Annotated in this window: 37 protein-coding genes and 2 pseudogenes (1 of these 39 only partly in view); 23 read left to right on the top strand and 16 right to left on the bottom strand. The window is 67.9% G+C overall.

Going from position 1 to position 41,479, the window contains the following annotated elements:
• Window positions 1–86 precede the first annotated feature (86 nt).
• A complete protein-coding gene (locus HT102_RS05705; RefSeq protein WP_192038406.1) occupies window positions 87–926 on the top strand; it encodes an alpha/beta hydrolase family protein in 840 nt (279 codons plus the stop codon).
• A gap of 63 nt (window positions 927–989) precedes the next feature.
• Here HT102_RS05705 and HT102_RS05700 read toward each other — a convergent pair.
• A pseudogene (locus tag HT102_RS05700) lies at window positions 990–3,053 on the bottom strand (prolyl oligopeptidase family serine peptidase); the annotation flags it as partial.
• A complete protein-coding gene (locus tag HT102_RS05695) occupies window positions 3,049–4,506 on the bottom strand; it encodes an amidase (RefSeq protein ID WP_192038405.1) in 1,458 nt (485 codons plus the stop codon). The gene HT102_RS05695 and the pseudogene HT102_RS05700, both read right to left, overlap by 5 nt.
• Before the next feature lie 139 nt (window positions 4,507–4,645).
• On the opposite strand from HT102_RS05695, the gene lpdA reads away from it, so the two are divergent.
• The gene (lpdA, locus tag HT102_RS05690) at window positions 4,646–6,049 is read left to right on the top strand and encodes a dihydrolipoyl dehydrogenase (RefSeq protein ID WP_192038404.1); all 1,404 of its coding nucleotides are present in this window, start codon (window positions 4,646–4,648) and stop codon (window positions 6,047–6,049) included.
• 180 nt (window positions 6,050–6,229) lie between these two features.
• Here lpdA and HT102_RS05685 read toward each other — a convergent pair whose 3' ends face one another.
• The 9 genes from HT102_RS05685 to ramB all read right to left on the bottom strand — a co-directional run bounded on the left by HT102_RS05685 (window position 6,230) and on the right by ramB (window position 14,693).
• On the bottom strand, window positions 6,230–6,796 hold the full coding sequence (locus HT102_RS05685; protein ID WP_192038403.1) for a carboxymuconolactone decarboxylase family protein: 567 nt from the start codon (window positions 6,794–6,796) through the stop codon (window positions 6,230–6,232).
• Window positions 6,793–7,674 (bottom strand): SDR family NAD(P)-dependent oxidoreductase, encoded by an 882-nt coding sequence (locus tag HT102_RS05680; RefSeq protein WP_192038402.1) that lies wholly within the window; start codon window positions 7,672–7,674, stop codon window positions 6,793–6,795. Before HT102_RS05680 ends, HT102_RS05685 begins: the two co-directional genes overlap by 4 nt.
• A gap of 127 nt (window positions 7,675–7,801) precedes the next feature.
• Window positions 7,802–8,494 (bottom strand): urea ABC transporter ATP-binding subunit UrtE, encoded by a 693-nt coding sequence (gene urtE / locus HT102_RS05675; protein ID WP_192038401.1) that lies wholly within the window; start codon window positions 8,492–8,494, stop codon window positions 7,802–7,804.
• Window positions 8,487–9,284 (bottom strand): urea ABC transporter ATP-binding protein UrtD, encoded by a 798-nt coding sequence (gene urtD, locus HT102_RS05670; protein WP_192038400.1) that lies wholly within the window; start codon window positions 9,282–9,284, stop codon window positions 8,487–8,489. The genes urtE and urtD overlap by 8 nt, the downstream gene beginning before the upstream one ends.
• Window positions 9,281–10,351, bottom strand: a complete 1,071-nt coding sequence (urtC, locus tag HT102_RS05665; protein WP_225443323.1) for an urea ABC transporter permease subunit UrtC — start codon at window positions 10,349–10,351, stop codon at window positions 9,281–9,283. The genes urtD and urtC overlap by 4 nt, the downstream gene beginning before the upstream one ends.
• A 71-nt stretch (window positions 10,352–10,422) precedes the next feature.
• Window positions 10,423–11,307, bottom strand: coding sequence for an urea ABC transporter permease subunit UrtB (urtB, locus tag HT102_RS05660; protein ID WP_192038399.1), 885 nt, complete (start codon window positions 11,305–11,307; stop codon window positions 10,423–10,425).
• Window positions 11,308–11,391: 84 nt separating this feature from the next.
• Entirely contained in the window at window positions 11,392–12,648 is a 1,257-nt protein-coding gene (urtA, locus tag HT102_RS05655) for an urea ABC transporter substrate-binding protein (protein ID WP_192038398.1), read from the bottom strand.
• Between the two features lie 281 nt (window positions 12,649–12,929).
• Window positions 12,930–13,064, bottom strand: coding sequence for a hypothetical protein (locus tag HT102_RS16125; RefSeq protein ID WP_269902743.1), 135 nt, complete (start codon window positions 13,062–13,064; stop codon window positions 12,930–12,932).
• A gap of 156 nt (window positions 13,065–13,220) precedes the next feature.
• A complete protein-coding gene (gene ramB / locus HT102_RS05650) occupies window positions 13,221–14,693 on the bottom strand; it encodes an acetate metabolism transcriptional regulator RamB (RefSeq protein WP_192038397.1) in 1,473 nt (490 codons plus the stop codon).
• A 409-nt stretch (window positions 14,694–15,102) separates the two neighbouring features.
• Here ramB and aceA point away from each other — a divergent pair.
• The 9 genes and pseudogenes from aceA to HT102_RS05605 all read left to right on the top strand — a co-directional run bounded on the left by aceA (window position 15,103) and on the right by HT102_RS05605 (window position 25,907).
• Window positions 15,103–16,389: pseudogene (gene aceA, locus HT102_RS05645) on the top strand (isocitrate lyase).
• Complete coding sequence (locus HT102_RS05640; RefSeq protein ID WP_192038396.1) at window positions 16,389–17,315, top strand: 3-hydroxybutyryl-CoA dehydrogenase; 927 nt, start codon at window positions 16,389–16,391, stop codon at window positions 17,313–17,315. Before aceA ends, HT102_RS05640 begins: the two are co-directional and overlap by 1 nt.
• A 163-nt stretch (window positions 17,316–17,478) precedes the next feature.
• On the top strand, window positions 17,479–19,827 hold the full coding sequence (gene metE, locus HT102_RS05635) for a 5-methyltetrahydropteroyltriglutamate--homocysteine S-methyltransferase (RefSeq protein WP_192038395.1): 2,349 nt from the start codon (window positions 17,479–17,481) through the stop codon (window positions 19,825–19,827).
• A gap of 411 nt (window positions 19,828–20,238) precedes the next feature.
• On the top strand, window positions 20,239–21,513 hold the full coding sequence (locus HT102_RS05630; protein WP_192038394.1) for a DUF445 domain-containing protein: 1,275 nt from the start codon (window positions 20,239–20,241) through the stop codon (window positions 21,511–21,513).
• Between the two features lie 357 nt (window positions 21,514–21,870).
• On the top strand, window positions 21,871–22,215 hold the full coding sequence (locus HT102_RS16260) for a helix-turn-helix domain-containing protein (protein ID WP_235900677.1): 345 nt from the start codon (window positions 21,871–21,873) through the stop codon (window positions 22,213–22,215).
• A gap of 76 nt (window positions 22,216–22,291) precedes the next feature.
• The gene (locus HT102_RS05620) at window positions 22,292–23,080 is read left to right on the top strand and encodes a hypothetical protein (RefSeq protein WP_192038393.1); all 789 of its coding nucleotides are present in this window, start codon (window positions 22,292–22,294) and stop codon (window positions 23,078–23,080) included.
• Window positions 23,081–23,212: 132 nt separating this feature from the next.
• On the top strand, window positions 23,213–23,488 hold the full coding sequence (locus HT102_RS05615) for a DUF2516 family protein (RefSeq protein WP_333473300.1): 276 nt from the start codon (window positions 23,213–23,215) through the stop codon (window positions 23,486–23,488).
• Between the two features lie 440 nt (window positions 23,489–23,928).
• Window positions 23,929–24,696 (top strand): MerR family transcriptional regulator, encoded by a 768-nt coding sequence (locus tag HT102_RS05610; protein ID WP_192038392.1) that lies wholly within the window; start codon window positions 23,929–23,931, stop codon window positions 24,694–24,696.
• A gap of 170 nt (window positions 24,697–24,866) precedes the next feature.
• Entirely contained in the window at window positions 24,867–25,907 is a 1,041-nt protein-coding gene (locus HT102_RS05605; RefSeq protein WP_192038391.1) for an alpha/beta fold hydrolase, read from the top strand.
• 53 nt (window positions 25,908–25,960) lie between these two features.
• Here HT102_RS05605 and purU read toward each other — a convergent pair whose 3' ends face one another.
• On the bottom strand, window positions 25,961–26,830 hold the full coding sequence (gene purU, locus HT102_RS05600; protein WP_192038463.1) for a formyltetrahydrofolate deformylase: 870 nt from the start codon (window positions 26,828–26,830) through the stop codon (window positions 25,961–25,963).
• 171 nt (window positions 26,831–27,001) lie between these two features.
• Between purU and deoC the strand changes: the two genes are divergently transcribed.
• Window positions 27,002–27,670 (top strand): deoxyribose-phosphate aldolase, encoded by a 669-nt coding sequence (gene deoC, locus HT102_RS05595; protein WP_192038390.1) that lies wholly within the window; start codon window positions 27,002–27,004, stop codon window positions 27,668–27,670.
• Between the two features lie 8 nt (window positions 27,671–27,678).
• On the opposite strand, the gene HT102_RS05590 is transcribed toward deoC, so the two are convergent.
• Both HT102_RS05590 and HT102_RS05585 read right to left on the bottom strand, forming a co-directional pair.
• The gene (locus HT102_RS05590; RefSeq protein ID WP_192038389.1) at window positions 27,679–28,461 is read right to left on the bottom strand and encodes an LmeA family phospholipid-binding protein; all 783 of its coding nucleotides are present in this window, start codon (window positions 28,459–28,461) and stop codon (window positions 27,679–27,681) included.
• Window positions 28,462–28,585: 124 nt separating this feature from the next.
• Complete coding sequence (locus HT102_RS05585; RefSeq protein ID WP_192038388.1) at window positions 28,586–29,089, bottom strand: DUF2505 domain-containing protein; 504 nt, start codon at window positions 29,087–29,089, stop codon at window positions 28,586–28,588.
• 83 nt (window positions 29,090–29,172) lie between these two features.
• Here HT102_RS05585 and HT102_RS05580 point away from each other — a divergent pair, with 83 nt between their 5' ends.
• Window positions 29,173–30,222 carry a UDP-N-acetylmuramate dehydrogenase gene (locus tag HT102_RS05580; protein WP_333473299.1) on the top strand — a complete coding sequence of 350 codons (1,050 nt, stop codon included), beginning with the start codon at window positions 29,173–29,175 and terminating at the stop codon, window positions 30,220–30,222.
• A 180-nt stretch (window positions 30,223–30,402) separates the two neighbouring features.
• On the opposite strand, the gene HT102_RS05575 is transcribed toward HT102_RS05580, so the two are convergent.
• Window positions 30,403–31,149 carry an SDR family NAD(P)-dependent oxidoreductase gene (locus HT102_RS05575; RefSeq protein ID WP_192038387.1) on the bottom strand — a complete coding sequence of 249 codons (747 nt, stop codon included), beginning with the start codon at window positions 31,147–31,149 and terminating at the stop codon, window positions 30,403–30,405.
• On the opposite strand from HT102_RS05575, the gene HT102_RS05570 reads away from it, so the two are divergent.
• From HT102_RS05570 to HT102_RS05540, 7 genes are all read left to right on the top strand, one after another.
• Window positions 31,148–32,032 carry an alpha/beta fold hydrolase gene (locus tag HT102_RS05570; RefSeq protein WP_225443236.1) on the top strand — a complete coding sequence of 295 codons (885 nt, stop codon included), beginning with the start codon at window positions 31,148–31,150 and terminating at the stop codon, window positions 32,030–32,032. The two genes, HT102_RS05575 and HT102_RS05570, sit on opposite strands and share 2 nt — an antisense overlap.
• Before the next feature lie 117 nt (window positions 32,033–32,149).
• On the top strand, window positions 32,150–33,475 hold the full coding sequence (gene mshA / locus HT102_RS05565) for a D-inositol-3-phosphate glycosyltransferase (RefSeq protein WP_192038460.1): 1,326 nt from the start codon (window positions 32,150–32,152) through the stop codon (window positions 33,473–33,475).
• An 84-nt stretch (window positions 33,476–33,559) separates the two neighbouring features.
• Complete coding sequence (locus HT102_RS05560) at window positions 33,560–34,135, top strand: type III secretion system chaperone family protein (RefSeq protein ID WP_192038386.1); 576 nt, start codon at window positions 33,560–33,562, stop codon at window positions 34,133–34,135.
• 87 nt (window positions 34,136–34,222) lie between these two features.
• Window positions 34,223–35,812 (top strand): AMP-binding protein, encoded by a 1,590-nt coding sequence (locus HT102_RS05555; RefSeq protein WP_192038385.1) that lies wholly within the window; start codon window positions 34,223–34,225, stop codon window positions 35,810–35,812.
• Between the two features lie 58 nt (window positions 35,813–35,870).
• On the top strand, window positions 35,871–36,617 hold the full coding sequence (locus HT102_RS05550) for a phosphoglyceromutase (protein WP_192038384.1): 747 nt from the start codon (window positions 35,871–35,873) through the stop codon (window positions 36,615–36,617).
• 197 nt (window positions 36,618–36,814) lie between these two features.
• Window positions 36,815–38,017 carry a sensor histidine kinase gene (locus tag HT102_RS05545; RefSeq protein WP_192038383.1) on the top strand — a complete coding sequence of 401 codons (1,203 nt, stop codon included), beginning with the start codon at window positions 36,815–36,817 and terminating at the stop codon, window positions 38,015–38,017.
• Window positions 38,014–38,700 (top strand): response regulator transcription factor, encoded by a 687-nt coding sequence (locus HT102_RS05540; RefSeq protein ID WP_192038382.1) that lies wholly within the window; start codon window positions 38,014–38,016, stop codon window positions 38,698–38,700. The genes HT102_RS05545 and HT102_RS05540 overlap by 4 nt, the downstream gene beginning before the upstream one ends.
• A gap of 21 nt (window positions 38,701–38,721) precedes the next feature.
• Here the strand turns inward: HT102_RS05540 and HT102_RS05535 are convergent, their stop codons facing one another.
• A complete protein-coding gene (locus tag HT102_RS05535) occupies window positions 38,722–39,630 on the bottom strand; it encodes a hypothetical protein (protein WP_225443235.1) in 909 nt (302 codons plus the stop codon).
• Between HT102_RS05535 and HT102_RS05530 the strand changes: the two genes are divergently transcribed.
• The 3 genes in view from HT102_RS05530 to proC are tightly spaced (at most 45 nt apart) and all read left to right on the top strand, a layout consistent with a single transcriptional unit that may run on beyond the window.
• The gene (locus tag HT102_RS05530; RefSeq protein ID WP_192038381.1) at window positions 39,589–40,536 is read left to right on the top strand and encodes a Ppx/GppA phosphatase family protein; all 948 of its coding nucleotides are present in this window, start codon (window positions 39,589–39,591) and stop codon (window positions 40,534–40,536) included. The two genes, HT102_RS05535 and HT102_RS05530, sit on opposite strands and share 42 nt — an antisense overlap.
• Window positions 40,533–41,432 carry a sugar phosphate isomerase/epimerase family protein gene (locus HT102_RS05525; protein ID WP_333473297.1) on the top strand — a complete coding sequence of 300 codons (900 nt, stop codon included), beginning with the start codon at window positions 40,533–40,535 and terminating at the stop codon, window positions 41,430–41,432. The genes HT102_RS05530 and HT102_RS05525 overlap by 4 nt, the downstream gene beginning before the upstream one ends.
• A 45-nt stretch (window positions 41,433–41,477) precedes the next feature.
• Window positions 41,478–41,479, top strand: partial view of a pyrroline-5-carboxylate reductase gene (gene proC, locus HT102_RS05520; RefSeq protein ID WP_192038380.1) — a 2-nt sliver only. The gene runs 835 nt beyond the window's last position; just 2 of its 837 coding nucleotides fall inside the window; the start codon is cut by the window's right edge — 2 of its three bases fall inside, at window positions 41,478–41,479; its stop codon lies off the right edge, out of view.

Raw genomic sequence — 41,479 nt, 5'->3', positions numbered from 1 at the left:
AGCGGGGAAGCCCCTCGAGGGCGTCTCCGCCCCAGCCGTGCGCCCACCGCATACAGTGGTCACCAACACCACGCTGGAGGTGCGCGATGATCACGGTCCCCATACAGATGCCCGACAGTACCGTCACCCCCGTCCGCGTATTCGCTGAGGGAACGCCTCCCGCGGGCAGTAGTTTCCTCATCATCCCCGGACTAGGCCTGCCCGCCGGCTACTACGATCCGCTGGCCCGGGAGCTCAACAAGCGCGGCTACCCGGCAGCGATCACGGAACTGCGTGGCCAGGGCGCCAGCGACCCCAGCCCCTCGCCCGATAGCGAATATGGCTACCACGACCTCGTCACGGTCGACATTCCCAGCGCCCTCGAGGTCTTGCACGAGCATGCGCCCGAAGCGACCCCGTTCCTCCTGGGTCACTCCCTGGGCGGTCAGGTGAGTTGCCTCGTCGGTGCCAGGGCCCCGCATGCCATCGGCGGAATCGTCCTCGTCGGAGCTGGATCCCCCTATTACCGGGGCTTTCCGGGCATGAAAGCTCTCGGCCCCCTCGTGGGCGGGCACATGATGTCGTTGACCGCGGGGATCGCCGGATACTGGCCAGGCGATCGCGTCAACGTCGCCGGATTCGGTCGCCAGTCCCGCGTGCTGATCAAGGACTGGTCCCGGTTCGCGCGCACGGGCCGGATCTCGCCCGCCAACGCTGATATCGACTATGAGCAATCGCTGGAGGAGGCGGAGCTCGATGTCCTCGCCATCACTGTCGCGCGCGATGACGTCGCCCCTTCGACCTCGGTCAACACCCTGGTCGACAAGCTGCGATCCGCCCGCGTGGAGCATTGGTACAACGCGAAGCCCCAGGGCCACAATGGGTGGATCCGGGATCCAGGCCCCACCGTCGAGCGGATCAGCCAGTGGATCGACGCGATCCGGTAGCAAGCCAGTGCGCGCGGCCTGCCCGGCCAGCGTCGTTCGCTCGGCCGGGCAGGCGCATGTCCGCTAGCGGGCCGATCCCAGGGTGGCGTGCAGGAACTGGTACGCCAGCGCGGTCTTGAACGCGAGCTGCGCGTTGTCCGCTGCACCACTATGCCCGCCCTCGATGTTCTCGAAGTACTTCACCTCGTGGCCGGTCTCCTCGAGCAAGGCCGTCATCTTTCGCGCATGCCCGGGATGGACACGATCATCGCGGGTGGAGGTCGTGATCAGCACCGGAGGATACGTCCGATCAGGATCGACGTTGTGGTACGGGGAGTACTTGCTGAGGAATGCCCAGTCCGCTGGGTCCTCCGGGTCGCCATACTCAGCCACCCAGGAGGCCCCGGCGAGCAGCAGGTGATACCGCTGCATGTCGAGGAGGGGAACCTGGCAGACGATGGCACCGAAGAGCTCTGGGTAGCGGGTCAGCATGACGCCCATCAGCAGGCCGCCGTTGCTCCCGCCTTGCGCGGCGAGCTGCTGGGGAGTCGTGACGCCGCGTTCGACGAGGTCCCGGGCTACTGCCGCGAAATCCTGGTAGGCGAGCTCGCGGTTTTCCCGGAGCGCCTGGGTATGCCAGCGCGGGCCGTACTCTCCGCCGCCGCGGATGTTCGCCACCACGAAGGTGCCGCCCTGCTCGAGCCAGCCCAGTCCTACCCCGGGGCTGTAGGCAGGGACGAGGGAGTTCTCGAACCCGCCATAGCCGTAGAGCAGCGTGGGTCCGGGGCCGTCGTGGGAGCGCACCTCGAAATAGGGGATGCGGGTGCCGTCGTCGGAGATGGCGAAGTGCTGGGTGGTGGAGATGCCGCTGGAGTCGAACAACGACGGGGATTGCTTGATCGGCGCAACGTCCACTGCGCTGCTCGCGACGGAGCCGTGCCACAGCGTCGCCGGGGTGGTGTACCCGCTGGAGGCCAGGAACACTTCGTCGCTGTCGGAATCCGTCGCGGTGATCTGCGTGCTGCCGAGCTCGGGGATCCCCGTGATCGGGCGCCATTCCCATGTGGTGGGGTCAACGACGCTGATCTCGGTGCGCACATCCCGCAGCGTCACCACCACGAGGGAGGCGTCGGTCCACGACCATTGCAGCAGGGTCGTGGCGGGATCGGGCTCGAACACGGTCTCTACCTGGATGTCCCCGTCGAGGTAGTCGGCGACGGATGTCCGCAGGAGCGTCCCCTCCGGGTGCTCGCGGCCACCTGTCCGCCACGGCGATCGCGTGCGGATGAGCAGCCAGTCCTTGTGCAGGGAGACCTGGGCATCCTCGGGCACGTCGAGCTTGCGCAATCCGCTGGGGGTGACGACATGATGCTCGGAGCGGTAGAAGTCGATGGCCCGCTCGATGACGGTGCGCTCGTAGCCCGCAGTGGGATCATGCGATGCGCTGACGGCGACATCGCTGGGCTCTCCCTCGAACAGGATCTCCGCCTCGGCGAGCGGCGTGCCGCGGCGCCATTGCCGCGCGATGCGCGGGTAGCCAGAGCTCGTGAGCGAGCCGGGACCGGTATCAGTGCCCACGAGGATGGTGTCGCGGTCGATCCAGCTGACGTCCGACTTCGCTTCGTCGAGGTGGAATCCGTGAGGGATGAACCGCAGCTCGGCGAGGTCGAACTCGCGGATCACGGAGGCATCGGCGCCGCCACGGGACAGGGCCACGAGGGCGCGGTCGAAGCTGGGCCGCAGCACCGAGGCGCCCGCCCAGACCCAGTTCTCGTCCTCGGCCTCGGCGAGCGCATCCACGTCGATGAGGATCTCCCACTCTGGCTCGGGTCTCCGGTACTCGTCGAGGGTGGTGCGCCGCCAGATGCCGCGGGGGTTGGTGGCATCGCGCCAGAAGTTGTACAGGTGCTCTCCGCGCCTGCGCACGTACGGGATGCGGTCATCGGTGTCGAGAGCTGCCCGGATCGATGCTTCGAGAGCATCGAGCCGATCGCCGCGGTAGGCCGCGAGCGTCGTGTCGTTGTGCTTCCTCACCCAGTCCAGGACTGTGTTGCCGTCGATGTCCTCGAGCCACAAGTAGGGGTCATCCATGGCCTCCAGTGTGCGTGAACCGACGGCGTGATGCCCGTGCGGGCAGGGCGAGTCACGGGATCCGTGGTGGCCGCCAGCCGCCGAGGCCTTCCTCCAGCGCCTGCGCGACCCGGATGGTGACGTGATCGTTGCCGGGCGCGGCGGCCACTTGGAGGCCCAGCGGGAGCCCGGTGCTGCCCAATCCGGTGGGCACCTGCGTGACCGGGATCCCCAGCATGTTGAACACCACGGTGTTGGAGGCGAGCCAGGGCTGGCCGTAGGTGGTGAAGTGCTTCGGCGCGAGCCGGGGGAACGGCGGGTAGAGCATCGCTCCGTCGCCGAGCAGCTCGGTGATCTGATCGGCGGCCTTCTCCGCGGCACTGACGAGCTTGCGGGCGGCGAGCATCCTCGCGCTGCGGACGGGGGCCACCTCAGCGAGCCGTAGGATCGCGAGCGGCGCGTGGAGCAAGGCCGGCACCGCGCCATCATGGCCGCGACCGAGAATGTCGGCGACCGTGCCGGCGATGTCCAGGGTGGAGCTGAAGGAGGCGAAGGCCTGCGCGAGCGCCCACCGGAGCGTAGGCAGCGACGTCTCGGTCACTATCGCGCCGCGTGCTTCGAGGACGTTGGCCGCGAGGTAGCGGGCGGTCTCGAGCTCGATCCCTGGTTTGGTGATGGTGGAGTCGATCGCGAGGATGACGGGCATGCCCGCGAGATCGGTATGGGCGGGATCATGCAGCGGCATCAGCCGCGAGTGCGGATCGTCCCCATCGGGTCCTGCCATCACGGCGAGCGCGGCATGGAGGTCCGTGGCGCGGCGGGCCATGGGCCCGAGGTACAGGTTGCGGCGGGCCTCGCCGTGCGCCATGGGGTAGTGCCCGGTCGTCGGCACGAGCCCCACCGAGGGCAGGGGCGCGAACACCCCGTTGAAGAACGCCGGGATGCGCAGCGAGCCGCCTAGGTCGGAACCGACGGAAAGGGGGGAGCCCCCGCAGCCCACGGCGGCGCCATCGCCGCCCGAGGAGCCACCAGCGGTGCGGGTGGGGTCGTAGGGGTTGCTGACGCGCCCATACAGGGGGTTGTAGGTCTCCATCCAGAAGATGGGGCCCGCGGAGTTGGTGACGCCGAGGGGGATCGCTCCGGCGGCGCGCAGCCTCGCGATCGCGGGGGCATCCTGCTGCGCGCGGTGGCGCCGGCGATGAGGAAATCCTGCCGTATTGGGCATGCCCTCGACGGCAATGAATTCCTTCACCGTGAAGGGCACGCCGAGCAGGGGCGAGCGGCGCGGCACCGTGCTCGTGTCGATCTGATCGGCGTCGCGCCGCGCGTCGTCGAAGCGATCGGCCGCGATCGCGTTGAGCGAGCGGCTCCGGTCGAGCACCGCGATGTGCTGGTCGAGCACGCCGCGCGCGGAGATGCTGCCGTCCGCGATGGCGGCCGCGATGCGGGTCGCCGACCATTCCGTGGTGCTGGGGGCGGGGTCGCCAGCGTCATGCTCCGCCGTGGTCTCGTGATGGGCAAGGTCGGTCATTGGCCCAGCTCCTCGTCATTGAGTACTGGTCGTTCCCGGTTTCGCTAGTATGCGCCGCGGGGTACCGGGGAGCGGCGGATTCGGGGGATTCGACCCCAACGCGGGACAGACCGCTGGCACAGGACTACGCTCGTACACCGTGGCTGCACATTACGACGTTGTTGTTCTCGGAGCTGGACCTGGCGGGTATGTCGCGGCGATTCGCTGCGCGCAGCTGGGCCTCAAGACCGCGATCGTGGAGGAGAAGTACTGGGGCGGGGTGTGCCTGAACGTGGGCTGCATCCCCTCCAAGGCGTTGCTGCGCAACGCGGAGCTCGCGCACCTCCTCGCGAACGAAGCGAAGCTGTTCGGCATCGAGGGCAACCCCTCGATGGGCTTCGGCGCTGCCTTCGACCGGAGCCGCAAGGTGGCGGACGGTCGTGTCAAGGGCGTGCACTTCCTGATGAAGAAGAACAAGATCACCGAGTACGAGGGGCGCGGCTCCTTCGCCGACGACCGCACCATCGAGGTCGAGCTGGCCAAGGGTGGCAGCGAGACGTTGACGTTCGACAACGCCATCATCTCGACGGGGGCCAGCACCAAGCTGCTGCCCGGCACCGAGCTGAGCGAGAACGTGGTGACCTACGAGGAGCAGATCATGACACGTGATCTGCCCGGCTCGATGCTGATCATTGGTGCAGGCGCGATCGGCATGGAGTTCGGCTACGTGCTGGCCAACTTCGGTGTGGACGTCACGATCGTCGAGTTCCTCGACCGTGCCCTGCCCAACGAGGACGCGGATGTCTCCAAGGAGATCGAGAAGGCCTACAAGAAGCTTGGCGTCACCATGAGGACTGGCGCCGCGGTGCAGAGCCTCGACGATGATGGCTCGAAGGTCACGGTGAAGATCAAGGACAACAAGTCCGAGAAGGTCGAGACCGTCACCGTCGACAAGGTCATGCAGGCCATTGGCTTCGCCCCGATCATCGAGGGATATGGCCTTGAGAACACCGGCGTCTCGGTGACCGAGCGCGGGGCCATCGATATCGACGCCCGCATGCGCACCAGCGTTCCGCACATCTATGCGATCGGTGACGTCACGGCGAAGCTGCAGCTTGCTCACGTCGCGGAGGCGCAGGGCGTCGTCGCTGCCGAGACTATCGGCGGCGCGGAGACCCTGGAGCTCGGCGACTACCGCATGATGCCGCGGGCAACGTTCTGCCAGCCGCAGGTGGCGTCGTTCGGCCTCACCGAGCAGCAGGCCAAGGACGAGGGCCACGACGTCAAGGTGGCCACTTTCCCGTTCATGGCTAACGGCAAGGCGCATGGCCTCGGTGACGCCACCGGGTTCGTCAAGCTCATCGCTGACACCAAGTACGGCGAGCTGCTCGGCGGCCACCTCATTGGCCCGGACGTATCCGAGCTGCTGCCCGAGCTGACGCTGGCCCAGAAGTGGGACCTCACCGTCAACGAGCTCGCCCGGAACGTCCACACCCACCCCACGCTGAGCGAGGCCCTGCAGGAAGCCATCCATGGGCTCGCGGGGCACATGATCAACTTCTGACCCACGCGCTAGCGGGAGGGGCAGCCACTCGAGGTGGGTGCCCCTCCCGCGCTATTCGCGCGCGAGGTCCCCAGACCCGAAGGTCCCCAGCCCCGGAAGTGTTACCTTCCGCACCCTTCCCGGCCCGCTCGGGGGTGCGAAACCGCACACAAGTGGCAGCCCCCGCGATCGCCCCGGGCGCTAGTTGGCGTTGGCCTGGCGACGAGCCGCGGGCCGGGTGTCGCGGGGGATGCGCAGCGCGCGGATCGTGGTGGCCAGCGAATCGTACTGCCCGACGAGCATCACGATCTCGATGAGCTCGCGCTCGTCGAGGAATCGCGTGAGAGCCTGCCAGGCGTCATCATCGATGTCCTTGGTGCCCACGAGTTGATCCACCGCGACGAGCAGCGCATGGTGGCGGGTCGACCAGCCGGCCGCGGCGGGCCCTTCCTGGACCCTGGCGATCAGGGCGGGGCTGAGCCCGGCGCGGCGGCCGAGGCGCTCGTGATGATCAAGCTCATAGGCGCAGCCACGCAAGTGGGCGATGCGCAGGATGAGCATCTCGACCTCGTAGCGCGGGAGCGAGCCGAAGGGCATGAGGCGGGCGGAGAACATCAGCCAGGCGCGGAAGAGCCCCCGTGCGTGGCCCAGGGTGCTGAACAGGTGAACGTCCTCGACGCGCATCGCTCGCCGCGCGAGCCTGGTGAACAACCAGTTGGCGGGGCCGAGCTCGGCGAGCCCTCCGGGTGGGATTCGGGGGGTTGTCACGAGGCTGCTCCTCCAGTGCGGTTCTTGCGCGGATGCTCGGGCTGGATCGTGGTGAGCGGAGCGTTCTCGGCGCGGGCGATCTCGAGCGCGGCCGCGGCGTTGCGGCGCATCGCGATCTCCATGATGCGCTGCGCGACCGCCCGCGAATGCAGGATCGGTCCCGTGTAGCGCGGGGAAACGATGATGCGGGAACGCTTGGCGATGCCGCGCTCGAGCGCTCGGATGGCTGGCTCGACCCGCGCCACCTTGAGCATGGGCACGTTCTTGACGAGCTCCGCGGCCGCACGGGTGCCAAATCCACGTGCGGTCATGTCCGTATCGAGCTCGCCGAAGTAGGCGACGCCAACGGCGCCGCCGTGGGGCCGCAGCTCGGCCCGAAGCGCGTCGCCGAGTGCTTCCACGGCGGCCTTGGAGGCACTGTAGGCGCCGAGCAGCGGCAAGTGGATGGCCGCAGCGAGCGAGGAGATGAGGAGCACGTAGCCGCGGTCGTGGCATACGTGCGGCCCGGCGGAACGGATCGTGTTGTAGACGCCGACGATGTTGACATCGACGGTGCGGAGGAAGACGTCTGGATTGCCGCCAATGAGGGGGAGCTGCGCGGCGACACCGGCATTGGCGATGACGGCATCAAGACCGCCGAGCTCGCCGACGAGCTCAGCGATGCTGGTGTCCACGGCGGCCGCATCGGTGACATCGCATTCCCGCCACGGAGCGGCGCAGTCCGCCGCGACCTTCTCGAGGAGGTCGGTCTCGATGCCGAGCAGCGCGACGCTCGCCCCATGCGCGGTGAGCGCGCGGGCGAGTGCCGCGCCCAGGCCGCGCGCCCCGCCCGTGATCAGGATCCGTTGGCCCTTGAGGTTGTTCTCCCACTTGCCCATGCCGTTCACGATACGTGCCCGCCATGGGTTCCTCGGGAGATCTGCCGTGCCAGTAGAGCTAGATCGCCAGGGCTAGATCGCCAGGGCTAGATCGCCAGGGCTAGATCGCCAGGGCTAGATCGCCATGCTAGATCGCCATGGCCTCGCGAACCTCGCTCGCGGCCATCGTGCCACCGTCGCCACTGGCGGTGATGTGCCCGGCCTCGATGACGTAGTAGTGCTGCGCGGCCCGCAGCGCGAAGCCGATGTGCTGCTCGACGAGCAGCACGCCGAGGTTGCCGCGCTCGGTGAGGGCGAGGATCTTCTCCTCGATCTCCTGCACGACCGAGGGCTGGATGCCTTCGGTGGGCTCGTCGAGGATGAGCATGCGCGGCTCGGTGATCAGGGCGCGCGCGATGGCGAGCTGCTGGCGCTGGCCGCCGGAGAGCAGCCCGGCCTTGCGGGGGAGGAGGGCGGTGAGCGCGGGGAACATGTCGAGCGCCTCGTCGATGAGATCCTTGCCGCGCGCTCGTCCGTCCGCGACGAGCTGCAGGTTCTCCAGGGTGGTGAGCTGCCCGAAGGATTGCTGGCCCTGCGGCACGTAGGCGAGCCCGCGGGCGACCCGGCCGCTGGGGCGCATGCTGGTCACGTCCTCCCCGTCGAGCAGGACGGTTCCCTTCGTGGCCTTGCACAGCCCGACGGCCGCGCGCAGGAGTGTCGTCTTGCCCGCCCCGTTGTGCCCCATGATGGCGACCCCGCCGTCCGGCGGGACGGTGATGGAGGCGCCGTGGACTACGGTGGAGCGGCCGTAGCCGGTGTGGACCTCGCGTAGCTCAAGCATGATCGTTTCCTTCCGCGGTGGCGGCGGTGCCGAGGTAGACGGCTTGCACGCGGGGATCGGCCTGGACCTCGGCGACGCTGCCCTCGCTGAGGACCTGCCCGCCGTGGAGCACGGTGACGGAGGTGGCGAACTGGCGCATGAAGTCCATGTCGTGCTCAACGACCACGACGGTGCGCTCGCCCCCGATCCGCTGGAGCAGCTCGCCCGTCTGCTGGCGCTCGTCGTGGCTCATTCCCGCGACGGGCTCGTCGAGAAGGAGCACGGTCGCGTCCTGGACGAGCAGCATGCCGATCTCGAGCCATTGCTTCTGCCCGTGGGCCAGGATCCCGGCGGGTGTCTCGCGCAGCGCGCCGAGCCCGGTCGTCTCGAGGGCTTCCTCGATGCGGGGCTCGATGGTGGTGCGGCTGCGCAGCCGGGACCAGGGGGAACGCTTGGCCCCGGCGGCGATGTCGAGGTTCTGCAGGACGGTGAGCTCCTCGAACACGCTGGCGGTCTGGAACGTCCGTCCCACGCCGAGGCGGGCGATATTGTGGGCGGGCTTGCCAATCAGCTCGACCCCGGATTTCTCCACGGAACCGGTGGCGGGGACAAGGCCGGTGATGGCATCGACGAGGGTGGTCTTGCCCGCGCCGTTCGGGCCGATGAGGAAGCGCAGGTCGCCCTGCAGGAGCGTGAGGTCCACGCCCTGCACGGCCTTGAAGCCGTCGAAGTCCACGGTGAGGCCGCGCACCTCGAGGTATTCCGAGCTCATTCCGGCATTGCCGCCGGGAATCGGGGCGTGGCTGGTCATGCGCTGGCCTCCTTCGACTGGTCCGCTTGCTTGCCGCGCCGCCGCCACACGATGAGCGAGGCGATGCCGCCGGGCAGGAAGCCCACGACGAGGACGAACAGCGCGCCCTGCGCGTAGGTCCAGGCGGAGGGGAACTGCTCGGACAGGGAGGTCTGGGCCCAGGCGATGGCGATCGCGCCGAGCACCGGGCCGAGCAGCGTGGTGCGGCCACCGATGGCGACGCCGATGATGAACGCGATCGAGGCGAGAACGCCCACGTCCTGCGGTGTGATGATGCCGACGATCGGAACGAACAACGCTCCCGCGATGGATGCCCACAGCGCGGCGATCACGTACGCCACGAGCTTGATGTTGGCGGGATCGTAGCCGAGGAACCGCACGCGCTCCTCCTGGTCGCGCACCGCGATCAGCAGCTCGCCATAGCGGCTGCGCATGACCTGCCAGGTGATCGCCATGATGACGAGCAGCGTCCCGGCTGCGATGAAGTACAGCATCTGCTGGTTGGCTGGGTCGCGCAGGTTGAACCCGAACCAGGTGCGGAAGTAGCTGATGCCGTTGGAGCCGCCGAGGGTGTTCTGCTGGCTGATCAGCAGGATGGCGAAGGCGGCGGCCAGCGCTTGGCTGAGGATGGCGAAGTAGGCGCCCTTGACGCGTCGCTTGAAGATGCCGAGGCCGAGCAGCAGCGCGAGGCTGGTCGGTACCAGCACGATCGCGAGGAGGGTGACCAGGGGGCTGGTGAACGGGAGCCAGAAGCCGGGCAGCTCGCGCTGTCCACCGAGCTGCATGAAGTCGGGCAGGGTGCCGGGGCCGCCGGAGATCGTGGCGTCCGCGAGCTTCATGTGCATGGCCATCATGTAGGCGCCGAGCCCGAAGAAGACGCCCTGGCCCAGGGTGAGCATGCCACCGCGGCCCCAGGCGAGACCGATGCCGACCGCCACTATCGCGAAGGTGAGGAACTTGGCGAGCAGGCCGAGCCGGAACTCGCTGAGCAGGACGGGGGCGACGACGAACAGCACGAGCGCGCCGGCGCCGAAGCCGAGGAGGGTGGTGTAGCGCGAGAGGACCAAGCGGGGGCGAGCGGACGGGCGCGGGTCGCCGCCGGGAGTGGTGGGCGGGCTGGGCGTGCTGGTTGTCTGGATCACGCGAGGCTCCTTGTCTTCACGCTGATCAGGCCCTGGGGGCGGACCTGCAGGAAGATGACGATCACGACGAACACCAGGACCTTGGCGATGCTCGCCGTGGTGGAGTACTCGAACACCGAGTGCAGCAGGCCAAGCGCGAACGCGGCGATAACCGCGCCACGGATCTGGCCGAGCCCGCCGGCGATCACCACGAGGAACGCATCCACGATGTAGGACTGCCCGATGGTGGGGCTCGTCGAGGCGATGAGAGTGAGCGCCACCCCCGCGACGCCGGCGAGGCCCGATCCGATGAAGAAGGTGGTGATGTCGGTGCGCCGGCTGGAGATGCCGCTGACCTCGGCGAGATCACGGTTCTGGACGACCGCGCGCACCCTGCGCCCCATGGGGGTGTACTTGAGGGCGGCGGCGAGCGCGATGACGCAGGCGATCGCGAGCAGCAGGATGAAGATGCGAGTCTTCGGGACGACGCTGCCGAAGATCTCGATGCCGCCGCGCAGGAAGTCAGGGGTGACGACGTTGACGGCGGGGGCGCCGAAGATGTCCCGGGCGACCTGCTGGAGGATCAGGCCCACGCCGAAGGTGACGAGCAACGTGTCGAGCGGACGGTGATACATGCGCTTGAGCAGTGTCATCTCGAGGATGACGCCGAGGATGCCACCGACGAGGAAGCCAAGGACGAGGGACACCAGTAGCGATGCCCCGGCGCTCGAGAACACTTGCTGCACGACGAACGCCGTGTAGGAGCCGGCCATGATGAACTCGCCGTGGGCCATGTTGATCACGCCCATCTGGCCGAAGGTGAGGGAGAGGCCCAGGGCGATGAGCAGCAGGATCGATCCCATGCTGAGGCCGGTGAAGAGCTGGCTGGTCACGATGTCCATCGCGGTTCCCAGTCCTTCCTGTGAGGGATGAGTGGCACGGGAGCGGGCCCGCGCCGGTGATCAGCGCGGGCCCGCGAGGTGGGGTCAGTTCCCGCCGAGCCCTTCGGCCCAGTCGTAGGACGTCAGGTATGGATCGGGATCGATCGGCCCCTCGGACTCCCAGACGGTGTCGATGAGGCCCGTGGAGTTGATGACGCCGATGCGGGAGGTCTTCGTGAGGTGGTTGTTCTCGCCGTCGATGACGACGGTGCCCTCGGGCGCATCGAAGGACACGCCTCCGGCCGAATCACGAACGGCATCGACGTCGAACGAGCCCGCTTCCTCGACGCTGGCGCGCCACAGGAACACCGAGGTGTAGGCGGCCTCCATGGGGTCGGATGTGGGCTTCTGCTGGCCGTAGCGATCCTTGTACGCGGCGACGAAAGCGGCGTTCTCGGGCGTATCGACGGTCTGGTAGTAGTTCCAGGCGGTCAGCTGGCCCTCGATGTTGTCGACACCGATGCTCGCGACCTCTTCCTCGGCGATGGACACCGACATGACCGGGGTGGTGGCGGCCTCGAGGCCCACGTTGGCGTACTCGTTGAAGAACGCGACGTTGGCATCGCCATTGAGCGTGTTGAAGATGGCGTCGGGCTGCGCCGAGCGGACCTTGTTGAGGATCGTGGAGAAGTCCGCGGAACCGCTGAGCGGAACGTAGTCCTCGCCGAGGACCTCGATGTCATTGGCAGTGGCGTAGGCCTTGATGATGTCGTTGGCGGTGCGCGGGAAGACGTAGTCGCTGCCGACGAGATAGATCGACGTGATGCCCTCTTCCTTGAGGTAGTCGAGGGCGGGGACGATCTGCTGGTTGGTGGTGGCGCCGCTGTAGAAGATGTTCGGCGACGATTCGAGGCCCTCGTACTGCACGGGGTAGTACAGGAGCGCGTTGTTGGACTCGAAGACCGGCAGCATGGCCTTGCGGCTCGCGGAGGTCCAGCCACCGAACACCGCGGCGACGCAATCATCGCGGACGAGCTTCTCGGCCTTCTCCCGGAACTTCGCGGGATCCGAGGCGCCGTCCTCGCCCACGACCTCGATCTGCTTGCCCATGACGCCGCCATCGGCGTTGATCTGATCGACCGCGAGGGCGATCGAGTCGCGCACGGTGACCTCGCTGATCGCCATGGTGCCGGTCAGCGAGTTGAGCGAGCCCACCTTGATGGTGTCGCCCGAGGTGTCGACGCAGGATTCGGTCGCGGCGAAGGTTGTTTCATCCCCGGACCGGCTTCCGCATGCCGTGAGCAGGAGTCCGACCGCCACGATCGCGGTGGGGGCGGCGACCCCGCGCTTGGTAAGCCTCATTCAACGCACCTTTCGTTCCGAGTCCCTGGGCGGTACGGCGCGGCCTACCGAGGGCCGCGCCGATCCGGTGAGGGGAACGCTAGGGAGCGCCTGTTTCGAGAACGTGTCTGTTGGTCACGCCGATATGAATCCCGGTTACGCAGGAGTAAAACCTCGCATTCGCCCCGCGGCCCGCGCTGGAGCAGCAACCCTGGGGCAGCAACAAGGCGGCGGCCCCTGCGAGAGGGACCGCCGCCTTAGCCTGCTAGCTCAGTGTCCTGCTAGCTCAGTGGCCTGCCGGATCAGGAGCCGAACATCGAGACCTGCTCCTCGAAGGCGCCGAGCACGACATCGAGGTTCTCGAAATCACCGCGACCGCCGTTCTCCTGGATGAACTGGCCGAAATCGGCGAGCATGCCGATGAATGTTGCGAGCATGGGATTCCCCTAGCGTTGAGCGTGATCCCGGTACCACGTGTGTCACCGGGACAGGTCCTGTCCACCCTAGGCGGGGCGGCCGCGCGCGCGGCAACTCGCGGATAAAGATGTGATCGCGATCGACCCTCCATCAGGACACGGAGCGCTCGCCGGATGTCACAGGTGGGGCACGAACTCCTCGTCGGGGATGCGCTCGGTCGGGCCCGGCCGCCCCGACCCCTGGATCACGTAGGGCGCGATCGTGCTGTGGTGCTCGTCGAGGTCGACGTCCTTGCCGATGGTGGGGAAGGCCCGCTGCGGGCAGCGTTCCCGCTCGCAGATCCGGCAGCCCACGCCGATGGGCGTGGCGGTGCCGCCGCTGCCGATGTCGAGGCCGTCCGAGTAGACGGTGCGGCTCGCGTGGCGCAGCTCGCAGCCGAGCCCGATGGCGAAGGTCTTGCCGGGCTGGCCATAGCGCGCCGCGCGCCGCTCCACGGTGCGGGCGACCCACAGGTAGCGCCGCTTGTCGGGCATCTCGGCGATCTGGCGCATGATCTTGCCCGGGTAGGCGAAGGTCTCGTAGACGTTCCACAGCGGGCAGGTGCCACCGGTGGAGGAGAAGTGGAAGCCGGTGGCGGATTGCCGCTTCGACATATTGCCGGCCCGGTCCACGCGCACGAACGAGAACGGCACCCCGCGCAGGTTCGGGCGCTGCAGGGTGGACAAGCGGTGGCAGATCGATTCAAAGCTGACCGCGTAGAAGGCCGAGAGCCGCTCGATGTCGTAGCGGAAGTCCTCGGCGACCTCGTGGAACTGCTTGTACGGCAGGATCGTTGCCGCGGCGAAGTACTTGGCGAGGCTGATGCGCGCGAGTCGCCGGGCGGACTCGGAGCGGAAGTTCCCCTGCTCGACCAGCTCGTCGAGCAGGTCGCCGCGCTCGAGGTAGGCGAGCTCGGTGGCGAACTTGAACACTTGCTGGCCCGAGGAGAGATGTGTGGAGATCTCGAGCACCCGCGTCTTGGGGTCGAACCGGTGCAGGACGGAGTCGGCGAGGTCGATGCGCTTGCGTATCTGCACGTCATGGGTGGTCTCGAGGCGCCGGGCGATCTCGCGCCGCACGTCGGCATGGTGCATGCGCATGCGGGTGGTGAGCTGCTCGGCAGCGGTGTCGAGCTCGTGGAAGTAGTTCTGCCGCGAGTAGAAGAAGTCGCGGACCTCCTCGTGCGGCATGCTGATCGTGGCGGACCCGCTCCCGTCATTGAACCGGTCGGCGGTGGCGGCAGCGAGCTGGGATGTCGTGTTGCGGTAGCGGCGGTGGAGGTTCACCAGCGAGCGAGCGATGAGCGGGTGGGACTGGACGAGGCTGGCGACCTCCTGGGCGTCGGCATCGACTCCGACCTCCCCGTCGAGGAGGAACTCGCGGACCTCGGCCATGAGGCGGGTGGTGTCCTGGGCCGCGAAGAAGGTGGCGTCCACCCCGAACATCTCGGTGATGCGCAGCAGCACGGGAACGGTGAGCGGGCGGACGTCATGCTCGATCTGGTTGAGATAGCTGGGGGAGATATCGAGCGTCTTGGCGAGCTCCACCTGGGTGAGGCCACGCTCGGCCCGCAGTTGTCGCAACCGGGCTCCCACGAATGTCTTCGCCACCACTCCAGGCTAGACAGGAGGCGCGTGGCGCGCGAGGCCGGTCCGGCTGGCGCGTGTGAATGCTCTCACAGCCCGGCGGGGTAGCGGCGGGCGCCGGGACCGCCAGTGCGGCGGCGGGGCGCATCGCTCACCTGCGCTAACGTAACGCTCGTACGGTTTTTTCGTGTGGTCGGCCCGGTGCATCTTCGCAAGATTTGCAGATGTGTTGGAAAACCTAGCCAAGATTGGCACTTGCAAGTGGTGGACCTGCGACTTTAATGTGTGGCATTGTCAGAGAGGTAACAGATCCGATGGGATGCACCGCTGCGAAGCACGGAGCGGCGTGAGGGCCCCGTAACAGGGAATTCACGGAGCGGCCTGGCCGCTCGGTCATCGCCAGGACTACAGACACAGAGAAACTGGAGCGTCGATGTCTAACGTCGGTAAGCCACGTACCGCTGCTGAGATTCAGCAGGACTGGGACACCAACCCGCGCTGGAAGGGGATCACCCGCGAGTACACCGCTGAGCAGGTCGCGGAGCTGCAGGGCTCGGTCATCGAGGACCCCACCCTCGCTCGCCGCGGCGCCGAGATCCTCTGGGAGGGCGTGAACGGCGACGGCTACATCAACGCGCTCGGCGCGCTCACCGGCAACATGGCCGTGCAGCAGGTCCGCGCTGGCCTCAAGGCCATCTACCTCTCCGGCTGGCAGGTCGCCGGTGATGCGAACCTCTCCGGCCACACCTACCCGGACCAGAGCCTCTACCCGGCCAACTCGGTCCCCGCCGTGGTGCGTCGCATCAACAACGCGCTGCTCCGTGCCGACGAGATCTCCCGCGTCGAGGGCGACACCTCCATCGACAACTGGCTCGTCCCGATCGTTGCCGACGGCGAGGCCGGCTTCGGTGGCGCGCTCAACGTCTACGAGCTGCAGAAGGCCATGATCGCCGCTGGCGCCGCTGGCTCCCACTGGGAGGACCAGCTCGCCTCGGAGAAGAAGTGCGGCCACCTCGGTGGCAAGGTGCTCATCCCCACCCAGCAGCACATCCGCACCCTGACCTCCGCGCGCCTCGCGGCTGACGTCTCGAACGCGTCCACCCTGGTCATCGCGCGCACCGACGCCGAGGCCGCCACCCTCATCACCTCCGACGTGGACGACCGCGACAAGCCCTTCGTCACCGGCGAGCGCACCGCCGAGGGCTTCTACAACGTCAAGAACGGCATCGAGCCCTGCATCGCCCGCGCGAAGGCATACGCTCCCTACGCCGACATGATCTGGATGGAGACCGGCGTTCCGGACCTCGAGGTCGCCAAGAAGTTCGCCTAGGCTGTCAAGGCCGACTTCCCGGACCAGCTGCTGTCGTACAACTGCTCGCCGTCCTTCAACTGGCGCAAGCACCTCGACGACGCGACCATCGCGAAGTTCCAGCGCGAGCTCGGAGCCATGGGCTTCAAGTTCCAGTTCATCACCCTCGCTGGCTTCCACGCGCTCAACTACGCCATGTTCGACCTGGCCTACGGCTACGCCCGCGAGGGCATGACCGCCTACGTCGACCTGCAGGAGCGCGAGTTCGCGTCCGAGTCGCGCGGCTACACCGCCACCAAGCACCAGCGCGAGGTCGGCGCCGGCTACTTCGACCAGATCGCCACCACGGTCGACCCGAACACCTCCACCGCAGCGCTCAAGGGCTCGACCGAAGAAGGTCAGTTCCACTGATGCCCGGCCAAGCTGACACTCCCGCCGCCAAGGCAGGCGCCGGAGACAAGATCTCGCGTGTTGGTGTTATCGGCGCCGGGCAGATGGGTGCTGGTATCGCAGAGGTGTGCGCCCGCGCACACGTCGACGTACTGGTGTTCGAGCAGACCCGGGAACTCGCTGCTGCGGGCCGGGCGCGGATCCTCCGTTCGCTTGACCGCGGCGTGAGCAGCGGGAAGATCACCGAGCGCGAGCGCGAGCAGGCCGCCTGGCGGCTCCGCTTCACCTCCGACCTCGGTGACTTCGCGGATCGTCAGCTTGTCGTGGAGGCAGTGCTCGAGGACGAGAAGGTCAAGACCGCGATCTTCGCGGAGCTCGACCGGATCGTCACCGACCCGAGGGCCGTCCTCGCCTCGAACACCTCGTCCATCCCGATCATGAAGCTCGGCATGGCCACCAAGCACTCCGAGCGCGTCGTCGGAATGCACTTCTTCAACCCGGTGCCCGTGCTGCCGCTGGTCGAGCTGGTGACCACGCTGATGACCAGCACCGAGGTGTCCGAGCGGGCGGAGTCCTTCGCTCGCGACATCCTCGGCAAGCAGGTCGTTCGGTCCGCTGACCGATCTGGCTTCGTGGTCAACGCCCTCCTCGTGCCGTACCTGCTCTCCGCCATCCGCATGGTGGAATCCGGGTTCGCGACCGTGGAGGACATCGACAAGGCCATCGTCCTCGGCCTGGCCCACCCGATGGGGCCGCTCGCGCTGAGCGACCTCGTGGGCCTCGACACGATCAAGGCGATCGCCGACTCGATGTACGAGGAGTTCAAGGAGCCCCTCTCCTCGCCCCCGCCGCTGCTGCTGCGCATGGTGGAAGCGGGCAGAGTGGGCAAGAAGACCGGGCACGGTTTCTACCAGTACCCGGCCTCAGGACGTCCGTCCGCCAAGTAATCCAGGCCCAGGCCAAGGGGTGCGGTGCTTTCCTCGGAAAGTCCGCACCCCTTCCTGTTTCCCCGGCGCGGTTTCGCAGTAGGGTTGCATCGAGCACAGAGTGACCGGCCACGCATTCCTTCCGCGGGGCCAGGGCAGCGGCGCAGGAAAGGTTTAGGCAGGAATGACCAGTTCCCCTCACATGAGTGACTACCGCTCGAGCATCCTGGGCTATCCACGCATCGGACCGCGCCGGGAGCTCAAGCGCGCCCTCGACTCCTACTGGCGCGGCGGCATCACCCAGGACGAGCTCGTCGCCATCGGCCGGGAATTGCAGGAACAGACGTGGAGCGAGCTTGCCGCCACCGGCTTGTCGCAAGTGCCGGGGAACACCTTCTCCTACTACGATCACGTGCTCGACACCGCGTTCCTGTTCGGCATGGTGCCCAGCCGGTTCGCCGCGCTGAAGGAGCAGCTCAACCCGCTCGACCTGTACTTCACCATGGCTCGGGGCCTGCCCGATAAGCCGCCCCTCGAGCTGGTCAAGTTCATCAGCAGCAACTATTACTACCGCCAGCCGGAGATCGAGCCCGGCATGGAGTTCTCTGTCGATGCCACCAACATCATCGACGAGATCAAGCGTGGCAACGCCTCCGGGATCGAGCTGCGCCCCGTCATCATGGGGCCGGTCACGCTGCTGCTGATGAGCAAGGCAGCGGCCGGCGCGCCCGAGGGATTCGCCCCGCTCGACATGCTCGAGCCCCTGCTGCGCGCCTACGTCGATCTCTGCGAGCAACTCGTCAAGGCCGGCACCACCTGCGTGCAGCTCGACGAGCCCTACTTCACCCTCGAGCGGACCGACGAGGAGCTCGAGCTCTTCCGCCGCGCCTACGAGGTGCTCGGCTTCGCTGGGCTGCGGCCACGCCTCCTCGTCACCGGCCAGTACGGTGATCTCGGCCCGGCCCTCGACATCCTCGCCGCCTCGAAGGTCGAAGCCATCGGACTCGACCTCATCGCCGGGCGCCGGGCCCCCGAGGAGCTCGCAGCGGTCCCCGGCCTGCGCCGCAAGCGCATCTACGCCGGCGTGGTCAGCGGTCGCAACGTCTGGAAGACCGACAAGCCCGCCACGCTCGCCTACCTGCGCGAGCTGCAAGCCCTCATCCCCGACATCGTCGTCTCCACCTCCTGCACGCTGCTGCACGTGCCCGTAGACGTGCTCTCCGAGTTCGACCTGCCCGACGCCGTCGCGGACCGCGTGGTGTTCGCCAAGCAGAAGGTGGGCGAGGTCGTCGCGCTGGCCCGCGCGCTCAAGGACGGCGAGCCCGAGAAGTGGTCCCAGGGCGGGGAGCTCGCGCCCATCCATCCCGATGAGGACGTGCGCGCCCGCGTGGCAGCGATCCAGCCCGAGCACTACGACCGCGCGCCCTGGTCCACGCGCAAGGACGCCCAGCAAGCGGCCCTTCCCCTGCCTATCGTGCCCACCACCACCCTCGGCTCGTTCCCGCAATCGGGCAAGGTCAAGCAGGCCCGGTACGAGCTCGGCCAGGATCGCCTCAGCTACGAGGACTACGTCGAGGTCATCAAGGCCGAGATCGCCGATGCGATCGCGCTGCAGGAAGACATTGGCCTCGATGTCCTCGTGCACGGCGAGATCGAGCGCAACGACATGATCCAGTACTTCGCGGAGCTCCTCGAGGGCTACGCCGTCACCCGCAACGGCTGGGTGCAGGTATACGGCTCGCGCTGCGTGCGTCCCCCGATCCTCTACGGCGACGTATCCCGGCCGCGCCCCATGACGCTCGAATGGATCGGCTACGCGCAATCGCTCACCGACAAGCCCGTCAAGGCCATCCTCACCGGGCCCGTCACGATGCTCGCGTTCTCCTTCGTCCGGGAGGACCAGCCCCTCAAGGAGACCGTCGCCCAGCTCGCGCTCGCCGTGCGCGACGAGACCATCGACCTCGAAGCGGCGGGCATCACGATCCTCCAGGTCGACGAGCCCGCGATCCGCACGCTGCTGCCGCGCCGCCCCGAGGGCCGCGAGGAATACCTCGAATGGGCGGTCGGCGCGTTCAAGCTCGCCACCGCCGGGGTGAAGCCCGAGACGCAGATCCACACGCACATCGGACTGTCCGGCGTTTCTGCTGTCGTGGAGGCCATCGAGCATCTCGATGCCGATGTCACCTACATCGTGTCCGCCACCCGCAGTCTCTACTGGGTGCTCGATGCGCTCGAAGGGGCGGGCCTCTCCCGCGGCGTGGGGCCAGGGGTGTACGAGAGCCGGTCCGCGCGGATCCCCGACATCGACGAGATCGACGAGCTGCTCACCCGAGCGGTGCGGGCCATCGAGCCCGAGCGGCTGTGGGCGAATCCCGATGGCGGACTCAAGACCCGGCACCACTGGCAGCTCGAGCCGTCGCTCCGCAACCTCGTTGCCGCTGCCCGCCGCCTGCGGCGCCGCGCGGTGGCTGCTGAGGCTTTCGAGGCCTCGGCTGCCTCGGATGCCTCGGATGCCTCGGAGCCCGCCAGCTAGGCGGCGCTCCGGCGCTCCGGCGCTCGCCGGCGCTCGCCGGCGCTCGCCGGCGCTCGCCGGCGCTCCGGCGCTCGCAAACGCGATAGAAACGGCCGAGATTCCCGGGCAGCTTCTATCGCGTTTGACCTTTTCCGGTGCTTTTGCCGCGACTTCGCTCAGCCGCGCCGTGGGCCAAGCGGCCGCGTCCCCGACCACCCCGCGCCAGTGGAAACTTTTCCACCCCCAGGCGGGAAAAGTTTCCACCAAGGCTGGGCCCGGCACCACCAAGGCTGGGCCCGGCCCCACCGAGGCCCGGCCCCACCCAGGCCCCGCTGCCGGCCCCACCGCCGCTGCCCCAGCCGCGCGGCCCGGCGCCCCGCTGGCACGGCAAATGTTGGGTCCGGTGCACGCGCGCCGCTGCCCTGCGACAGAATGGGTTCCGTGCAGCTAATGGACCTCGATGATGATGCCAAGCGACGCGATCTGCGCAGGATGAAGACCTTCGCGCTGGGGTTCCTCCTCATTGCCGCGACGTTCTACCTGTACTGCCGATGGCTCGAGTCGATGGACGATACCGCCGAATGGGTGGGCTTCGCCCGTGCCGCCGCCGAGGCGGGCGTGGTGGGTGGTCTCGCGGACTGGTTCGCGGTGACCGCGTTGTTCAAGCGCCCCATGGGCCTTCCGATCCCGCACACCGCACTGATCAAGAAGAAGAAGGACCAGCTGGGCGAGAGCCTGGGGAGCTTCGTCGGCTCCAACTTCCTCTCCCGCGACGTCGTCACCCAGCGGCTCCAGTCCGCGGGCCTGCCCCGTCGCGCGGGCGAGTGGCTCTCCGATCCCGTGCATGCCGAGCGCTTGTCGAAGGAAGCGGCGACATTGCTGCGCGCGCTGGTGGTGGTGCTGCGCGATGAGGATGTGCAGCAGGTCATTGATCAGACGTTGGTCCGCAAGCTCGCCGATGCGAAGTGGGGCCCGCCGCTGGGCAAGATCCTCGAGGAGCTGCTGGAGGAGAATCGCCAGCTCCCGGTGATCGAGCTCCTGTGCGATCGCGCCTACCAGTGGGCGCTGGGTTCCCAGGAGACGATCGATCGGGTTGTCACCAAGGATTCGCCGAGCTGGCCCCCGAAGGTGGTTGACCTTCTGGTGGGGGAGAAGATCCACCGCGAGCTCGTTGAGTTCGCGTGGAAGGTGCGTGCTGATCCGGATCATGAGGTGCGCCAGGCGATCAACACGTTCCTGTTCGAGTTCGCCCATGATCTGCAGCATGACGAGGCCACGATCGCGAAGGCCGAGCGCATCAAGGATGAGCTGATGAACCGGCGGGAGGTGGCGAGCCTGGCGAGCGCGGCCTGGGCGCTGGTGAAGAAGATGATCCTGGAGTCGGTGGATGATCCGGGGAGCACGCTGCGCTTGAAGTTCCGTGATTGGATCCTTGATTTCGGCGAGCGATTGAAGGAGGACTCCGGGCTGCGCGCCAAGCTTGATCGATGGATGACCGAGGGCGCCGGGTATGTGATCGACAATTATGCGCATGAGATCACCGGGCTCATCAGCGATACGGTCGCGAAGTGGGATGCCGAGGAGGCTAGTACCAAGATCGAGTTGCAGGTGGGCCGGGACCTGCAGTTCATCCGGATCAATGGAACGGTGGTAGGTGCGCTGGCCGGGCTCACCATCCATAGCATCACGCACGTGATCTTTGGCTGATCGACACGCGCGTGATTGTTATGCGAAAACTCACACGACGGCTGCGAATCGCCATTACGCTGAGTGCTTGCAGGAGTTAGCACGCGTGGGTACGCTCACGCACGTAGCCGGAGTGGAGGAGAATCCATGGCTCAGGCGAGCAGCCCATCCGTCGATAACGGTGGTGCGCCGCGCAACGTGACCGGAGATGATCACGAGGCAGGCGCGGGCACCGGCACGACGGCGGATCAAGGCATCGTCGAAGGTGCCTCCTCCGGGGATTCCGAAAATGCCGACAAGGTCGTCGGTGGTACGTCCGATGAGGAGCAAGGTGCGGATCCATCACGTCAGTCCAATGCCCCGGCAGCCGTTCGAGCCGTGAGCAACGCGGCGCAGGACATTGGCGGTTTCATCAGGGCGCAGCGCGAGATGGCGCAGGTCTCCCTGCGGCAGCTTGCCGAGCGGGCCGGCGTGAGCAATCCGTATCTCAGCCAGATCGAGCGTGGGCTACGCAAGCCGTCCGCTGAGGTTCTCGGCCAGATCGCTAAAGGCCTGAGAGTTTCTGCCGAGGCGCTTTATGTGCGTGCCGGAATTCTGGAACAGCGTGAATCCAGCCCCGTGCGTGACGCGATTCTTGCGGATCCTGTCATCAATGAGCGCCAGAAGCAGGTTCTTCTCGAGATCTATACCTCGTTCTGTCACGAGAACCAGGCCGACGAATAACTCGGGTCCCGTGCCTCGCCGAGGCATGAAATCCCAGGGGCCCGCATGATGCCGACATTTCTGGGGAGCTTCCAACATGACCAAGACCATTACTACTGTTAAGACGCCGTTGTTCGCAGCAGTGGGCGCGGGGGATTTCGCCGCGGAATCGCTGGGCGGCATCGTCAAGGATGCGCGTCGTGCCGCTGGCAGCAAGGCCAGCGACGTGCAGGCGCGCATCGACCGCGCTCGCGGCCGCGTTCTCGCGCTGCAGGACCAGGTGCCGACCGAGCTCGCGGGCCTCCGCGGCCGCGTGGGCTCCACCGAGCTCCGCAAGCAGGCAGATGCTTACCTGCAGTCAGCCCGCACGGCCTATGGCACTCTCGCTCAGCGCGGCGAGTCCCGGGTGGAGCGGCTGCGCGAGCAGGCACTCGCCGAGGAGCGTGTCGTGGGGGCCGTGACCGTCGTGGCGCGCCGCGCGACCGAGGTGCGTGCGCTGGTGAACCGGTTTGGCACGAAGGCCTCGGATGCGACGACCCGCGCAGCTTCCGCTGCCGGGGTGCTCGCGGACGAGACCAAGGAGACCCTCGCGTCCGTGCCCGAGGTCGTGGCGGACGAGGCTGCCGAAGCGCGCGAGTCCGCGGAGTCTGCCGCCGAGGGCGTCGTCGCCAAGGTGCAGGATGTTGTCGCTGACGCGGAGGCGAAGGTCGCCGAGGCAGAGACCGAGGCGAAGGCCGCGGAGGCAGCGGAGTCCGAGGACGCGGCGACTCCGAAGGCTGCGCCCCGCCGTCGCCGTGCTACGTCCAAGCCTGCGGGCACCTCGGCCACGCGGGCCCGCAAGCCCCGGGCTAGTGCTGCCGGGAGCAAGGCGCCTTCCGCCGAGTAGTCAATCAGCAGATCGAGAGTGCCCCCTGGGCCGGGAGACCGCCCCAGGGGGCACTCTGTGCGTGCCGGGCGTCGACGTTCGTGGTGGATGGTGCTGGCTTGCGCGCTGGGCGGGCCCCTTTAGACTGGAGGGGTGGAAGGTTTCCTGGTGATGGTCCTGACCGCGCTCGCTATCGGCGGCGGGGTGTATGCGTTGGTGCATGCGGCGCGGCAGCGACCGGATGCCTATACGGCGACCGACAAGCTGACCAAGCCCACGTGGCTCGCGATCCTTGGGGTGTCGGTCCTGGTCATCTTCGTGTTCTCCGCCTATAGCTTGCTAGGGCTCATCGGGGTCATCGCTATTGGCGTCTATCTGGCTGATGTGCGCCCCAAGGTCGATGGGATCCAGGGCGGTCCGCGCTGGTAGCTCCCGACCGGGAGGGGGCCGCGGCGCGCCGGCCCCGAGCAATATTGACAATGAGCATTGTCACAATGGTAGTGTTCACACCGGTCTCAACGGTGTGGCTGTGTACTATGCCTCGAGCATCGACGGCGATGCTCGCAGCGAGGTGTTCCGCCCCTGAGGAAGGGGCTTTCCCGGAAGCGAGCTCACTCCGAGCAGTTGGCCTCCTTCCCCTGGGTGCGGACAATGGCGTCCCGCGCCACCAAACGTAGATCCTTGCTCGCGAAGCTGCCGCTGCGGCCTGCCGGGTCCGGTGCCGGATCGTGATATCCCGGAGCAGGCAAGCGCGCGGCGTGATTAGCCCGGATCGGTATACTCGCCTGCGAACTGGAGCCTCCGGCAGGCCTCCCAAGTGAAGTCCGCGGGGCGGAATCTCCGGGGTAGCGGGTAATCGGAAGCGGGAGATGAAAGAGTACCGGATCGACGATCTGGCGCGTGCGGCCGGAATCAACGTCCGCAATGTGCGCGTGTACCAGGATCGTGGCCTCCTGCCGCCGCCGCGCAAAGAAGGCCGTACCGGCTGGTACAACGAATCCCATCTGTCCCGGTTGCGCTTGATCACGCGCATGCTGGAGCGCGGCTACACCTTTGCCACCATCAGTGAGCTCCTGCTCGCTTCCCAGCATGGCATCAGCGTCGACGAGATCCTCGAGTCGGACGATCTGCGCGGCCCGCTGGGCTTCTTCCGGTCCAAGGCAAAGGTCACGCTCGCCGAGCTGCGCAAGGTCTTCGGTGATCATGCTCCGCCCACCCTGCTGGAGCGCGGCAAGGAGCTTGGTGTTCTCTCTGGCAACGGCGAGGCTTTCGCCGTCCGAAGCCCGCGCCTGCTCGAGATCGCCCAGACCCTCGTGGATGCCGGCGTACCGATCGAGACGATCGTGGAGACCGGGCAGCGGGTGCGCGATGACCTCCAGGACGTGGCGCAACTCTTCGTCGGAACCATCACCGAGACGTTCCTGCCCGACATGGCGGGAGCGGGCCACGGTGAGCTCGATGAGCAACGGATCGCGGAGCTCGCTGAGGCTGCTCGCAAGCTGCGTCCGCTTGCCAACAAGGTGGTTGACCTGCTGTTCTCCGAGGTCATGGAGGTCGAGATCAGCCGGACGATCAGCCGGGCGGCGACGGCTCTCAACGATGATGGCGAGGAGGGGGAGGACCCCTTCGCCCACTGACTCACCGTGTGTCGCAGATCACACTTTTAACACTTTTGCCTGATATGTCAAGAAACCTGCGCCGCTGCTTGAAATCTGTTCTAGACTGCGAAGGCATTGCCGCACAAGGCCCGCAACGATGCGGGCCCCAGCACAACGACTGTGCTGCGGAACACGATGAGGTGGAACACGTGAAACTGCCGGTTGTCAGCAGTCTCGTCAGCTCCCTGGGGGCTTTCCGGTCCGGCGTGAGCCCGGCCAGCATCAACATGTCCTCCGGATCGGTCATGGATGCGGCCGCCATGCAGGCAGCCGCGGACCAGGGCGAGCACATCGTCCCGATGATCCCCATGACCAGCCGCACCGTCACCGCGCACGACGGGACACGGCTCCACGTCCAGATCACTGGGCGGCCCGGCAGCCAACCGATCATCCTCTCCCACGGCTGGACCTGCAGCTCCACCTACTGGATGCCGCAGATCGAAGCGCTCGCCCGGGAATTCCGCGTTATCACCTACGACCAGCGTGGGCATGGCAAGAGCGAGATGGGCCGGTCCCCGCTCAGCCCCGACGTCCTCGCTGATGACTTCTCCACGGTCCTTCACAGCGTTCTCGCGCCAGCCGAGCGCGCCGTCGTCGTCGGCCACAGCATGGGCGGAATGACCCTCATGGCCTGGGCGGGCAAGTGCCCCCACGAGGTCGCCGAGCGCGCCTCCGCCGCCATGCTGCTGAGCACCGCCTCCGATCGGCTCACCCACGACGAAGCCGTGCTGCCACCCCTGCTGCGTCCGCTCCCGATGCGGCCCTTGCTGCTCGGTGCCGCCATCTCCGCCCCGCTGCCGACCCGGTTCCTTCCGTCGTCCGCGCTGCACTACGCCACCATGGGGTCCGCTGCGACCGCCGAGCAGCGCGAGTTCTGCTTGCGCCTGGTCCGCGAGTGCGCCCCCCGCGTGCGCGGACGCTGGGGCGTCGTGCTCGGCAAGCTCGACATCGCCGCGGCGCTCGACAACCTCGACGTGCCCACCACGGTCGTCGTGGGCACCGCCGATCGACTGACCCCTCCAGTCCACTCGTACCGGCTCCGTGACAAGCTCGACAGCAGAGGCAATCTCGCGGGCTTCATCGAGCTCCCCGGCGTGGGGCCCATGAGCAGCGTCGAGGCACCCGAGCCGGTCAACTCCGAGATCCGGCGCCTGGCCGGCGAGCCCCAGCGGATGTGGAACGTCGGCTGATCGCAGCGCGGTGCTCGCGCGCCGCCGCGGCCCGCGCCTAGCTTGAGATCCGCCTAGCTGAAGATCACCGTCTTGCGGCCGTGAACCTGCACGCGCCCCTCGAGGTGCCAGCGCAGCCCGCGGGACAAGACGATCTTCTCGATGTCACGGCCCTGCCGCACCATGTCAGCGATCGTGTAGGAGTGGTCGATCCGCACCACATCCTGCTCGATGATCGGCCCCGCATCGAGCTCCGCCGTCACGTAATGGCACGTAGCTCCAATGATCTTCACGCCACGCTCATGAGCCTGGTGGTACGGCCTCGCGCCCACGAAAGAGGGCAGGAAGCTGTGGTGGATGTTGATGGCCCGGTGCTTCCAGTGCTCGCACAGCTCGGGAGGCAGCACCTGCATGAAGCGGGCCAGCACCACGGCATCGGGGGAGTGGGCATCTACGAGTTCCCGCATCGCCTCGAACGCCTCCGCCTTGCCCGCGGGATCCGAGGGGAACGGAACGTGCTGGAACGGCACCCCATGGGCGCGCGCCACGGGGTCGAGGTCCCGGTGGTTGCCGATCACCGCGCACACCTCCGCGGGCAGCTCTCCCGTCGCCGCGCGCCCGAGCAGATCATGCAGGCAGTGCCCCTCCTTGCTGACGAGGAGCACGATCCGCTTGCGCTCGGTCGAGTCATGGAGCGACCACTCGGCCTCCGTGCCGAAGGTCGCGGCGATCTCGGCGAACCGAGCGCGGAACTCATCGAGATCCATGCGGATCGACTCGGCGGTGACGGTCTGGCGGGTGAAGAACCAGCCAGTGTCGGGGTCGGCGTGATAGGCGGCCTCGACGATCCAGGCTCCCGCGCCCGCGAGGAAGCCCGAGAGCCGCGCCACGATGCCCAGCGCATCGGGGCAGCCCAGGGACAACGTGAAGCGCCTGCCAGCCATGTCGTTGTTCGAAGTCACGACGCCCAAACTAGCAGCTTCCGCCGTGCGGCCGTGCCCCGCTGGGACATGGCTCCCGCGCATCGTCCGCCTGCCACCAGCGCAGCTGCCCACCGCGCCTGCCACCGGCGCACTTGCTCACCCCGCCGCACCGGTTGTGGCAAGCTCGCAGGCATGGACGCACAGGACATCCTGACCCGGGGCCAGGTGGCCCAGCTGATCGACCACACGCTGCTCAAGCCCGGCGCCGTCCCGAGCGATGTCGAGGCGCTCATCGACGAGGCGCACGAGCTCGGCGTGCTCGCGGTGTGCGTATCACCGTCGATGCTTCCTGTGGACACGGATGGCCTGGTGATCGCTACCGTCGTGGGGTTCCCGTCGGGCAAGCACCACTCGCTGATCAAGGCCGCGGAGGCCCGGCTCGCTGTCGACCAGGGGGCCGACGAGATCGACATGGTCATCGATATCGGTGCCGCACTGTCGGGCAATAGCGACGCGGTGCTGCAGGATGTCCTCGCCGTGCGCGAGGCATGCGGTCCCGATACCGTGCTCAAGGTCATCCTCGAGACCGCCGCGCTCACCGACGAGGCCATCATCGCTGCCTGCCTTGCCGCGCGGACCGCGGGCGCGGACTTCGTCAAGACCTCCACCGGCTTCCATCCCGCCGGGGGCGCCAGCGTCCATGCCGTCGAGCTCATGGCGCGCACTGTCGGCGGCGCCCTGGGCATCAAGGCCAGCGGCGGGATCCGGAACGCGGAGGATGCGCGAGCGATGATCGAGGCGGGCGCCACCCGGCTAGGCCTGTCCTCCAGCCGTGCCGTGCTCGACGGCTTCCCCGGCTAGGCGCCGCGTCACAGCAGCGAGCAAGCTTCCTCCAGCTCGGCAGGAACCTCGGTGTCGCTGGCATCGGCGCGCTCGATCTCGGCGTAGCCGCCCTCGAGCCGCAGATCGATCCCTTCCTCGGTGACGGTGAGCTCCCGAGGGGTCATGCCAAGCGGGAAGTCGCTCAGCTCAGCACCAATAGTGCTGATGATGGCCTGGGGCAGCTCCGAGGGGATGTCGATGCCAAAGATGTTGGCCTTGGTGACCTCCAGGTTGATCGCCTCATCCACGACGCGCGGCTGCACTGTCACCCCGAGCACCGCGCCCACGACCTGGATGTCGAGCGCCTGGTTCTGCTGATCAGGATTCACCGACGTCACCACCGCGAGGATGCCCTGCTTCTGGAGCGTCGCGAGGATGCCCTGCGCGCTCCAGGCGATGTCGGCGCTGCTGCTCTGCACCGTGTTGGCGATCTCGCCCTCGTCGAGCGACTCGACGTCCTCGAGCCGAAGGTTCATCGACATGCCCTCGGCATCGCCGACCCTGCCCTCGGTGGTCGTGACCTCCATGTAGGGGGTCTTGCCGTCGAGCATCTGCCACAGCATCGGCTTGCGGCTGAGCTCGACATCGACATCGGAGCCGATCGACAGGGCCATCGATCCGGCCATGCATCGCGAGACCTTGTTGCGGAGGTAGATCTCGCTGCCCACGGCAACAGCAGCGACGCCCACGAACAAGACGATCACCACGATCAGCGCGGTGCCGCGGGCACGGCGCCTGCGTGGCCTGGGGGAGTTGGTTGCAGTGTTCATCGAGTCTCATTCTGCCGGAGCAAGTTGGGGGTTGCCTTGCCGCGGACTGTGGATTGGGTAAGTTTCGGCCCCGCGCGCGAAGGCCCCCGGAGTCCATCAGGATCCGGGGGCCGATCAGGTCACGCTAGGCCAGGTTCTTGGCGATCCACTTCGCCGTGTAGTCATCCTCGCCATCGAGCAGGTTCTCGACGCTCGGCAGGAGGAGCTTCTCGAGCTTGCCACCGACGAGCGGGAAGCTCACCCGTGCCTCGATGGTGGCCTCGATGACGCATCCATTGTCATTGTTGCGGACCGAGCGCGGGCCGGAGACGCTGCCCGGGCCACCCTTCATCTCGCCATGGAACGTGCCCGATGCAGCTCCACCGTCCAGCGACCAGGACTCCTTGCGGATGATGATCATGTCGTTCTTGATCACGGTCTGGGCGATCGAGGGCAGCTTGCTGCGCGCGATGAACTGCTGGTATTCCACCTCGACGCCCGAGTCCGAGGCCTCGAAGCCGACCATGCTGGCCTTCGTGCCGCCGATCTCGGCGATCCGGTCATCCCAGTACTGGCGTGACGACAGTGCCTCGTACACCTGTTCCGCGGTGCAGGGCAATTCTTTTGCGTACTCCGTGCGGCGAGCCATGCTCGGCACGTTACCGTTCTCTTGTGTCTGCAATCCACTCATTGGGCCTCGTGGCGCGACTTGGCGAAGAATTTGGTGCGTCAGTGACCGTTGATACGCCACTGTCGGCCTACACCACGTTCCGGGTCGGAGGACCCGCGACCGCCGTGGTCAGCTGCCCCACCACCGAGGCCCTCGCCGGGGTGGTGCGGCGCCTCGACCAGGAGCAGGTCCCGCTGCTCATCCTCGCGGGCGGCTCGAACCTCCTCATCGCGGACGAGGGCGCCGACATGGTGGTCGTGCGGGTCGCGAGCACGCGCCATTGGGTCGAGGGCAACGTCCTGCACGCCGAGGCCGGCGCCAACTGGGACGCCGTCGTCACCGCTGCCGTCGCCGCGGGGCTCGGTGGCATCGAATGCCTCTCCGGCATACCCGGATCAACGGGCGCGACACCGGTGCAGAACGTGGGCGCATATGGCGTCGAGATCGCCTCCGTGCTGCGGCGCGTGGAACTGCTCGACCGTGCCACCGGCAGCGTTCGCTGGGCCCACCCCGAGGAACTGCACCTCTCCTACCGGCACAGCATCCTCAAGAACACCGATACGGCCGTGGTGCTCTCGGTCGAGCTCGAGCTGCTCGATGACGGCCTCAGCGCGCCCATCCGCTACGGCGAGCTCGCGCGACGCCTCGGCGCGGGCGATGGCGACCGGCTCGCGCCCGCTGAGGTGCGCGAGGCAGTGCTGGCGCTGCGACAGGGCAAGGGCATGGTGCTCGACAGCGACGACCACGACACCTGGAGCGCCGGCTCGTTCTTCACCAACCCGATCATCCCCGCCGCGTCCCTCGATGAGGTGCTCGCCGCCGCGCGCGCCCGCCTCGGCGATGATGTCTCGATGCCCCATTTCCCCGCCGATGACGGCTACGTGAAGCTCTCCGCCGGATGGCTCATCGAGAAGGCCGGGTTCACCCGGGGCCACCCTGGTGCTGATGCGCCCGCGCGCCTCTCCACCAAGCACACCCTCGCGCTCACCCACCGTGGCGCCGCCAGTGCCGCCGACATCACCGCTCGGGCGCGCGAGGTGCAGGGCGGGGTCGAGGAGGCGTTCGGCGTGCGGCTGCACCCCGAGCCGGTGTGCGTGGGCATCACGATCTAGAGGGCGGGTTTCCGGGGCGGGCTCCTGCCTGGTGGCTCGCTGGTCTGGCCTGCTCGTGCTCTGGCCTGCACGTGCTCCACGAGGAGTGGAACCTCTTCCCGGCCAGAGCGGGAAAAGTTTCCACTCGGACCGCCCCGCGCCCGCCGATCTCAGCCTTCCCGCGCCCCCGCGCCCCCGCGCTCAGCCTTCCCGCGCGAACTTGCCCGGCCCGGCCTGGGCGCGGGGCTTGATCAGGACCTGGTCGAGGTTGACATGCGCTGGCCGGGAGGCGACGAAGCCGATGACCTCGGCGACGTCCTCGGCGACGAGCGGCTGGAATCCCTCGTAGACCTTGGCGGCCTTGGCATCGTCGCCGTCGAACCGGACGAGCGAGAACTCGGTCTCCACGGCGCCGGGGGCGATCTCGGTGAGTCGGATGGGCTGGCCGAGGAGCTCGTCGCGCAGTGTGCGGTGGAGGACGCCCGGCGCGTGCTTGGCGGAGGTGTAGCCGGAGCCGCCGGGGTAGATCTCGAGCGCGGCGATGGAGGTGACGGTGACGATCAGCCCGTTGCCGGAGGCAAGGAGCGCGGGCATCAGGGCGCGCGTCATGCGCAGCGTGCCGAGGACGTTGGTCTCCCACATCCACCGCCACTTCTCGAGCTCGGCGTCGAGCACGGTCTCGAGCCCTTTGGCTCCGCCCGCGTTGTTGACCAGCACATCTGCGCGCGGGATCTGGCTCGCGAACGCCTCGACGGAGGCGTCATCGGTGACGTCGAGGGGCAGCGCGGTGCCGCCGATCTCGTCGGCTAGCGCGGCGAGCCGGTCGGTGCGGCGGGCGCCGATGACGACGTGGAATCCCTGGCGGGTGAGTTCCCGGGCGGTGGCGGCGCCGATGCCCGAGCTGGCACCGGTCACTACTGCTATGCGTGCATCGGCAGGAATGGTCATGCCGGTGATGATAGTGGTGCTCCCGGGGCGCGCTACCGTCGTCACCATGGCACGCATCGATCAGGCCACGAGCAGCGACGGCACCCGCATCGCCTACCGGGTGCATGGTCCGGGCGCGGAAGCAGCGGCACCGCCGCTCCTGCTGGTGCACGGCTGGTCGCAATCCGGTGCCTGCTGGGGGCCCGAAGTCCTCGCCCAGCTCGCGGCCCGGCACCGGGTGATCGCGATGGACCTGCGGGGGCATGGTTCCTCGGACGTGCCGCGCGAGGGGTACTCGGATCCCGGGATGTGGGCGGACGACGTGGAGGCGGTGCTGGCGCGCGAGGAGGCGATGGGCGCGATCCTGGTCGGCTGGTCCTACGGCGGGCTGGTGCTCTGCGACTACCTGGCGCGGCGTGGCACGCGGCGGGCAGCCGGGGTAGTGCTGGTATCGGCGATCACGAGCCTGGGCAGGAACCGGCCGGGCGCGACGGTGGGCCCGGCCATGAAGCGGGTCATCCCGGGGGCCTTGTCGGAGGATCCGCAGGAGGCGGCCCGGGCGTTCACCGAGTTCGGGCCGGCACTCATCCCGCCGGGGCTGCCCGGCATGGGCGCGGTGGCGCAAGCCCTCATCGGCGCGAGCCTGTGCACCCCGCCGCGCGTGCGGGGCGCGCTGTTCCGCCGCGACGTCGACCATGATGCGACCCTTCGTGGACTGGGCATACCGGTGCTGTTCGTCCACGGAACCGCTGATGAAGCGGTGGATATCGCGGCGGCCCGGCACGGGCATGGCCTGGTGCCGCAGGCCAGCCAGAGCTGGTGGGACGGGGCTGGGCATGCGTTGTTCCTGGAGGACGCGGATCGGTTCGTGGAAGAAATCGAGGCGTTCGCGGGTTCCTGCTAGGGGCGGGCGCAGTTTTTCCATGCACGACGGACTTAGGGCAGGATTGATCGAGTGGATTCTCGACGGGCAGGGCTCGATGGCGGCGAGCGATTATCGCGGGACACCGCCAGGGGAGCGGTGCCGCGACGCATCGCGGTGATCTCGGTGCACACCTCTCCGCTCGCGCAGCCCGGCACCGGCGATGCCGGCGGGATGAACGTGTATGTGCTGGAGACCTCGAAGGAGCTCGCGCGGCGCGGCATCGCGGTCGATATCTTCACCCGTGCCACCTCCTCGTCGGACCCGCACCTGGTGGAGGCCGCGCCCGGGGTGACGGTCCGCAACGTGGTGGCGGGACCTTTCGAGGGCCTCGGCAAGTCCGACCTGCCCAGCCAGATGTGCCCGTTCACCGCCGCGGTGCTCCGCGAGGAGGCAGCAAACGAGCCCGGCCATTTCGATCTGATCCATTCGCACTACTGGCTTTCTGGGCAGGTGGGCTGGCTGGCGCGGGACCGGTGGCGGGTGCCGCTGGTGCATACCGCGCACACCCTCGCGGCAGTGAAGAACGCGGCCCTGGCCGACGGGGACGCGCCCGAGCCGTGGTCGCGGCAGGCGGGGGAGCAGCAGCTCGTGGATGTCTCGGACCGGCTGGTGGGCAATACGATCGAGGAGTCGCGGCAGCTGCAGCGCTACTATGGCGCGCGCCCCGGCAAGATCGATATCGCCGCTCCGGGTGCTGATCTCGTTCGATACACGCCCGGCCCCGCTGGTGCTGCGCGTGATCGGCTCGGCATCGACCGGGGCGAGAAGGTCGTGGCGTTCGTGGGCCGGATCCAGCCGCTCAAGGCGCCCGACGTGCTGCTCCGCGCGGCCGCGGCGGTGCTGGCTGGCGACCGGTCGATGCCGGTGCGGGTGCTGATCGTGGGCGGGGCCTCGGGCAGCGGGCAGCATGGCTATGACCTCGTGGCGCTCGCGCGCGAGCTGGGGATCGAGGATCGCGTGACATTCCTGCCGCCGCAGCCGCCCGCTGAGCTGGCAGAGGTGTACCGGGCGGCGGACGTGGTGGCCGTGCCGAGCTATTCGGAGTCGTTCGGCCTGGTGGCGCTGGAGGCGCAGGCGTGCGGGACGCCGGTGATCGCGGCCGATGTGGGCGGGCTCGGCGTGGCCGTGGCGGACGGGGTGACGGGCGCGCTGGTGCCTGGGCATGGCGTGGCGGAATGGTCGGCGGCGCTGTCGCGGTTGCTCGCCGATGACGGGTCGCGCGCGCGCCTCGCGGCCGCGGCACCGCGCCACGCGGCAGGTTTCTCGTGGTCGCATACTGCCGATGCGCTCATCGATTGCTATCAGCGGGCCTTGCTCGAGCACGGTGGCCCTGGGATCTCGCCGCGGCGGGCGGGAGCTCCGGCGGAGCGTGTGCTGCGCCGCAAGCGAAACCGCGGTCGCATCGTGATCAGTGGCAGCTAGCGCCCCGCGGCGTTGCGTCATCGGTGACCCGTGGCACTCTGGTAGGTGGGGCGCGGTACCGATCGCACAAGGAGAGATCACCACATGTCTGATCAGATCGCACGATCGACGCAGGTCATCGAGGACACCCTGCGGGAGCGCGACCTTCCGGTGGAGCGGCGCGGGGAAGCGCACTTCGTCGTGGAGCTGCCTGGTACCAAGAAGCTGAAGACGGCGTGCCTGCTCACGCCGTCAGTGCATGGCGTCCGGATCGAGGCCTTCGTTTGCCGTCATCCGGACGAGAACGAGCCGGCGGTGCACCAGTACTTGTTGCAGCGCAACCGGCGGCTGTACGGGGTTGCCTACACGGTGGATCGCTCTGGCGATATCTACCTCGTGGGCCGCATGGCGCACCATGCCGTCACTCCGGAGGAGATCGACCGGCTCCTCGGGCAGGTGCTCGAGGCCGCTGATGGCGACTTCAATGTGCTGCTCGAGTTGGGCTTCATCACCGCGATCCGCCGCGAATGGCGCTGGCGCGTCTCGCGCGGGGAGTCGCTGGCCAACCTGCAGGCCTTCGAGCATCTGATCAGGGACGAGGATGTCGAGCCGCTCCCGGGCGAAGCGGCGGCCCCGACTTCGGCAGTGGGAGCCGCGGGCGAGCAACGGGCGAATTCCTGAGGCGTGCCGCGCTGGGCGCGTAGACCTCCTGCGGGGATGCGGCCGGTGATACCGTGATGCCGATCACCGTCTAGCGACAGGAGCATCATGAGCTTCCGTAGTCCTTTCCCTGACGTCGACATCCCCGATACCGGAATCTACGATTTCCTGTTCGGCAGCATCACGGACGCGGAGCTCGAGATCCCCGTGTTCATCGACGGGCCGTCCGGCCAGGTCACCACGTATGGCCAGTTGATCGCGCACATCAATGGCGTGGCCGGGGCGCTCGCGGCGCGGGGCGTGAAGCCCGGCGATGTGGTGGCCCTGCACTCGCCCAACGTGCCCGCTTTCGGTGCTGTGTTCCATGGCATCCTGCGGGCGGGCGCCACTGCCACGACGATCAACGCCCTCTACACCGCCGAGGACATCGCCAAGCAACTGCTCGACTCGGGCGCGGTGTTCCTGTTCACGGTGTCACCGCTGTTGCCGCAGGCGCGCGCGGGCGCCGAGCAGGCCGGGCTCGATGCCTCGCGCATCGTGGTGCTCGATGGCGCGGAGGGCTTCGCGTCGCTGCGGGACCTGCTCGGCGAGCTTGCCCCGGCGCCACGAGTGGAGATCGATCCGGCGGAGCATCTGGCGGTGCTGCCATACTCCTCGGGCACCACCGGCCGCCCCAAGGGAGTGATGCTGACCCATCGCAATCTCGTGGCGAACGTGTCGCAGGCGAGCGGGCTGCTCGGCGAGGGGCCGCAGCGCATCCTGGCGGTGCTGCCGTTCTTCCACATCTATGGCATGACAGTGCTGCTGAACCTGGCGCTGCGCAATCGCTCCACGCTGGTGACGATGCCGCGGTTCGATCTCGCGGAGTTCCTGCGGATCACCTCGGAGAACAAGTGCACGCAGATCTTCATCGCGCCGCCGATCGCGGTGGCCCTCGCCAAGCATCCCGCGGTGGACGAGGTGGACCTGTCGAGCGTGGAGCTCGTCTTCTCGGGCGCGGCGCCGCTGGACGCGAACCTGGGGCATGCCGTGGAGAAGCGGCTGGGCTGCATCGTGCGGCAGGGCTACGGGATGAGCGAGATGAGCCCGGTGAGCCAGTTGATCCCGCTCGATCGGGATGACGTGCCGCTGGATTCGGTGGGCTTCACGGTTCCGAACATGGAGTGCAAGCTCGTTGACCCGGCGAGCGGGGACGAGATGCCGGTTCCCGAGGAGGGCACGAGCGAGCCCGGCGAGCTGTGGTGCAAGGGGCCCAACATCATGAAGGGCTATCTCGGCAACGCCGAGGCGACCGCGGAGACCATCATGGACGATGGCTTCCTGCGCACCGGCGACATGGCGACGGTGAGCGCGGATGGCGTGGTCACGATCGTCGACCGGCTCAAGGAGCTCATCAAGTACAAGGGCTACCAGGTGCCGCCCGCCGAGCTCGAGGCGTTGCTGCTGACGCATCCGCAGATCGCCGATGCCGCGGTGATCGGTGTGATCGATGCGGAGGGCGAGGAAGTGCCCAAGGCCTATGTCGTCGCGCAGCAGGGCGCGGAGCTCACCGCGGACGCTGTGATGGAGTTCGTCGCGGAGAAGGTGTCGCCGCACAAGAAGGTCCGCGCGGTGGAGTTCATCGAGGCGGTGCCGAAGTCAGCCGCCGGCAAGATCCTCCGCAAGGACCTGCGCGCGCGGGAGGCCGAGGCGAGCTAGTGCCGCGAACTTCGATGACCCCGCGACCCGGGCGGGAGCGCCATGCAAGGATGAGGGAATGAGTATCGGAACCCTCGTGCTGCTGCGCCACGGCGAGAGCGAATGGAACGCGCTGAACCTGTTCACCGGCTGGGTGGATGTCCACCTCACCGAGAAGGGCATGGGCGAGGCAAAGCGGGCCGGCGAGCTCCTTGTCGACCATGGCGTTCTCCCGGACGTCCTCTACACGTCCCTGCTGCGTCGTGCTATCACCACCGCGAACGTCGCGCTCGATGCCGCGGACCGTCACTGGATCCCGGTGCATCGGGACTGGCGCCTCAACGAGCGCCACTACGGCGCTCTGCAGGGCAAGAACAAGGCCCAGGTGAAGGCCGAGTACGGCGAGGACCAGTTCATGGAGTGGCGGCGCAGCTATGACACCCCGCCGCCGCCCATCGAGGTGGGCAGCGAGTACAGCCAGGACCAGGATCCGCGGTATGCCGATCTCGAGGACGCGCCGCTCACCGAGTGCCTGCAGCATGTGGTCACGCGGCTCGTGCCGTACTGGGAGGCCACCATCGCGGCCGATCTCCGGGCGGGCAAGACCGTCATCGTCGCGGCGCACGGCAACTCGCTGCGGGCACTGGTCAAGCACCTTGATGGCGTCTCGGACACCGATATCGCGCAGCTGAACATCCCCACCGGCATCCCGCTGGTGTACCGGTTCGACGGCGAGGACCTCGCTCCCGCTAATCCCGGCGGTACCTATCTCGATCCCGAGGCCGCCGCAGCGGGCGCCGCCGCGGTAGCAGCCCAAGGCAAGTAATCACCGGGCACGTACTCACCGGGCTCCTCGGGCGGTGTGGCGCCGTGGCCCCGCCTGGCACCACACCACCCGAATGGGGCGAGCAACATTGCGCGATCGTGAACAGGAAAGGAATTTCCACCTCGTCGATTGTGACGTGCGTTGAATTCGCTCCACGATATTAGGGTGTTTGTTCATTCCTCCGTACCATTCGAGACGTGACGATCCTCCAGGCCGTGCTGCTCGCGCTCTGCGCCGCGGGCATTGGTGGAATTGCCGGGTCGCTTGTCAATGCCCGGTTGCAGCAGAGGGCCGTGGCGAGCCCGCACGAGCCCGAGACGCTGACTGTCTCGCAGGTCCTCGACCTCGTGGTCTCGTCCGCGCCGATCGGCATCGCCGTGGTTGACTCCCAGCAGCGCGTGGTGCTGTCCAACGTGCGCGTGGAGGAGCTCGGGGTGGTGCGCAACCATTTGCTCGATGATCGTGCGTGGGCGGCGGTCCAGCAGGTCATCGCGACCGGCGAGAGCGTGGATTTCGACATGTCCGCCAAGACGCGGCCCCTCGCGCGCCGGGCCGTGGCTGTTCGCGGCCGGGCCCACCTGCTGCATGCCGCCGAGCCGCGCATCGCGGTGGTCTACGCCGAGGACGATTCCGAGCAAGTCCGCATGGAGGCCACCCGGCGCGATTTCGTCGCCAACGTCAGCCATGAGCTCAAGACGCCGGTGGGGGCGATCAGCCTGCTCGCCGAGGCGCTGCTCGAGTCCACCGACGATCCCGAATCGGTGCAGCACTTCGGGGAGCGGATGCTGCACGAGTCCAACAGGCTCGGGAACATGGTCAGCGAGCTGATCGCGCTCTCGCGCTTGCAGGGCGCGGAGAAGCTCCCCGATCTCGAGGTCGTGGATGTCGACGAGATCGTCAAGGAGGCGCTCGAGCGGGCGGCGGTATCCGCGGAGGCCGCCGATATCACCATCACCACGGACTTCCCGAGCGGGCTCGAGGTCCTGGGCGATCGCACGCTGCTCGTGACGGCGCTGTCGAACTTGTTGTCCAATGCCATCTCGTACTCGCCGTCCAATACGCCGGTGACGATCAGCCGGAACATGCGCGACGGCAATGTCGAGATCAGTGTCACCGACCGGGGGATAGGCATCGCGCCGGAGTACCACGAGCGCGTGTTCGAGCGATTCTTCCGGGTGGACAAGGCTCGCTCGCGGGCGACCGGGGGCACCGGGCTCGGTCTCGCTATCGTCAAGCATGTCGCGGCCAACCACAATGGCTCGATCCGGATGTGGAGCCGACCGGGCACGGGGTCGACGTTCACCCTGGTGCTTCCCGCCTATGTCGAATCCGATGATGCAACCGAACCGCTTGCTGCTGGGAAAGGCCCAGCGGATCTGAGAGAGGAATCACGCCGGTGACAAGAGTGCTGATCGTGGAAGACGAGGAATCGCTGGCCGATCCGCTCGCGTTCCTGCTCCGGAAGGAAGGGTTCGAGGTCACGATCGCCACGGACGGTCCCGCCGCGCTGGACACCTTCGATGACGACGGGGCGGACATCGTCCTGCTCGACATCATGCTGCCGGGCATGAGCGGCACCGAGGTCTGCAAGCAGCTACGGTCGCGGTCGGCGGTGCCGGTGATCATGGTGACCGCGCGCGACAGCGAGATCGACAAGGTCGTGGGCCTCGAGATCGGTGCCGATGACTACGTGACCAAGCCGTACTCCTCGCGCGAGCTGATCGCCCGCATCCGCGCCGTCCTGCGCCGTGGTGCGGAGCCGGAGGCCGAGCTGGCCTCGGATACAGTCCTGGAGGCCGGGCCGGTGCGCATGGATGTCGAGCGGCATATCGTGCAGGTCAGCGGTGACACCATCACGCTGCCGCTCAAGGAGTTCGACCTCCTTGAGTACCTGCTGCGCAACAGCGGCCGGGTGCTCACGAGGGGCCAGCTCATTGATCGGGTCTGGGGCGCCGACTACGTCGGCGACACCAAGACCCTCGATGTGCACGTCAAGCGGCTGCGGTCGAAGATCGAGCAGGATCCCGCGAAGCCGCGCCACCTCGTCACCGTGCGCGGCCTCGGCTACAAGCTCGAGCCCTAGCGCGGCGCGCCGCCAGCGCGATCAGCTATCCGCGGCTTCCCCGGCACGGGCGGTCGCGGGATGCACGGCGATCAGCCCGAGCCCCTCGCGGCGGCGGCACATCGTCGCGAGCGCCTCGTAGGCGTCGTCGCCGATGAGTGCCCGCAGCTCGGCGGACATCGACCGCCACACCGCCTCGGAGCCGATGTGCGCGTCCGGGGACGAGGTGCACCACCAGGTCAGGTCGGCACCACCGGGGCCCCAGCCGCGCCGGTCGTACTCGGTGATCGTGGTGCGAAGGATCTGTTCCCCATCGGGCCGCTCCACCCACTCCTGCGTGCGCCGGATGGGGAGCTGCCAGCACACGTCCGGCTTGACGGCCACGAGTTCCTCGCCGGTGCGCAGGGCCATGTGGTGCAGCGCGCACCCCACGCCACCGGCGAATCCTGGTCGATTGAGGAAGATGCACGCGCCATCGTGCCGTCGGGTGCGCAGCGCCTCCTCCCCGTCGAGCTCATCGAGCTCGTAGATGTCGAGCTCCCCGGAACCTGGATGGTGCGCCTCGGCCATCAGTTCCCAATCGTCCTCGGTGAGGTGGCGCGCCGCCGCGGCCACGCGGTCCCGGTCCTCATCGTCGGCGAGGAACGCGCCGTGGCTGCAGCAGCCGTCGGCGCCGCGCCCCTCGATGATCCCCTGGCAGCTCGGGGTGCCAAAGACGCACGTCCAGCGAGACAGCAGCCAGGTGAGGTCCGCGGCGATGACATGCTCGGGATTGCCCGGATCAGTGAGCTCGATCCACTCGCGCGGGAAATCGGGCTCCACCTCCGCGGCGGGCGGGAGGGGCGCGGCGTTGGCCGAAGTGTTGGGCTGGTGCACAAGGCTCGACGGTAGCGGTCTAACGTGGAGGATGTGCGCCTTGGGGTCCTGGATGTCGGAAGCAACACGGTTCATCTGCTGATGGTGGATGCACACCGGGGTGGTCACCCAACCCCGATGAGCTCCACGAAGGCAGCCTTGCGCCTTGCCGAGCAGATCGACAAGAACGGCGATCTGACGAGGAAGTGCGCCGACAGCCTGGTCGAGACGATCGCGGAGTTCTCCGGCATCGCGCGATCCTCGGGCTGCGAGGAGATGATGGCTTTCGCCACCTCGGCGGTGCGCGACGCCGGCAACTCCGACGCCGTGCTCGCGCGCGTGCTCGACGAGACCGGCGTGACGCTGGAGGTCCTGCCCGGCGAGGACGAGGCCCGGCTGACGTTCCTCGCGGTGCGCCGCTGGTTCGGCTGGAGCGCGGGCCGGATCCTCAACCTGGATATCGGCGGCGGCTCGCTAGAGATCTGCAGCGGCATCGACGAGGATCCCGACGTTGCTCTCTCGCTGCAGCTCGGAGCAGGCAGGCTGACGCGGGAGTGGATGCCGGAGGCCCCGCCGGACCGGCGCCGGATCGCGGTGCTGCGCGACTGGCTCGACGCCGAGCTGGCCGATGCGGCCAAGCAGGTCAAGGGGTCGGGCAAGGCAGACCTGACGGTGGCGACGTCGAAGACTTTCCGCTCGCTCGCCCGGCTCACCGGTGCGGCGCCCTCCTCGGCGGGGCCGCGCGTGCGTCGTACCCTCACCGCGACGGGGCTGCGGCAGATCATCGCGTTCATCTCCCGCATGACCGCCTCGGACAGGGCGGAGCTCGAGGGCGTGAGCTCGGACCGGGCCTCGCAGATCGTCGCGGGCGCCCTCGTCGCCGAGGCGAGCATGCGGGCGCTCGATGTGGAGAGCGTGGACATCTGCCCGTGGGCGTTGCGGGAGGGGCTCATCCTGCGCAAGCTCGATACCGACCTCGGCCATGGAACGAAAGGCGAGTGAGCACCGTGAGTAGTCGGCACAAGGTCCGGGTCGGTCTGTCCACGGCATCGGTGTATCCGCAGAACACCGAGGCAGGGTTCCGCTACGCCGCCGAGACCGGCTACGACGGCGTCGAGGTCATGGTGTGGATGGAGGCATCCAGCCAGGACCGGGCCGCGCTGGCCACGCTCTCGCGCAAGTACAGCGTGCCGATCCTGTCGGTGCATGCGCCGTGCCTGCTGATCTCCCAGCGCGTGTGGGGGAGCGATCCGGTGGCCAAGCTGGATCGCTCCGCGCAGCTTGCCTCCGACCTGGGCGCGGAGACCGTGGTGGTGCATCCGCCGTTCCGCTGGCAGCGCCGCTACGCGGAGGGCTTTGCCGAGCAGACCTGGAACCTGGAGCGCACCACGGGCGTGAACCTCGCGGTGGAGAACATGTTCCCGATGCGCGCCGACCGCTTGTTCGGGCGCAAGGAGCGTTCCGCGGCCCGCATGCGTGACCGCGGCGGCCCGGGCCGTGGGCTCACGGCGTTCGCGCCGTCCTTCGACCCCACCGATATCGACCACCCCCACTACACGCTCGACCTGTCGCACACCGCGACGGCGGGCACGGACGCGATGGAGCTCGCGGGCCGCATGGGCGAGCGGCTGGCGCACATCCACCTCGCGGACGGGCGCGGAGCCTCCATCGATGAGCACCTGCTGCCCGGGCATGGCACCCAGCCGTGCGCCGAGCTATGCCAGCAGCTCGCCGCGCAGCGCTTCGCCGGGCAGGTGATCCTGGAGATCTCCACGAAGCACGCGCGCACCGTCCCGGAGCGCTCGCTCCTGCTCGCCGAGGCCTTGCAATTCGCTCGCAAGCATCTCGATCCCGCCCACGAGGCAGCTATGCAGGAGAAGCCCTCGGGGAACCTGTGACCGTGGTGCTCGCATCGGTCGGCTGATCGTGGCACGCTACTCGGCAT

The organism is Lolliginicoccus lacisalsi (assembly GCF_014841105.1).
Taxonomy (GTDB): Bacteria; Actinomycetota; Actinomycetes; order Mycobacteriales; family Mycobacteriaceae; genus Lolliginicoccus; species Lolliginicoccus lacisalsi.
Note: the sequence above shows the minus strand (reverse complement) of the source record. Positions and strands in the feature narration are given on the sequence as shown.

Excerpts from the sequence above, each read along its gene's own strand:
- HT102_RS05705 (WP_192038406.1), top strand. The coding sequence starts at position 87 with ATGATCACGGTCCCCATACAGATGCCCGACAGTACCGTCACCCCCGTC.
- HT102_RS05695 (WP_192038405.1), bottom strand. The coding sequence starts at position 4,506 with ATGACCGACCTTGCCCATCACGAGACCACGGCGGAGCATGACGCTGGC.
- HT102_RS05680 (WP_192038402.1), bottom strand. The coding sequence starts at position 7,674 with ATGGGCAAGTGGGAGAACAACCTCAAGGGCCAACGGATCCTGATCACG.
- urtE (WP_192038401.1), bottom strand. The coding sequence starts at position 8,494 with ATGCTTGAGCTACGCGAGGTCCACACCGGCTACGGCCGCTCCACCGTA.
- urtD (WP_192038400.1), bottom strand. The coding sequence starts at position 9,284 with ATGACCAGCCACGCCCCGATTCCCGGCGGCAATGCCGGAATGAGCTCG.
- urtB (WP_192038399.1), bottom strand. The coding sequence starts at position 11,307 with ATGGACATCGTGACCAGCCAGCTCTTCACCGGCCTCAGCATGGGATCG.
- urtA (WP_192038398.1), bottom strand. The coding sequence starts at position 12,648 with ATGAGGCTTACCAAGCGCGGGGTCGCCGCCCCCACCGCGATCGTGGCG.
- HT102_RS16125 (WP_269902743.1), bottom strand. The coding sequence starts at position 13,064 with ATGCTCGCAACATTCATCGGCATGCTCGCCGATTTCGGCCAGTTCATC.
- HT102_RS05640 (WP_192038396.1), top strand. The coding sequence starts at position 16,389 with ATGCCCGGCCAAGCTGACACTCCCGCCGCCAAGGCAGGCGCCGGAGAC.
- metE (WP_192038395.1), top strand. The coding sequence starts at position 17,479 with ATGACCAGTTCCCCTCACATGAGTGACTACCGCTCGAGCATCCTGGGC.
- HT102_RS05630 (WP_192038394.1), top strand. The coding sequence starts at position 20,239 with ATGGGTTCCGTGCAGCTAATGGACCTCGATGATGATGCCAAGCGACGC.
- HT102_RS05620 (WP_192038393.1), top strand. The coding sequence starts at position 22,292 with ATGACCAAGACCATTACTACTGTTAAGACGCCGTTGTTCGCAGCAGTG.
- HT102_RS05610 (WP_192038392.1), top strand. The coding sequence starts at position 23,929 with ATGAAAGAGTACCGGATCGACGATCTGGCGCGTGCGGCCGGAATCAAC.
- purU (WP_192038463.1), bottom strand. The coding sequence starts at position 26,830 with ATGGCTGGCAGGCGCTTCACGTTGTCCCTGGGCTGCCCCGATGCGCTG.
- deoC (WP_192038390.1), top strand. The coding sequence starts at position 27,002 with ATGGACGCACAGGACATCCTGACCCGGGGCCAGGTGGCCCAGCTGATC.
- HT102_RS05590 (WP_192038389.1), bottom strand. The coding sequence starts at position 28,461 with ATGAACACTGCAACCAACTCCCCCAGGCCACGCAGGCGCCGTGCCCGC.
- HT102_RS05585 (WP_192038388.1), bottom strand. The coding sequence starts at position 29,089 with ATGGCTCGCCGCACGGAGTACGCAAAAGAATTGCCCTGCACCGCGGAA.
- HT102_RS05570 (WP_225443236.1), top strand. The coding sequence starts at position 31,148 with ATGCCGGTGATGATAGTGGTGCTCCCGGGGCGCGCTACCGTCGTCACC.
- HT102_RS05575 (WP_192038387.1), bottom strand. The coding sequence starts at position 31,149 with ATGACCATTCCTGCCGATGCACGCATAGCAGTAGTGACCGGTGCCAGC.
- HT102_RS05560 (WP_192038386.1), top strand. The coding sequence starts at position 33,560 with ATGTCTGATCAGATCGCACGATCGACGCAGGTCATCGAGGACACCCTG.
- HT102_RS05555 (WP_192038385.1), top strand. The coding sequence starts at position 34,223 with ATGAGCTTCCGTAGTCCTTTCCCTGACGTCGACATCCCCGATACCGGA.
- HT102_RS05550 (WP_192038384.1), top strand. The coding sequence starts at position 35,871 with ATGAGTATCGGAACCCTCGTGCTGCTGCGCCACGGCGAGAGCGAATGG.
- HT102_RS05535 (WP_225443235.1), bottom strand. The coding sequence starts at position 39,630 with ATGAACCGTGTTGCTTCCGACATCCAGGACCCCAAGGCGCACATCCTC.